We start from the raw sequence: 56,752 nt of genomic DNA on the forward strand, positions 1-56,752 counted from the left end.
TCGGGCCGCCTTCGGCCAGCAGGGCCGACAGCACGATGGCGTCGGGGTTGGTGCCCTTGATCTTGGTCAGTTGGGCCTTGAAGTCGACGTCGCCCTTGGCGAAGGTTTCGGTGGTGGTGACCGGAACCTTCAGGTCTTCCAGCGCCTTCTTGAAGTTGTCGTAGCCGCTCTTGGTGAACATGTCGTCGTTGCCATAAAGCACGGCGACGTTCTTCAGGCCCATCTTGCTGCGCGCGGTGCCGATGGTGGCCGGCAGCATGTCGGCTTCGGTGACCGAGTTGCGGAAGATGTAGTTGCCGATGGACGTGATTCCGTCGGCGGTGTTGGACGTGCCGAAGGCCACGGTCTTGGCGGCCTGGGCGATCGGGTCGGCGGCCTGGGCCGAGTTCGACAGCGTGGGGCCGAACACCATCAGGACCTTGTCCTGGAAGATCAGCTTCTTGAAGACGTTGATGGCTTCTTCTTTCTTGCCTTGCTCGTCTTCGACCAGCAGCACCAGCTTGTCGCCGTTGATGCCGCCGGCGGCGTTCAGCTCTTCAGCGGCCAACTGGAAGCCGTTGCGGATCGAAATGCCGTACTGGGCGGCGCCGCCCGACAGGGCCTCGGCCACACCCAGCTTGATGTCGGCAGCCTGCGCGGCGCCCATGGCGCCGAAGGCCGCCAGGGCCAGGGCGAGTTTGGTCATGGATCTCATGAAAGCGTCCTTTGAATAACGGGTGTCTCGGATTTTTCTCACCTGCCGCGGCAGCGGTGGCGTGCAGCTTCCGGCCCTGAGGTCCAGGCTGCGGGAGGGGTGATATTACTCTCCTTTTGTAGCCGACCGAAACAAGAACCCCGCGGACCGTTGCGGGAAGCCATCTGCAATGCCGCGCCCACCGCACCCCACCGTCAGACACGTGACCGAGAGATTCCGCCCGGCACCGGCGCGGCCTGCGGCGGGACCCTGCCGCAGGCCGTGATCACCGTGTCCGGGTACGGCTGACAAGGCATCCGTTGCCCATGCCGGCCTCGGCAACCGCGAATGGCGCCGTTCAGGCCAGGCGGCCGGCCACCGAAGCGGAATCGGCGCGCGCCGCGTCCAGCCTGGCGTGGGCGAGGGCCAACATTTCCCGGTACCGGGTGTCGGACGCGATGGCGCGGCGTGGCAGCAATACGCCCTCGCGCTTGGACACCACGAACAGCACGAGCTTGGGCGTCTCGATGATGCGCTTCACGCCGGACCAACTGACACGCGAGTTGACCTGGTCATTGCCCGCCCATAAGCCGGCGTCGTCGAGTTCGAGCGCGACATCCTGGCCCGCCAACGCGCTGCGCCCGTAGACCGGCGCGCAGAACAGCCAGCCGAATACCTCGGCGCGGAACCAGAGCAACAGCAGGCACGTCACCAGGATCGCATAGCCCTGCCAGGGAAACTGCCCCGTGGCCAGCAGGTGCAGCGCCGGCATGCGCTGATGGGGCTCGAGGTCCCACATCATGAAGCCGACCATGCAGACGAGCCAGATCACGCACCAGGCCAGCCGCCTTGGCGGCGACGGCCGCGCCAAGGCTATGCAGGCGTGAACGAAATCGCCCCGCTCGTATCGATAAGTGAACCGCACGTCCAGACCCTCCCAGTGGCCAGCGATTCTCACGTATTCGTCCTGTCGCACCTGTAACAGTCGGCGAGACTTCGTGGCTGATACCATCGGCGCACGCAAGAGCCAGGTAAGCGCATCCATGCCGGTGTGTGCGGAATGACAGGATCCGTCCTCGCCTTTCCTGCCGCGCCCGTGTGGTCCGCCGTCTTCCCGGTGGCGATCGCCCGTTTCGCCAGGCAGGCGTCCGGCTTCCTCGGCCCGGACGGGCAGCGCCCGGGCCGGCTCCCTTGTTTTCACGACCTGTCCGATGATGGACGACCAGGAGGCCCACGCATGACCCGCCGTAATATGTTCGCCTGGACTGCCGCCGCTTTCGCCCTGTGCGCCGCATCCACCGCGTTTGCCCAATCCGACCGCCAGGTCGCCGAAACCACCGTGTCCCGCAGCGCCAACGTGTGCCCGGGCCACAGCAAGGACCGCACCACGCCCACCGTGAACCTGGTGCCCGTCGGCGCGCTGCGCGTGCTGCTGGACAAGGGCCTGGTCATGTGCCCGGACCGCCGCCTGGACGCCGATGCGCCCGCCGCGTGGTACGGCCAATATGGCGTCTTCACCTGGAACCCCGAAGTGGACGGCGCCGGCAAGGTCATCGCGGCCCAGATCGACAAGATGACGCGCGACGAGTCCTTCCCGGCCGAGACGCTGGTGTGGAGCGCCAAGGGCGAGGCGCTGAAGAACCGCACCGTGCCCGCGTTCGAGCCGAAGCCCGGCGCCGCGGTGCGCGTCAAGGTCTATTGACCGATACGGGACCGCCTCCATTGCGCAGGCCCCGCCAGCGGAATCCTGCGCGCGGTGCGCAAACCGCGGCGGGCCCGGGCCGCCCGATCCGTCGCCCCCCGGGGTGAATGCCAGCGCATCGAAGTGTCCGGCGGACAAGACCGCTGATGCAGGAAACGCGCCGGGGATGCGGCAGGCCTTATGCTCTGGCACATGGCTTACCGCATCCGTCCTCTTCCTCGCCTGGCGACCGCCGCCGCGACACGGCCTCGCACCGCCGGAGTCCGGCCATAAAGCGGCTGGCATGGGCCGTCCTGGGCTGGACCATGGTCGCGCTGGGCGTGATCGGCGCGCTGCTGCCCGTCATGCCCACGACCATTTTCCTGATCATGGCGGCGGGCTGCTTCGCGCGCTCGTCTCCCAGGCTGGAAGCCTGGCTGCTGGACCACCCCAGGTTCGGCGCGTCCCTGCGGCAATGGCGGGAGCAAGGCGCCATCAGCCGCAAGGGCAAGGCATGCGCATCGGCCGGCATGGCGGCGGGCTATGGCCTCTTTTTCTGGAGCGCGCATCCCTCTTGGCCGCTGGCGGTGCTGGTCGGCGCGGGCATGGCCGCCAGCGCGGCGTGGGTGCTGTCGCGCCCCGCGCCGCGCCCGCCTGGCGATGCGGGCGATCCGCCCGGCGCCTAAGCCGGGATGCAGGAAGAGCACGCGCCGACATGGGCCTCATGCCGCCCGGGCCTGGCCTCGTGCGTCAGGCAGGCGCCTGCGCCTCGCCCAGCAGGAACTCGACCAGCGTGGGCAGCGCGGCATCATGCGTGCGATGCGGCCGCATCCGCATCACGTACCCCCATGATCCCGGCAGGCACAGCCCGGGCGCCAGCGGCACCAGCCCGCCGCGCGCGATCTCGTCGTCGATCAGCGGCAGGCGGCCCAGTGCGATGCCCACGCCCGCCACGGCGGCCGACACCACCGTGCTCAGGCCACTGAGCACCAGCGGATCCTGCCAGTCGCGCGGGGCCAGCCCCAGCCGCTCGTGCCAGGTCCGCCAGCGCGTCTCCGGGCTGGCCACGTGCTTCTCTTCCAGCCAGCGATGGCGCGTGAAGACGGCGGGATCGGCGCGCTGGCCTTCGGGCACCAGCGAGGGGCTGCACACGGGCACCACGCTTTCCGCCATCAGGGGGATGTCGCCGGGTTCCGGCCGCCGGTGGGGTCCCTCCGCGCGCATGTGCAGGAAGGCCAGGTCGATATCCTGCTCGATCCAGGCCGGATCCTGGTTGGCGTGCAGATAGACCTGCACCTCGATCCCGGGATGCGCCTCGATGAAGCGGCCGATGCGCGGCGCCAGCCACAGCGCGGCCAGCGAGGGGTTGGCCGAGATGTTCAGGCGGCTGGGCCGCCGCCCCCGGGCCGCGGCGCGGACGTTGCCGCAGGCGGTGGCCAGCAGGGTCAAGGCCTGTTGCACGGATGCCAGCAGATCGGCGCCGGCCTCGGTGGGTTCGGCCCGCCGCGTGGTGCCGCCACGGCGCAGCAACGCCACGCCCAGGTCGGCCTCCAGCGCGCGCAGTTGATGGCTGACCGCGCTCTTGGTCACGTTCAGCTCGGCCGCGGCGCGGCTCAGGCTGCCCAGGCGGGCCACGGCCTCGAAGGCGCGCAGCGCCGCCAGGGGCGGCGTTCGGGTGGAAGGCAATGACATGCGTGCAATTTAACTCAACCCTCGATCGAAAAACTATCGATCCCCGCGATCGCGCGAGCACGGCCACAATGGCGGCATAACGAATCATCGAGGGATGGGTTATGTATTTCGACTATCGGCTTTGGCGGTTCACCGAGGGCATGCGCGGCCGCATGGCGGGCGGCGTGTTGCTCGGCTTGCTGGCGCTGGGCGCCGGCATCGCGCGCTATGTATTCCTGGGGCAGATGCTGGCCGCGGTATTTGCCGGGCAACCCTGGCAGGCATGGGCCGAGCCGGCGGCATGGACCGCGGCGATGGTGCTGCTGCGCGCGGGCCTGGACCACTGGCGCGGCGTGCAGGCCAACCGTTGCGCGGCCGCCGTGCAGCAGGTGCTGCGCAGCCGCCTGTACGACCGCATCGTGTCCCTGGGGCCGGCCTGGTTCGCCAACCAGCGCACCGGCGGCGTGATGCTGACCGTGGTCGACGGCGTCGAGCAGCTGCAGACGTTCTTCGGACAATACCTGCCGCAGGTCGCCATCGCGGCAGCCGCCCCCTTCGCCATCTTCGCGGTCATTGCTTTCTGGGACGTGCCCACGGCCCTGGTGCTGCTGGCCGCCGCGCTGTTCGCGCTGTTCGGTCCCATGGCCGTGCACATGCTGGACCGGCGCGCCAGCCTGGCCCGCTCGAAATCCCTGAAGGACTTCGGCGAGGACTTCCTGGACGCGGTGCAGGGCCTGCCCACGCTGAAGTCCTTCGGCCAGGGCAAGTCGTGGGGCCGCCGCCTGGCCGAGCGCGCGCGCCGGCTGTCCGAGGGCACCATGTGGGTGCTGTCGGTCAGCCTGCTGACGCGCGGCATCAGCGACCTGGGCGTGGCGCTGGGCGCCGCCCTGGCGCTGACGCTGGGCGCCTGGCGCGTCGGCAACGGCGACATGAGCGTCGAGGCCCTGCTGATCGTGCTGATGGCGGGCACCGAGATCTTCCGCCCGCTGCGCGACCTGCGCGCCGTGCTGCACCGGGGCATGCTGGGCCAGTCGGCCGCCACCAGCATCCATGCGCTGATGGACGCCGAATCGACGGCCACGAAACTGGCCGCCCAGGGCCAGGGCGCATCGCCCGCGCAACTGACGCCCACCATCGAATTCGACGACGTGGGCTTCGCCTATACGCCCGAGCGTCCCGCGCACCAGGGCCTGCATTTTCGCATCGCCGCGGGCGAGCGCGTGGGCGTGGTCGGCCCCAGCGGGGCCGGCAAGTCCACCATCGTGCGGCTGCTGCTGAAGGAGGCCCTGGCCCAGTCGGGCAGCGTCCGCGTGGGCGGGCACGACGTGCGCGAGCTGGACACGCAGGCGCTGCTGTCGCGCATCGCGGTGGTCAGCCAGGACATCACGCTGTTCCATGGCACGCTGGAGGAGAACCTGCGCCTGGGCCGCCCGGACGCCACGCAGGAACAGGTGCGCGCCGCCGCGCGCGCCGCGAACATCGACGACTTCATCATGGCCCTGCCCGAGGGCTATGCCACGCGCATCGGCGAGCGCGGCCTGCAACTATCCGGCGGGCAGCGCCAGCGCGTGGCCATCGCCCGCGCCCTGCTGCGCGACGCGCCCATCCTGGTGCTGGACGAGGCGCTTTCCTCCGTCGATACCGAGAACGAAGCCCTCATCCAGCAGGCGCTGGACCGCCTGATGGCCGGCCGCACCACGCTGATCCTGGCGCACCGGCTGGCCAGCGTGGTCGGCGCCGACCGCAGCCTGGTGCTGGACCAGGGCCGCGTGGTCGAGCAAGGCACGCATGCGGAGCTGATGCGGCAGCGCGGCCTGTACTACACGCTGATGCACGAGCAGGATGCGGCCCGGCAACGCGCCGCGGCGCCCTCCGCGCGCGGCGTGGCGCCTCCCGCCGAAACGGCCCGGGATACGAATCCTGGCGCCACGGACGCTTCCGGCCCCGCGCCGCGCGCGCTGGACGAGGATGCCGACCAGGTGGGCTGGCGGCAGACGCTGTCCACGCTGATGGCCGTGGTGCGCCCATGGCGCGGCACGCTGATCGCGACGATATTGCTGGGCGTGGGCCGCGTGGCCGCCTACATCGGCGTGGGCGTGCTGAGCGCGCTGGTGGTGGCCGCGATCCGCGATGGCCGCGACACGAGCTGGCTGATCGCCGGCCTGCTGGTGGCCGCGCCGCTGGCCGCGCTGTTCCACTGGCTGGAATCATGGCTGGCGCACGCCATGGCGTACCAGTTGCTGGGCGACATGCGCGTGAAGCTGTACGACAAGTTGGAACGGCTGACCCCCGCCTACCTGCTGCAACGGCGCTCCGGCGACCTGGTGTCGCTGGCCACGCAGGACGTCGAGATGATCGAGTATTTCTACGCCCACACCATCGGTCCGGCCATCGTGTCGGTATTGGTGCCGCTGACCGTGCTGGGCTTCCTGGCCGCCTTCAGCTGGCCCGTGGCGCTGGCCCTGCTGCCCTTCCTCGCCTATGCGCTGCTGTCGCCCATCCGCGGCCGCCGCCGCATCGATGCCCTGGGCGACAAGGCGCGCGGCGCGCTGGGCGAGATGAGCGCCCACATGACCGACACCATCCAGGGCCTGGCCGAACTGACCGCCTTCCAGGCCACCGGCCACCGCCGCGTGCGGTTCCTGGAAGTGGCCGGGCGCTACGCCCAGCGCCGCCTGGCGCTGCTGCGCGACCTGTCCGCGCAGACCGCATGGTTCGAGATCGCCATGGGCCTGGGCGGCCTGGCCGTGGCCGTGGCCGGCGCCTTGCAGGTATCCGCGGGCGCCCTGTCCGCCAGCATGCTGCCGCTGCTGATCCTGATCGCCCTGGCGACCTTCCTGCCCGTCTCCGAGATCTCGCAGGTCAGCCGGCAACTGGCCGACACCGTGGCCGCCTCGCGCCGCCTGCACGTGGTGTCGCACGAACCCGAACCCGTCACCGATGGCCCGCTGCCCGCGCCGCAGTCCGCGCAGGGCTTGTCGGTGGCCTTCGAGGACGTCAGCTTCGGCTATCCGGGACAACGCGGCGGCAAGCGGGGCGATGCGTTGAAGCACCTGACCTTCAACGTGCCCGCGGGCGCCACCGCGGCATTGGTGGGCGCTTCGGGCGCGGGCAAGAGCACCGTGGCCAGCCTGCTGCTGCGCTTCTGGGATCCGCGCGCCGGCACGATACGCATCGGCGGCGTGGACGTGCGCGAGATGAATCTCGACGCCCTGCGCGATTGCGTGGCACTGGTCACGCAGGACACCTACCTGTTCAACGACACGCTGGAGAACAACATCCGCCTGGCTCGTCCCGACGCCAGCCCGGCCGAGCTGCGGGCCGCGCTGGAGCAGGCGGCGCTGGCCGACTTCGTGCGCACCCTGCCCGACGGCCTGGCCACCCGGGTCGGCGAACGCGGCATGCAATTGTCGGGCGGCCAGCGCCAGCGCATCTCCATCGCGCGCGCCTTCCTGAAGAACGCGCCCCTGCTGATCCTGGACGAAGCCACCTCGCATCTGGACACGCTGTCGGAACTGCAGGTGCGCACCGCCCTGGACGTGCTGATGAAGCACCGCACCACGCTGGTCATCGCGCATCGCCTGTCCACCATCCAGGACGCGGACCTGATCCTGGTGCTTGAGAACGGCAGCCTGGCGCAGGCCGGCACGCACGACGCGCTGTTGAAGCAGGAAGGGTTCTATGCAAGGGCCAGCGCGCATTGAGGCGTGCTGGGGCGGCGGGAACGGCGCCGTCCATCGCGATGGCCCGGTCGGTCGTCCGGCCCCCCTGAGCGTCCGGCCGCCTCGCGGCGCCGTGCTACGGTGACGGGGGTATGCACGCCTTTCGTGCGCCATTACCTCATCGGGGAGAATCGAACGATGCAGTGCAACGACGTGTCGATCGCATCGCAACGGCTGTCCCTGCGCCCGTTCCGTGCGGACGATGCCGGCGAGGCCTACCCGTGCATCACACCCACGCTGACGCGCTACATGCGTTTCGAGCCGCCAGGCTCCGAAGCGGAATTCGAGTCGGTCTGGCGAACCTGGCTGCCGAAGATAGCCAGCGGCGAGGACATCACCTTCGTCATCCGCCTGACCGGCAGCGGCGCCCTGGTCGGCTTCGCGGGCCTGCACCGCACGCAAGACGCCGAACCCGAGCTGGGCATCTGGATCCGCGAATCCGAACACGGCCATGGCTATGGCGGCGAGGCCGTGAAGGCCGTGGCCGGCTGGGCCGCGGCCGCCTTCGGCAGGACGGCCTTCATCTATCCCGTGGCGATGGAGAACGTCCCCAGCCGGCGCATCGCCGAACGCCTGGGCGGCGTCGTCGTCGGCCGGCGCGATACCGCCAAGTACGACGCGGTGGTCTACCGCATCCCTGCCTGAACGGACCGCTCAGGCGCTGTCGCGCCGGACGATCTCGAAGCCGATCTCCACCACCGCCGCCTGCGGCGCCTCGCCGTTCACCCGCGCGGCGATCATCTCGGCCGCCTGAGCGCCGATGGCCGCGCCGTCCACGTGGACCGACGTGATCGACGGCACCATCGACGCGGCGAACTCCATGTCGCCGAAGCCCACCACCGAGAGATCCGTGGGCACGCGCAGGCCTTGGGCCAGGGCTTCGGTGATGACGCCGCTGGCCATCAGGTCGGAGGTGCAGAACACCGCATCGATGCCCTGGCCCCCTTGCAGAATGCGCAGGCCTTCGCGGCCCTGCACGTGCGTCGTGGGGGCCGGCAGGTAATGAATGACGGGTTCGGGCAGGCCCAATTGCAAGGCCGTCCGCGCGAAGCTGCGCGCGCGGCGATGCGCGCGTTCGTCGTCGCCGCACAGCACCGCTTGCCGCGTCTTGCCCGCCTCGAACAGATACCGGCTGACCGCCGCGCCGATGGCATCGTGCGACAGGCTCAGCAGCATGTCGATGGGGGTCTCGGTGGTGTCCCAGGTCTCGACGATGGGAATGCCCGAGGCCTTCAGCAGGCCGCGGCCCTGCTCGGAATGCATCACGCCGGTCAGCACGATGCCGTCGGGCCGGCGGCCAATGATGGCGCGCAGCAATGCGTCCTCGCGCGGCGCCTCGTAGCCGCTCTGGCCCACCATCAACTGGAAACCCTTGGCTTCCAGCGATCGCGTCAGCGCGGTCAGCATGCCGCCGAACAGCGAGCTTGCGATCGTCGGCACCAGCACCATCACCAGATTGCTGCGCGACAGGCGCAAGCTGCCCGCCATCAGGTTGGGCACATAGCCCAGCGTCCGGATCGCCGCGTTGACCTTCTCAAGCGTGGCCGGCGACACGTGCTGCGGCGTGTTGATGACGCGCGAGACCGTGATCATCGACACGCCCGCGGCCCGCGCCACGTCGCGCACCGTGACGCTGGCCCGCGCGGCGGCGCGGGAAGAGGAACTGGCGGGCTTGTCGGACGGCATGCGGCGGAATCGGTCGGCGAAGGCGGGAAAGTCCCCCACGCGTGGGAGGCCATCAAGACTAACCGGTGACGGCGGCGGCCGCCCGCCAAAGCCCCTGGGGTTTCCCCTGATACCGTGTCGTCCTGCTTGATCTACACTGCGGCATACCACAGGTGGTAACGTTACCAATCCAGATGGTAACGTTACCAAAACATAAATATCCCTCAGCGAGGAGACACAGCATGCAACGCAACGCGTTCAAATGGATCGTGGGCGCCACCTTGATGGCGGCCGCCGGCCTGGCCCAGGCCTGGCCCGACAAACCCATCACGATGATCGTGCCCTTCCCGCCTGGCGGCGCCACGGATTCGGTGGCGCGCGCCGTGGCCAACAAGATGGGTGAACAACTGAAGCAGACCGTCGTGATCGAGAACAAGGCCGGCGCCACGGGCACCATCGGCGCCTCGCAGGTCGCCCGCGCCGCGCCTGATGGCTATACGCTGCTGGTCACCTCGCTGGCCCCGCTGGTCGTGGCCCCGCACCTGATGAAGCTGACGTACGACCCCGCGCGGGACTTCACCTACCTGACCGTCGCGGTGCAGACGCCCAACGTGCTGGTCGTCAGTCCCAGGATCGCCCCCATGGTGAACAACGTGCAGGACGTGCTGAAGCTGCTGAAATCCAAGCCGGGCGAATTCAGCTTCGCCAGCTCGGGCGCCGGCTCGTCCGACCACCTGACCGCCGAACTGTTCTGGCAGAAGACCGGCACCAAGGGCCTGCACGTGCCGTACAAGGGGGGCGCCCCGGCCATCCAGGACCTGCTGGGCAGCCAGGTCGACATGTCCTTCCAGAACCTCAACGCCGTGCTGCCGCACATCAAGTCCGGAAAGCTGAAGGCCCTGGCGGTCACCGGCGACAAACGCTCGCCCGTGCTGCCCGACGTGCCCACCTTCGCCGAGGCCGGCGTGTCTGGCCTGACCGTCTACGCCTGGCAGGCCGTCGTGGCGCCCAAGGGCATCCCGGCCGACGTACAGGCGAAACTGTCCGCCGCCCTGAACGCCGCCATCAAGGACCCCGCCGTCAGCAAACCCTTCACCGACCTGGGCCTGGAAGTCGTGGCCAACTCGCCCGACGCCTTCGCCAAGTTCCAGCAGCAGGAAAGCGCCCGCTGGAAGAGTGTCATCCAGACCGGCAACATCTCGGTGCAGTAAGCGCCGCAACGCAGCAACCCGCCCGGCCCTTCAAGGCCGGGCCCAACAGGCCAAGCCACCATGTCTGACTCCCAGCAGTCCTCCACTCCCGTCGTCACGCAGATGCGCGTGGTGCCCGTCGCGGGCCACGACTCGATGCTGCTCAACCTGAGCGGCGCGCACGCCCCCTACTTCACCCGCAACCTGATCATCCTGACGGACAGCGCCGGCAACACCGGCGTGGGCGAAGTGCCCGGCGGCGAGAAGATCCGCGGCACGCTGGAAGACGCGCGCGACCTCATCGTGGGCAGCGCCATCGGCAACTACAACCACACGCTGAACCGCATGCGACAGGCCTTCGCCGACCGCGACAGCGCCGGACGCGGCCAGCAGACGTTCGACCTGCGCGTGGCGATCCACGCGGTCACGGCGGCGGAATCGGCGCTGCTGGACCTGCTGGGCAAGCACCTGGGCGTGCCGGTGGCCGCGCTGCTGGGCGAAGGCGTGCAGCGCACCTCGGTGCAGATGCTGGGCTACCTGTTCTACGTGGGCGACCGCAAGCGGACCGACCTGGCCTACCAGAGCGCGCCCGACGCCGACGACGACTGGCTGCGCCTGCGCCACGAGAAGGCGCTGACGCCGGAAGCCATCGTCAGGCTGGCCGAGGCCGCCTACGCGCGCTACGGTTTCGAGGACTTCAAGCTGAAAGGCGGCGCGCTGCGCGGCGAGGAAGAGGTCGAGGCCATCCGCGCGCTGCACGAACGCTTTCCGCAGGCCCGCATCACGCTCGATCCCAACGGCGGCTGGCTGCTGAAGGACGCGGTGCGCCTGTGCCGCGACCTGCATGGCGTGATGGCCTATGCCGAGGATCCCTGCGGCGCCGAGGGCGGGTACTCGGGCCGCGAGGTGATGGCCGAGTTCCGCCGCGCCACCGGCCTGCCCACCGCCACCAACATGGTCGCCACCGACTGGCGCGAGATGGCCCACGCGCTGTCGCTGCAATCCGTGGACATCCCGCTGGCCGATCCGCATTTCTGGACCATGCAGGGTTCGGTGCGCGTGGCGCAGACCTGCCAGGCCTTCGGCCTGACCTGGGGCTCGCACTCCAACAACCACTTCGACGTCTCGCTGGCCATGTTCACGCACGTGGGCGCCGCGGCCCCTGGCCGTGTCACCGCCATCGACACGCACTGGATCTGGCAGGACGGCCAACACCTGACGCGCGACCCGCTGAAGATCCGCAACGGCCACATCGAGCTGCCGCAGACGGGCGGGCTGGGCATCGAGCTGGACATGGACGCGGTGGAACGCGCCCATGCGCTTTACCAGCGGCACGGCCTGGGCGCGCGCGACGACGCGACCGCCATGCAGTACCTGATCCCGGGCTGGAAGTTCGACAACAAGCGGCCCTGCATGGTGCGTTGAAGCACGAGGACGGACACCGCCCGCATCACGTGCCCAGGAACTCGAACCCCATCGTGCGGGCTTCGTAGTACAGCCCGCCATCCTGCACGATCAGGAAATCCGCGCGGCGCGCGCCCTCGTTGTGATGCGAATGCGGCGCGCCGGCCGGCGTCACCAGCGTGGCCCAGTCCGACCACGGGCAGTCCTGTCCGTCCACCCGCGACTTGCATTGCTCGCCGGCCACGATCAAGGTCAGCGCGGCCGAGTTGTGCCGATGCGGCGACTGCGCGCCGCCGGGCGGCAGCGTATTCAGCGACAGCGTCAAGGCGGGCATCAGATTGCGCCGCTCCTGCATGGCGACGCTGGAGAACACCACGGCCAGTCCCGACGTGCCGGCATCCGGCACCGTGCGATGGATGCGGTCGATCTCGGCAGCGATATCGTCCGCCTTGAAATGAACCGGACTATCCTCGGGCCGCGCGGCGCGCAGGCCGTGATAGGCAAGCAAGGGCTCGTCCGTCACGGCCCACAACACGGCGGCCCGCGCTTCGGACGCCTGCCAGCGTGTCGCGCCCGCCGGCAGGTACAGTACGTCCCCGCCAGACCAGGCCATCGTTTCCGGGCCAGCCTGCACGCTGCCGCTGCCCTCGATCACATACCAGATCGCGCCGCTGGCCACGAAGTCGGCATGCAGCGTATCGCCCGCGCGGATGCGGGCATAACGGGCCAGCATGAACGGCGTGGTGGCCGGCCACGGGCTGCCCAGCGTTTCGCGCTGGTCGCACGGATAAAACCCGGTGGCGCCATCGGCGGCCAGGGCCGCCGCGGCCGGATCGGCGAAGAGGCGCGCCGGCACCGGTTCCAGATGGATGTTGAACGCATTGGCCGAATTGAAATAGCGCGCCCGCGCCTGGGCGCTGCCGGCGGGCGCGGCGGCCTGCCCGGGCGGCAACGCGGCCATCGATCCCCAGCCCGTCGCTTGCGCGTCACTTCCAGAACACATAGCGCTTCTCCAACAGATTGACCACGCCGAAGAACACCAGGCTGATCGCCGAGGCCACGAAGATGGCGGCCCAGACCTGAACGAAATCGATCTGCAGCACCGCCTGGAAGATCGTCCAGCCCAATCCCCCCGTCGCGCCCAGCATCTCGGTGACGATGGCCACGATCATCGCGCGCACCGTCGACACGCGCATGCCGGCCGCCGTCAGCGGAATGGCCGCGGGCAGGCGCAGGCGCCAAAGGATGGCCGCGCGGTCGGCGCCGAAGCTGCGCATCAGGTTCACGGCGCGCGGGTCCACGCGGTCCAGTCCGGCCAGGGCATGCAGGAAGACCGTGAAACCCACCGCCAGCGCCACCATCACGATCTTGCTTTCCGGACCCATGCCGAACCACAGCAGGATCAGCGGCGCGTAGGCCACCACCGGCACCGAGTTCAGCGCCGTGGCCACGGGCAGCACGCTGCGGCGCACGGCGGGCATCATGGTCAGCACGATGGCCAGCAGCAGGCCGGCCAGCGAACCCGCGAAGAAGCCCGCCACGGCTTCCATCACCGTGGTGCCGGCCGCGCCCAGCAGCACGGCGCGCTGCTCGGCGATGGTCTGCAGGATGCGCGTCACGCTGGGCAACACATAGGCCGGCAGATCGAGGCCGCGCGCGGCCCCCTCCCACAGCAGCGCCACGCCCAGCAATCCCATGGCGGCACGCCGCGTAGCGCGGGAAGACCCCTTCATCGGCGTCTTCATAGCTCGCTCCTCCAGAACACGACCCTGTGCTCGATCCAGGCCACCAGCCCGTAGAACGACGTGCCCAGCAGGCCCGACATCAGGATGGCGGCCCACAGCGCCACGAAATGCTCGTTGTACATGGCTTGCAGCAGCAGCACGCCCAATCCGGTGGTGTCGCCGAACCATTCCCCGGCGATGGCGCCCAGCAGGCTCAGCGTGCAGGCCAGGCGCAGCGCCACGAAGATCTGCGGCAGCGCGGCCGGCAGCTCCAGGCGCCACAGCAATTGCAGGCGCGTCGCGCCGAAGCTGCGCAGCAGGTCGACCTGGCGGCGGTCCACCGACTCCAGCCCGTTCAACGTGTTCACCGTGACCGGGAAGAAGGTCAGGTAGAACGCGATCAGCGCCTTGGCCAGGATGGTGTTGCCGAACCACAGCACCACCACCGCGCCGAACGCGATGACGGGGATGGTCTGCGAGATCACGAACAGCGGGAAGATCAGCTCGCGCAGCAGGCGCGAGCGATGGAACAGCACCCCGTTCATCACGCCCACCAGCGCGCCGGCCACGTAGCCCAGCACCGTTTCCGACAAGGTGCGCAGAAAGCCCGCCAGGTAGGCATCCGGCAACGAGATGATCGCATCGAGGATCACCGACAGGCGCGGCAGGTAATGGGGCGGCAACCCCGCCGCCACCACCAGGCCCTCCCAGGCCACGGCGATGACGGCGAGGGTGACCACGCCGCGCAGCAGCGCCGCGGCGGCACCGGATCGTAGCGAGGCCGTCTTCATGCGCGGACTCCCGAAGAGAAACGAAGGATCACGGCAAGCGGTCCGCGGTGGGAATGGACTTCAGGAAGCTGGCGTCGAAAGCCTGCGTCACGTCCACCGGTTTGCTGACCACTTTGTTGGTGACCAGGAAGTCCTGCGCGGCGCGGATGGCGGCCGGATCGATCCAGAACAGGCCCTCGGTCTTGGCCTTGCCCTCGGTCATCAGGCGATAGGCCTCGGTCAGCATGAACTCCTGGTGGGTGCGGTCCAAGGTGGGCGCGACCTTCATCACGGCATCCACGGCTTCCTTCGGATGCTTCATGGCTTCGCGCCAGCCACGGATCGACGCGCGCAGGAAGCCCTTGACCAGCTCGGGCTGCTCTTTCGCGGTCTTCTGCGACACGATCAGCGTGTCGCGCGGGAACGTGATGCCGTAGTCCTCGGCCTTGAACAGCCGCAGCTTGTCCTCGCCCACGCGCTGGCGGATGGTGTAGAGCTCGTTGTACCAGGTGGCCGTCACTACATCGATGTCGCCGTTCACGAAGGGCGTGACGCTGACCTGCTGCGGCTGGATGTCCACCTTCGAACGATCCACGTGCTGGTTGGCCAGCATGCCGAACAGCACGTAGTTCGCGCCGGTGAACCAGGCCGTCACCTTCTTGCCCTCGAAGTCCTTCAGCGTCTTGACCGGGCCGTCCTTGCGCGCCACGAAGACGAACGGCGTCACCTGGTGCGCCACCCCGATCGACACGATGGGCATGCCCTTGTCGATGGCCGCCAGCACGCTGTCGGTGCCGCCGGACAGGCCGAAGGTGTCCGCGCCCGTGGCCACCAGGTTCTCGGTCAGCAGGTTCGGGCCGCCGGGATTGATGGTCAGGTCGATGCCCTCTTCCTTGTAGTAACCCTGCTGCTGCGCGTAGTAGAAGCCCGCGAACTGCGTCTGCGGCAGCCACTTCAGGCGCAGCGTGGCCTTCACCATGTCCTTGGCCAGGGCGGGCGCGGGCAGCGCCGCCATCGTGGCGCCGAAGGTGGCGGCCCAGGCCATCAAGGCCAGCAAGCGTCGTTTGTTCATGTCGGTTCCCCTTGTCGAGTGTTCAGTGCGTGGTGAGTGCTGCGTGGGATTCAGAACGGCCGCGTGCCGGCCACCGTGGTGCGGTGCATGACACGGCGGTACTTGTTGTCGTCATAGGGCGTGGCGCAGTGCATGGTGCAGCGGTTGTCCCAGATGACCAGGTCGCCCTGCTGCCAGCGGTGGCGGTAGACGAAGGCGTCGCTGATGGCGTGCCGGTTCAGCGCGGCCAGCAGCGCGTCGCTTTCCTCGGGCGGCAGGCCGTCGATCTGCTTGATGATGTCCTCGCCGACGTACAGCGACAGGCGGCCCGTGGTGGGATGCGTGCGCACCACGGGATGCCGCACGTCGGGCGTGCGGGCCTTCTGTTCGTCGGAAAGCGGCGCGCGGTCGGCGAAGGCCTTGCCGTAGTAGCCCGCGTACGAGTGCGTGGCGGTCATGTGGCGGATGCGCTGCTGCGTGGCGGGCGGCAGCGCCTCGTAGGCCAGGTGCATGCTGGCGAACAGCGTATCGGCGCCCTCGGGCGGCACCTCCACCGAATACAGCAGCGAGCCCATGCTGGGCTCGGCGACGTACGACAGGTCCGAATGCCAGTTCCAGCCTTCCTTGTGGTTGCCGATGGGCTTGCCGTTCTCGGACACGTTCGACAGCACGTAGATCTCGGGCAGCCCGGTGGTCAGGAACTGCTTGAGCACGTGCGTCATCAGCGAGCCGAAGCGGCGGCTGACCTCCACGTGGCGCTCGTTGCTCAGCTTCTGGCCACGCACCAGGATCAGCGAATGGTGGTCCAGGTCCCGCACCAGTTGGTCGATCGCCGCGTCGCTGGCGGGATCGGCGAGATCCAGGTCCAGCACCTCGATGCCGAATCCGGGATGGAGGGAGCGCGTCTTGAGCATGTCTTTCACCTTCGTACTGTTTGGGGTTCGCGGATCGATACTGCTGCGTACTGCGTGATGCGGAGTGTTCAGGTCCTGTAGGAGGGATCGGCGCGGTCCAGCTGGCGCAGCAGCGCCGGCCATTCGCGTTCGCCGGCCACCAGGATGTCGCCCTTGTTCTCCCAGAACTGGCGGGCCGCCTTCTCGCTGACGTCATGGCTGGGCAGCACGATCGGGCCCGCGCCGCCGGCCACGGCGGCCTGCATGGACAGTTGGATGCGCGCGGCGCGCTCGAAGTAGTACAGCAGCATGAAGGCCTCGCCCACGGTGCGGCCCAGCGTCAGCACGCCGTGATTGCGCATCAGCATCACGCGGTGCTCGCCCAGGTCGGCCACCAGGCGCGCCTGCTCGTCCATGTCGATGGCCACGCCCTCGTAGTCATGGAAAGCCTGGCGGCGGTAGAAGCGCATGGCGAACTGCGACAGCGGCAGCAGGCCCTCGCGCTGCGCCGACACCGCAATGCTGGCGTCGGAGTGCGTATGCAGCACGCAGGCGGCGTCCCGTTTGCCCTGGTGGATGGCGCCGTGGATGACGAACGCGGCGGCATTCACTTCGTAGGGACTGTCGCTGAGCTTGCGGCCCTGCAGGTCGATGCGAACCAGGCTGGATGCCGTGACTTCTTCGAACAGCAGGCCGTACGGGTTTATCAGGAACTGGTCGTGCGTGCCCGGCACGCGCAGCGAGATGTGGTTGTAGATCAGGTCGTCCAGCTTCAGGTTGGCCACCAGCCGGTAGCAGGCGGCCAGCGACACGCGGGCCTCCCATTCTTCCGGCGGCATGCCCGCCGGGCACGCCGGCTCTTTCAGGGCGGCGTTCATCAGTGGCCTCCCGCTTGGCCGCTGGCGCGGAACGACTTCATGCTTTCTTCCTCGATGGCGTCCAGCAGCACGCGCTTCAGATCGATGAATGCCGGCGAGGTGACGATGTCGGCGCGGCGCGGGCGCGGCAGGTCCACCTTCTGCTCCAGCTTCACGCAGCCCGGGCGCGCCGTCATCACCAGCACGCGGTCGCCCAGGAACAGGGCCTCGTCCACGTCGTGGGTGATGAACAGGATGGTGCGGCGATGCTTCTGCCACACGTCCAGCAGCCAGCGCTGCATCATGCTGCGGGTCAGCGCGTCCAGCGCGCCGAACGGCTCGTCCAGCAGCATCAGGTCGCGCTTGAACATGAAGGTGCGCATCAGCGCCACGCGCTGGCGCATGCCGCCCGACAGTTCGTGCGGATACTGGTTCTCGAAGCCGGCCAGGCCGAACTCGGGCAGCATGTCCAGCGCCATGCGGCGCGCATCCGAGCGGCGCGCGCCTTCCAGCTCGACGGCAAGGATGGCGTTGTCGATCACGGTGCGCCAGGGCAGCAGCAGGTCGCGCTGCGGCATGAACGACACCTTGCCCAGCAGGTCCGAGGCACGGCACGGCTTGCCCAGGAACTGGATGCCGCCGCCCGCATCGGGCTCTTCCAGGCCGGCCACGATGTTGAACAGCGTGCTCTTGCCGCAGCCGCTGGGGCCCACCACCGTGACGAACTCGCCCGGCGCGATGTCCACGCCCAGGCCGTTCAGGGCCTGCGTGGCGCCGAAGGTCTTGGAAATGCCGGACAGGCTGAGCAGCGAGCCGCCCGGCACGCGCGCGGCGGCGCCGGCCTGCGCCTGCGCGTCGGCCCTGCTGGCCACGGGCAATACCGTGGCGGCGGAAGCGCCCGCCGCTTGCGCGGCGGCCAGGCGGGATGAAGCGAACATCATCGAATCTCCTTGCGCGACGAACGCGTGGCGGCGCGATGCCGGCGTGCGTCCAGATCGTTGGAAAGCGTGGGAATCATGGCCGGCCTTCCAGGGTGGCAAGCTCGGCCAGGACGTCGGCCAGCACGCGGGCGCCCGCGTACAGGTCGGCGGGTTCGGTGAACTCCGCCTCGTTGTGGGTGATGCCGCCGCGGCTGGGCACGAACAGCATGGCCGACGGACAGATGGGATGCAGATAGCGCGCATCGTGCCCGGCGGCGGAAATCAGGCCGCGCGCAGGCAGCTCCAGGCGCCGCGCCGCGGCCGCCAGGCGGTCGCGCAGGGCGGCGGGAAACGTCAGCGAATCGGCGGCGGACAGGCGCTCGACCTCGACCGCGCACGCCCCCGACTGCGCCAGGCAGGTCGGCGCCACCAGGCCGGATAGGCGGCGCAGTTCCTCGCTGTCGGGGTGCCGCAGGTCGATGGAGAACACCACCTGGCTGGCCACCACCGACGGCGCGCTGGGCGTGACGTCGAAGCGGCCCACGGTGAACTTCACGATGTCGGCGTCGTCGTGCAGCGCCTGCGCCAACGCCTGCACCATCGCGGTCGCCGCCAGCAGCGCGTCGCGGCGCTCGGCGCGGGTGGACGTGCCGGCGTGCGACGCCTCGCCGCGCACGGTGACGCGGAAGGTGTGCTTGCCCTGGATGCCGCTGACGATGCCGATCGGGCAGTGCTCGCGCTCCAGTTCGGGGCCCTGCTCGATGTGGGCCTCGACATAGGCGTACGGCACGCCGCCCAGCGTGCGCTGGGGCACCTCGCGCAGCGCGGCCGACGTGGCCGCCAATGCGTCCTGCACGGACATGCCGTGCTTGTCCCGCACGGGCAGGATGTCGGCCAGGGCACGCGCGCCGCCATAAACAGCCGCACCCATCATGCCGGGCGCGAAACGCGAGCCCTCTTCGTTCATCCAGGCCACGATCTCGACGGGACGCCGTGGCATCACGCCGGCCTGCTGGATCGCCTGCACCGCCTCCAGCGCGGCGATCACGCCATACACGCCGTCGTAGCGCCCGCCGGTGGGCTGGCTGTCCAGGTGCGACCCCGACAGCACCGGCGCGCCCTCGCCCGCCTGCCAGCGCAGGAAGAAATTGCCGGCGGCGTCCCGCGACGCCGACAGGCCCAGCTCCGCGCCCCATTGCGCCATCAGCGCCTGCGCCGCCGCGTCCTCGGCGGACAGGGCCGCGCGATCGACGCCACCCGCCGCGGTGGCGCCGATACGGGCCATCGCCATCAGGCGGCTCATCAGGCGGTCCTGGCTGACCTGTGTGGAAGGCATCGAAGTCATGGGCGTGGCAGTGTGTTCAGTCAAGGCGTCATTGCGTCTTCATGATCTCGGACGGGGCCGAGCGCGGATCGCGCGGCAGCCACTTGCCCTGCTCCACCGTCGCCAGGAAATCGCCGACGAACTGGTTGAACAGGCCGGGCTCCTCGATGTTCAGCGTGTGGCCCGCCTTGGGCAGCACCAGCAGGCCGCTGGCCGGCACGGTGCGCTTGAGGAAGATGCCGGGCTGCAGGCAGTGATCGTCCTCGTCGCCCACGATCACCAGGGTCGGCACGGCCATCTGCCTGAGCTCGGCCTCCAGGTCGTAGAGGGAAGGCCGGCGCGCCTGCACGCCGCGCATGGTCATCGCCGAGCCCGTGGCGTCGTGTTGTCCCAGTTGCTCGGCGAACTCGGCCCAGCCGCGCGGATCTTTCAGCTGGAAGGCGATGCGCGAGGCCGCGGTGGAATAGATCTTCGAGAACTCGGGCGCGCCCAGGCTCTCGAACTTGTTGGCCACTTCCAGCGATACGTTGCGGAAATAGTCTTCGTACTGCTTCTCGGCGCCGTACCCCGCGCCCGCCACCACCAGCGACAGCGCGCGATCCGGATGGCGCAGCCCGAAATGCAGCGTGGCGAAGCCGCCCATCGACAGGCCCACCACGTGCGCGCGCTCGATGCCCAGGCCGTCCAGCACGTCGGCCATGTCGTCGACCGCGATCTGCTGCGAGTAGCTGTCCACGCTGGCCGGCACGTCCGAAGGCAGGTAGCCGCGCGCGCTGTAGGTGATGCAGCGGTAGCGCCGCGCGAAATGGCGCATCTGCGGCTCCCAGCTGCGCCAGTCGCCGCCGAACTCGTGCACGAACAGGATGGGCGTGCCGCTGCCGCATTCTTCGTAATGCAGGCTGACGCCGTCTCGGGTGGTAATGGAAGGCATGTGTGTCCTTGTCAGGGTGCGTCAGAACAGCGCGACCGGTTCGGGATGCTTGCGGGCGTGCTCGACCATGGCGGGCAGCAGTTCGCAGCAGCGGTCGGCCCAGGCTTCCGGCACGCTCAGGCTGATCTTCACGAAACGCTCGCCGAAGCGCTTGGTGTGATAGGTGCCCTGGCGGATCATCACGCCCTCGGTCTGATAGGCCGCCACCAGCGCCTCGGGCCGCACGCCGGCATTGCCCGTTTCCACGATCAGCAGGTTGGCCTGCGAGGGATACACCGGCAGATGCAGGCCATCGACGCGCGACACGGCCTCGGCCAACGCCGCCTGGTTGCGGCGCAGGCGCTGCCTGATCCCGGGAAACCATTCCGCCTTGGTCTTCAGGCCGGCGATGGCCGCGCGCTGCGACAGCACGTTGCTGCCCAGGTTGTTGGGCGGCGCGCTGGCCAGGCGCTCGATGATGTCGGGGTTGGCGATCACCGCCCCCAGGCGCATCCCTGCCAGGCCCAGCCACTTCGAGAAGCTGTAGGTCATCACCGTCTTCTCGGGATAGAAGCGCCAGGCCGGCGTGAAATCGTCGGCGAACTGCGAATACGTGGCGTCGTGGATCAGGTAGGCGCCCACCGAGCGCGCGATCCCGGCGATCTCGCGGATCTCGGCCTCGGTGTGGCAGGTGCCCAGCGGGTTGTTCGGGTCCACCAGGTAGATCACGCCCGTGTCCGGGCCGACCGCCGCGCGCAACTGGTCGGCCGTCAGCTTGTAGCCCTGCGCCGCGTCATAGATCGGCAGTTCGACCACATTGGCGCCCGCCTGCCGCGCGAACATCATCGGCCAGGCCCAGCTGGGATCGGTGGTGACGAAATCCTTGCCCGGCTCGCAGATATTGCGGCATACGTTGTACAGGGCCTCGACCGCGCCGTCCGTGACGAAGGCGCAGGCATCCGGCACGCCGGCATCCCGCACGATCAGCTGGCGCAGTTCCTCGAAGCCGGCCGGCGGCGCGTAGGCGTGATAGTCGCCGCGCGCCAGCGCCTGCGTCACGGCCTCGATCACGCCGGGATGCGGGTCGAAGTGGTTGGTGTTCTGGCCCAGCCACATCAGGCCCGGCGTATTGCAGAGGCGGTCGAAATAGGCGTTGCGTTGTTCGAAGCTGCGCATGGCGGTTCCGGTCCTCAGATGATGGACCGGCGCGAGGCGATGCCGCCGTCGATGGTCACGATGGTGCCGGTGATGTAGGCCGCGCGTTCCGAGGCCAGGTACACGATCAGGTCGGCCACTTCTTCCGGGCTGGCCGGACGCTTGGCGGGATACTTGTCGAACAGTTCCTCCCAGCGGCCCTCGTCGCCGTACCAATCGAGCGCGCGGCGCTTCATCAGCTTGACCATGCGGTCGGTGGCCACGGGGCCGGGATTCACGCCCACGACGCGGATGCCGTCATCCAGGCTGCGGCCGCCCACGCCGCGCGTGAAGGCCATCATCGCCGCGTTGCCGGTGGTGCCCACGATGTAGTTGGCGTCCCAGTTCTCGCCCGAGTTGCCGATGTCGTTGACGATGACGCCATGGCCGCGCTGCTTCATGTGCGCGTAGATCTCGCGCGTCAGGGTCACGTACGAGAAGATCTTCATGTCCAGGCTGTCGCGCCAGGCCTGGTCCGACAGTTGGTCCATCGGGCCGGGCGTGGAGTCGGCCGCGTTGTTGACCAGCACGTCGACCTCGCTGCACAGCCGGGCCAGCTCCATCACATTGGCGTTCACCGACAGGTCCATGGCGTAGGTGTGCACAGTCACGCCGTATTGGCTCATCAGCGCGTCCTTCGCCGCGGCCAGGCCGTCGGCCGAACGGGCCGCCAGATGCAGCGTGGCCACGCCTTCACGCGCGAAGCTGTGCGCCGTCGCCAGGCCGATCCCCTTGGAGGCGCCGGTGACCAGCGCCGACTTGCCGTTTAAACCGAGTTCCATCTTTACGTATCCTCGATGAGCGTCCGGACAGCCGGACCTATGTATACAAGTGCTTCGTCAAGCTTGCCTGAGGTAGACCCTGTTGCCTCGTTTCGGCTCGGGTTGCCAGGCGCGATGGTTAGGCTTAAGCAACATGCGTGCCAGGTGGATTTCCCAGGAGGCGCATGGATATTGGGTTCTGGATGCCCCAATGCTGTGCGAAACACAGTGCGGCTGCGCTTTATTTTTGTGCATACAAGATGATGGATCTTGCATACATTAAAAGTTAAAATGCCTGCACCGCATTGTTCGACGAGAGTTACCGTGCCCGACTCCCCCACCGCCGCCCCGCTGCCCGGCGCCAGCCGCTCCGCCCAGATCCATCACATCCTGGAGAACGAAATCCTGGCCGGCACGCTGCCGCCCGGCGCCAGGCTGGATGAAATGGAACTGGCGGAACGCTTCGACGTGTCGCGCACGCCGGTGCGCGAGGCGCTGCGGCACCTGGCTTCGGCCGGCCTGATCCAGATCCGCACGCGCCAGCCCGCGCTGGTCGTGGCGCTGTCGGCCGCCCGGCTGATCGAGATGTTCCAGGTCATGGCCGAACTGGAAGGCCTGTGCGCCCGCCTGGCCGCGCGCCGCATCAATGCCGCGCAGCTGGCGCAGCTGAGCCAGTACCAGGAGCAACTGGTGGCGTTGGCCGGCACCGAACAGGTGGAAGCGTTCTACGAGATCAACCGGCGCTTTCACGAACTGATCTACGAAGCCTCGCAGAACCACTTCCTGGCCGAGCAGACCCGCACGCTGCGCAACCGCATCGGGGTCTACCGCAAGATGGTCACGCAGAAGCCCACGCGGCGCGCCGACACGCTGACCGAGCACGCGGCCGTGCTGCGCGCGCTGGCCACCGGCGACGAGGAAGGCGCCGGCAACGCCATGCGGGGGCACGTGAATCTGCTGGGAGAAAAACTGCTGGATTTCATCGCCCTGTTTCCCAAGGCGGGTTGAGGACGCCCGGCAGGGCCATCGCTATCCTTGCAGCACCGACAGCGCCTCGCTTGCCGCGATCCACTCTTCGTTGGTCGGTTCGACACCCACCACGACGGCGCTGTCCGGCGCGCTGATCACCGGCGCATCGGCGGCGTTGGCAGCCTCGTCCAGCTTGACCCCGAGGAACGCCAGGCCTTCGCACACCCGCCTGCGGATCTCGGCGCTGTGCTCGCCCACGCCCGCCGTGAACACCAGCAGGTCCAGTCCCTCCTGCACCGCCACCAGCGCACCGATCTCGCGCACGATGCGCCGCACGTAAAGCGCCAACGCATCGCGCGCGCGCGCCCCGGCCTCGTCCTGCCGCGCCTCCATCGCCAGCAATACGCGCGGCTCGGACGACACGCCGGACACGCCCAGCAAGCCGGACTCGTGATACAGGATATGGCCCACCTGTTCGAGCGTGAGCTTCTCGATCTCCATCAGGTAGATCACCGCGCCGGGATCCAGCACGCCGGTGCGCGAGCCCATCATCAGGCCGTCCAGCGCCGAGAAGCCCATCGTGGTGGCCATGCTGCGCAGATCGCGCATCGCGCACAGGCTCGCGCCGCTGCCCAGGTGCGCCACCAGGGTGCGGCCTCTTGCCAACTGGCCGTGGCGCTCGGCCAGCGCCACCGATTGATAGTGATAGGACAGCCCGTGGAAACCGTAGCGCCGCAGGCCGCGCTCCCACGCGGAATACGGCAGCGGCAGCATCTGCTCGACCTTGGGCACCGTGTGGTGGAACGCGGTGTCGAAGCACACCACCTGGGGCAGGTCGGGGTGCCGCTGCAACAGCGCCTCGACGGCCTCCAGGGCGAACGGCTGATGCAGCGGCGCCAGCGGGATGTAGCGCTTCAGGTCGGCCAGCACCTCGGCATCGGCCCGCACCGACGAGAAATACTTGGCGCCCCCATGCACGATGCGATGCGCCACGCTGTGCAGGCGGCGGCCCGCCAGGCGTTCGAGCACACCCTGCTCGATGCGCTGCAAGGCCGAACGATAGGGGTGCCCGGGATCCAGCGGCACCGGCATGGGATCCATGCCTGTCTGTCCATACGTAGGCGATGGGCCGCCGATGCCCTGCACCTTGCCGTTCCAGACCGGCAGGCGCGGCAGGGGCGCGCTGCCGCCATCGAACAGGGCGAACTTGATGCTGGACGATCCGCAGTTCAGCACCAGGATCAGGTCGCCCTGCGACGCATAGCGGTCCTCGGACACGAGATGGGCGGAGGTCTTCATGGCGGCGCCTGGCGATAGTGGTGGGCCAGCAGCACGGCGACCGCGCACGAAGCCAACCGGCTGGCGCGCCCGTCGGCGCGGCTGGTCAACATGATGGGCACCTTGGCGCCCATCACCACGCCCGCGCTGGCCGCCTGGCCCAGATGAATGAGCTGCTTGACCAGCATGTTGCCGCTTTCCAGGTCGGGCACCACCAGGATGTCGGCCTGGCCGGCCACGGGCGAGACGATGCCCTTGGTCCGCGCGGCCGCGATCGACACGGCATTGTCGAAGGCCAGCGGACCGTCCAGCAGCGCGCCCTCGATCTGCCCGCGGTCGGCCATTTTGCAAAGCGCCGCCGCATCCAGCGTGGCGGGCATGGCCGGCGACACCGTTTCCACGGCCGCCAGGATCGCCACCTTGGGCCGGACCACGCCGATGGCATGCGCCAGGTCGACGGCGTTGCGCACGATGTCGGCCTTCTGCGCCAGATCGGGCGCCAGGTTGATGGCGGCATCGGTCACGATGAAGGGCCGGGGATACGCGGGCGTGTGCATCAGGAAGCAATGGCTGATGCGCCGCTTGGTGCGCAGGCCCGCGCTGGTGGCCACCACCGCGGACATCAGTTCGTCGGTGTGCAGGCTGCCCTTCATGATGGCCTGCACCTGGCCCTGCCCGGCCAGCGCGGCGGCCTGCTCGGCGGCGGCGTGGCTGTGCGGCGCATCGAGGATCTCGACGCCGGACAGGTCCAGCCCGGCCTGCGCGGCAACCGCTTCGAGCTTCTGGCGCGGCGCCACCAGCACCGGCTCGATCAGGCCTTCGGCGCGGCACTCCAGCGCCGCCGCCAGGCTGGTTTCATCGCACGGATGCACGACCGCCGTGCGGATGGCCGGCATCTTGCCGACGTGGGCCAGCAACTGGCGCATGTCGTCGCCCGATCCGCCCTCCAGGCGGATGTGCGGCAGGCTGGCGCGTTCGAGCTCGATGCGTTGCGTGGGCGCGGTGACCACCGCCTCGCCTTCGATGACGGTGTGGCCGTGCTGGTTGATGCCCGCGCAGCTCAGGCCGACCGTCTGGTCCTCGGCCTGCTTGGCGATGACCTGCACGCGGATCGTCAGCGTGTCGCCCACACGGATCGGCCCCAGGAACCGCAGATTCTGCCTGCGGTAGACCGTCCCCGGCCCGGGCAGGTGCGTGCCCAGCACCGCGGAGATCAGCGCGCCGGCCCACATGCCGTGCGCCACGACGCCACCCACGGGCGTCCTGGCGGCGAAATCGGGGTCGACGTGGCTGGGATTGATGTCGCCGGACTGGATGGCGAACAACTGGATGTCTTCGGCGGTCAGCACGCGCTCGATCTCGGCATGGTCGCCGATGCCGATCTCGTCGAAGGTTCGGTTGCGCAGGCGCGAAAGCGTGCCGGCACCGGAAGAAGAGGATGGGGTCATGGAAGATTCATCTCGCAGGGTCAGTTCAGCACGTGCATGCCGCCATCGACGTACAGCGTCGTGCCGGTGATCGCGCGGGCGCCATCGCTGGCCAGGAAGGTGCAGAGCGGCCCGACGTCCTCGATGGACAGGGACATCTGCTGCAACGGCATGCGCCGCTGGCTGTCGGTGATCAGCGCATCGAGGTCCGGCAGGCCCGATGCCGCGCGGGTGGCGATCGCCCCCGGCGAGATCGCGTTGACCCGGATGCCCGACGCCCCCAGCTCCAGCGACAGATAGCGCACGCTGGCTTCCAGCGCGGCCTTCACAGGGCCCATCAGGCCGTAGCCGGGCACCACCTCGGGGCCGCCCAGGTAGCTCATCGTCATGACGCTGCCGCCGCGCGGCATCAGCGGTTCGGCTTGCCTGGCCAGCCGCATCAGCGAATGGCAGGAGACGTCCATCGCGGTCAGAAAACCTTCACGGGAACTGTCCACCACGCGGCCATGCAGGTCCTGCTTGGGGGCGAAGGCCACCGAATGCAGCAGGAAATCGAGTTTGCCCCAGCGCTGCCGGATCAGCTCGAATACGGATGCCATCCGCGGGTCGTCGCCGACGTCCAGTTCCGTCTGGATCTCGACACCCAGTTGCCGCAGCAGCGGCTCGACGTGCGGCCGTGCCCGCTCGTTCTGCCAGGTGGCGGCCAGGCGGGCGCCGGCTGCCTGGAAAGCCTGGGCGCAAGCCCAGGCGATGCTGCTGTCATTGGCAATGCCAACGACCAGGCCGGTCTTTCCGTTCAGAGCAAGCATGTTCATCCCTGCGATCATCACGCCGCGTGGGCGCAAGCGGCATTGCCGGCTGGAATATTGCAGCGCAATACCTTATCGCATTGGATCGTTTTTTTACAGGCGGGAATGAGCGCCTGGGGGATGACCGCGTCCTGCTACTTGTCATGTATCAAAAAAATGCCGGAACGCCACCGGCGAAGGGAGCCGAAACTGGGGCCCCAAAGGCCTTTCTAGGCGGCTTCCGGCTGCGCCGTGCGCTTGCGGCGCAACTGGACGACCTGTTGCGCGCCCGCCGCGCGCGCGCGCAACTGGCCACAGCCGCCGTCCACGTCCTGCCCGGCGCTGTTCCTCACCTTGGTGAGCACGCCACGGCTGTGCAGGGTGCGGACGATCTCGAGGATGCGCTCGGCCTCGGGACGCTGATAGTCGTCCCCTTCGAGGCTATTGAAGGGAATGACGTTGAGCACGCCGTACTTGCCCTTGAGCAGACGCACCACCGCATCCAGTTCGTCGTCGCCATCGTTGACGCCCTTGAGCAGCGTCCATTGATACTGGATCGGGTATCCCGTCTCACGGGCGTACCGCTCACCGAGTTCGACCAGCTGTTCCGGGGTCATTCGCGGCGCGCGCGGCAGCAGCTGCTCGCGCAGTGCGGCCTTGGTGGTGTGCAGCGACAAGGCCAGCGCGGGCCGGACGCGCTGGCGCGGCAAGGCCTCGAACACGCGCGGATCGCCCACGGTGGACAGCACCAGATTCTTGTGGCCGATCCCGCCCTCGGTGCCCAGCAGGTCGATGGCTTCGAGCACGTTCTCAAGATTGTGCGCCGGCTCGCCCATGCCCATGAAGACCACTTTCTTCACCGCGCGCCGACGCCGCGCCAGCACGACCTGGGCAAGGATCTCCATGCTGGAAACCTGGCGGACGAGGCCGCTCTTGCCCGTCATGCAGAAACGGCAGCCGACCGCACAGCCGACCTGCGTGGACACACAGAGCCCGTCGCGCGGCAGCAGCACGCTTTCCACCATCTGCCCGTCGGCCAACTCGACGAGCAGGCGCGAGCCGTCATGGCCGGGGTGTTCGGAGCGGATGCGCGCCAGGCCATCCAGCTCCGCCGTCAGGGCGGGCAGGGCCTCGCGCAGCGCCAGCGGCAGGAAATGCTCGCTGGCCCGCCGCTTCGTGCCGGTGCCGAGCGCTTGCCCGCTCAGCCAGACGCGCAGGGTCCTGCCGCGATGGAGGGGCCGCGCGTCGAGGGCGGCAAGGCGTCGGTCGAAGTCGGAGTGGCGCATGGCGGGCGGATTTTACTCGGCACCGAAGCGCAGGCAGGCCCTATGCCGCAATGGCCTGGGCCAGCTTCAGGATGGACAGCGGCGAACAGCCCTCGGCATCGTTGCTGACCGTCACGTAGGCGGGCTGGCCCGCGCCCGTGATCCCGCGGATCGTGCGCGCCAGCACCGTGCGAGTCGGAATGTCTTCGCTGAGCATGGCATTGAACGGATCGTGCTTCTTCTGCGCGTCGGCATAACCGTACGCGCCGAAAATGCGGTTCAGGTTCCACCGGCAGACCAGCGGCCCCGGCCACAGCGCGCGCAGCATCGGCAGTTGCGCGTCGATCGGCGGCATCTTGCCATGCAGGCCCAGGCAGAAAGTCGCCCCATGTGCCTTGAGCGTATCGACCAGCGCCTGGCCCAGCAGTTCAGGGTCCCGCACTTCCACCGCGACGATCACGGCGTCATGCGCGGACAAGGCCTCGCGCACCGCCGCCAGCATGCGGCCCAGCCTCTCCAGCAGCGCTGCGGGGCGGCTAAGCCATCCCATATGCAAAGGACTCAGTTGAAACACCAGGACGCCGAGCTTGGCGCCCAGGCCTTCGAGCGCCGGCTGCACGAATTCCTGGATGGCCAGCGCGGGATCGAGAAAAGCCGGATTGGGCTCGCGCGTCCTGCCTTCCTCTTCGCCCCGCACCTGGGCATCGGTCACGATGGCGGGACATTTGACGACGAAACGGAAGCCGTCATCGACCTGCTTCGCATAGACGGCATACTGGCTTGCGGACAACGGGCGCCAGAAAGTGCGGTCCACGCACACCGTGCGCAGAAGCGGATGCCGATGGTAGGCCGCCAGACCATGCTTCGACAGCGTGCTCGAATCGTATTCGCCATCCCAGACCAGCCCCTCCCAGCCCGGGTATGACCAGGTGGAGACCCCGAAGCGCAGTGTCGCCGGAAGCTGCCGCGCGAGCGCGCTCCACTGCTGCGCCGCAGGCGCGGGAAGCACCTTGGCGGCCCCCTTCGGCTTCGGTGCCGCACGAGAGGCGGCCTGATTCGGGGCGTCGGCCGGAGGCAGGGGAAGCGTATCTCCGAAAAGATCGTCTTGCATGCTCGTCATACTGGCAGGGGGGAAAGGCTAAAGGGTACTTCCTATGCCGAGCGTTGGTCGAAACAGTCCGGAACGATTTCCGGTCGTAGCCACATCTTTTGCCGATGCCGTCAGGGAGTGGTCGGCTCGACGAACGCCGGCTCGAAGTCCAGCAGGCCGGTACCGCGCATCCCCACCCCCCCTTGGCCACGGCGCGCCGCCTGCGGCACCCCGTCCAGTTCCACCAGCGGCGGCGCGTGCCGGTTCGGCCCGCCAGCGCGCAGGTAGGCACCGGCCTGCGGATCGGATTGCGTCGCCGGACAGGCCGGAGGACCGCTCAGTGGGGGTGGCCGTCATGGCCTCGCCGACGCCCAGTAGTCGCGGAGGGCCCGCACGCTGTCCGATGGCGAAGGCATGTAGCCGCTCAGGTTGATGAGCCCGACATTCATGTCGCGTTCGTCGGTCGTTCCTCTGAGCATGAGCCGTTGGAAGCGGCTGGCATCCAGGCCATATCGATACGGATCATCGACTTTCAGCGCCAGGATGTGCAGGTGCGAGTTCCATATCCGGAACTTCGCATGCTCGACGGCCCGTATCGCCTGCCAGGGAACGAAGACCCGTTGGGGGCCTTCGCGCGTGAGGCCGTGGGCATCGGCCACGAGGTCGGCGGGTGGATCGAGGCCACGCAGCCGCCGCACGAGTGTACGCACGATCGCCCATGTGAGCGCCACGGCCAGGATGACGCCGCCCAGCGCAATGACGACCACGACAGGGTCCGTCTGGCCGACGTCCCTGATGAGGGGCGGCAGCACGACGATCAGCAGAGGGAGCACGATACTCATGCCCATGACCAGCACTTCCCACGACGTGGCGCGCGCGATGGGAATGCGCAGCGTCGCCGGGAAGCGAGGCAAGGGCATGTGCCTGCGTCGCCAGCGCAGGCAGCGTCCATACAGTCGGGCCAAGACCATGAGTCCCATGACGGAAGTGACGAAGAAGACCGCAGAAGCCAGCCTGGCAGGGCCAGGCCCCGCGCGCAGGGATGACAGCAACGCAAGCACCAGCGCCAGGCCCGCCACCAGGATCACCGGCTCCACCACGAAGACGTAGATCTTTGTCCACCAAGCGCTCCCTGCTTGCCGCTCGCTCATGGCCCTCTGCCCTGATCCCGCTTCGATGCCGCTCCCATCCTGGTCATCCAGTCGCTGCGGGCGAAATACACTTCGTTGCGGCAAATCTTTCCCTCATGGTCCAGTTGCGCCAGTCGTCCCTCGGGGGCGGCGGCCAGCGAGCCGACCCTGGCGTAGACGCCCAGCAGGTCTTCCAGCGTGCGCAACTGGCGGCCGGCCGCCGAGGGCGTGACCGCCAGTTCCAGGGCCGCGTCCTTGATCGACAGATGGCGCGCGGCGGCCTCGAAGGCGCGCAGGGCATCCAGTGGCACGGGGATGCGCATGGCCCCTCATCCTCCGCAAGATGTCTGTGTCATCATTCTGTCCCGCCGCATCCGGCGACGGCGGCGGATCGCCGCGCCGCAGCCGGGTCCTGCTGGGGACGCCGCAGGTACCAGGCCAGCGCGGCAATGATCAGCGCGCCCCCGGCCAGGGCACCGCTGCCGGGCGTCTCGCCGAAGGCCAGCCATACCCAGAGCGGCCCCAGGGCCACGTCCAGCAGGCTGACCAGTCCCGCTTCTCCCGCCGGAATGCGTCGGCCCCCTTCGAGGAACAGCAGGAAGGCCAGGGCCATGGCGACGACGCCCAGCAGCGCCAGGCTCGACAGCGCCTTCGGGTCCGGAACCTGCCGCGACATGAAGGGCAGCGCCGCCACGGCGCAGAACAGGCACCCCAGCGTGTTGATTTTCACGACGTCCAGCCCGGGGTGGCTTTTGACGACGATCAGGAGCCCACCGAACGCAGACGTCATCAGCAGGGCAAGCGCGCTGCCGAGGAGGTCGCCACCGCCCGCCGAGCCCCCCATGACGATCGCCACGCCCGCCAGGCAGCACGCGCCGGCGGCGAGGACGCGCGGGAAAAGCGGCTCGCCCAGGATCAACCTCGCCAGGCCGGCGGCGACCAGCGGCAGGCAGGCGTAGATCAGCAGGACGTTGGCGACCGTGGTCAATGTCAGCGCGGCGATGTACGCCACCGTCGCCGTCGATGCGAGGAGGGTGGCCCCCCATCCAGCGGCACCGAACGTGCCGCCTCGTCTGCCGCGTCCGCGCAAGGCCAAGATCGCGGCCAGCGCCAGACCCGCGAACAGGGAACGCCAGCCGACGATGGTCCATGCGTCCAGGTCCGTCAGCCGGACGAACAGCCCGGCCGAACTCCAGCAGACCGCCGCGAGCCCAACCATGACGAAACCGATCCATCGACGAGACACCCCAGTTCCTCCATGTCAGGACATTGAAGACACCGGGCTTGCGCAGGCGGCAGCGGATCGAGGCTTCGCCGCCGGCGACGCGGTGCTTTGCGCGGGCCCGTCCTTTGCACTGCTCGTGTCGTCCGTCGCGTGCTCGCTGCCTTCGTTCCGGGCTTGCCCATCGACCTGCTCGCGCAGCCAGCCGCGCAGGTTGTCCAGCCGTCGGTCCTCGGACAGCGCCTCGGGATAGACGAGCCAGAAGCCGACGCCCGCGCTCACGGGGTGATCGAAGACCGAGGCCAGGCGCCCGAGCCGGACGGCGCTCTCGGCCAGCTCGCAGACGGCGATCGACACGCCGGCCCCATCGGCGGCCGCCTGCATCGTCAGGCCGCCCGAATCCACGCGGGTCACGACAGCCGGCTCGAATGGCCCGCCGGGCAGGCTGTCCATCCAGCGCCGCCAGGTGAGGCAATGCCGCGACACGAACAGGTTGGCGCGCGCGATCTGCTTGAGGCGTTCCCGGCGCGAGCCGGTGGCAAAGCCCGGGCGCGCGTACAGATCGATGGTGGCCTCGAACAACAGATCAGCCTGCAGGCCGGCCCACTGGCCGTCGCCATACCAGATGCCGGCATCGGCCACGCCGGCGGCCAGATCCACGTCGTCCTGCGTGGTGGAGATGTCCAGCGAGAAGCCGCGCCGCTCGAACGGATACAGGCTCAGGCGGGGCGACAGCCAGTTGGTCGCGAAGGTCGGCAGCATGTTCACGCGCAGGGGCCCGTCGCGCCGCTCCTCGCGCAGGCTGCCCACCCCCTCGGCGATCAGGGCGAACCCCTCGTTGAGGCCGGGGGCCAGCCGGCGGCCGGCGCTGGTCAGTTCCAGCCGCGTGCCGATGCGGCGCAGCAGTTCGACGCCGAGCATGTCCTCCAGCGTGCGCAACTGGTGGCTGACCGCCGAGGGCGTGACCGCCAGTTCCAGGGCCGCGTCCTTGATCGAGAGATGGCGCGCCGCAGCCTCGAAGGCGCGCAAGGCATTCAACGGGACAGGGATGCGCATGGGGGATTCACCCTCCTGGAAGTCATGGGTCGTTCATGGACTCATTAAACCGGAAATCGTCGTCTCCACGCTCGCCGACGCGAGGACCAAAACTCAGCATCGTCTGAGATTTGCTCACTCGTGCCGACGGCGAACCGGCCGCACACTGACGCCATCGACAACCTGTACCGCGGTGCGCACCATGCTCAATTCCCTTGACGATCGCGATGGCCTGATCTGGCTCGATGGCGAGCTGCTGCCCTGGCGCGAGGCGCGCCTGCATGTGCTCACGCATGCGCTGCACATGGGCGGGGCCGTCTTCGAGGGCATGCGCGCCTATGGCGGCCATGTCTTCCTCAATGCGCCCCACCTGGAACGCTTCCAGCAGTCCGCCGCGCTGCTGGACTACCTCCTGCCGTGGTCGCAAGGCGAACTGACACAGGCCATCGAGGCGGTGCTGTGGGCCAACCAGCTCGACGACGCCTACATCCGCCCGGTGGCCTGGCGCGGCGCGGAGAGCGTTTCCATCGCTTCGCCGCGCGCCCGCATCCACGTGGCGATCACGGCCTGGGACTGGCCCACGGCGGCGTCCCAGGGCCGCGCCGAGGAAGGCATCCGGCTGCAGCTGGCGAGTTGGCGGCGTCCGCGCCCGGACACCGCACCCACCGCGGCCAAGTGCTCGGGGCTGTACATGATCGGCACCCTCGCGCGCCATGCCGCCGCAGCGGCGGGCTGCGACGACGCGCTGCTGCTCGACAGCGAAGGCCGGGTCGCCGAGACCACGGCAACCAACCTGTTGATGGTCCGCGACGGGGTGCTGGCGACCCCATTGCCGACCTGCTTTCTAGACGGCATCACCAAGCGGCACGTGATGGAACTGGCGCGCCAGCGCGGGCTGCGGGTCGAGGAGCGGACCGTGACGCTGGAGGAACTGCGCGCCGCCGCCGAGGTATTCACCGCCGGCACCTCGGTCGAGCTGCAGCCGGTGGTGGCGCTGGTCGAGGATGCGGCGACTACCGAATGGCCCGTGGGGCCGGTGACGCGGCAACTGATCCGTGACTTCCGCGCGTCCGTGACCGAGGCGAGCCAGGTCGGCCGGACCCTGCGGGAACGGGAGACGGGATTGCTGGACCGGCGTCCCTGGCCCGCTCGCGTCGCCGCCGCCTTGCAGGCGCCGTAGCGCGCCATGCACCGGTACGCAGGCGGAGCCGCGAGAGGACCGCACGATGTCATGCAGACCGGCTTCATACTCGCCCCAGACAGTCGCGCAGTTGCGCGGCAAAGCGTGCCGCGTCCCCTGGTTCGAGCGTCGAGACCGTGACGCGCAGCGCGGGGGCCCCGGGCGCGATCGCGAAGGCATCGCCGGTTCGCACGGCCCAGCCGCAGCGTGCCAGCCCTTGCGCGGTGCGGTGGACGTCACGGCCTTCCGGCAATGGAATCCACACATTGAACCCGTCGCAGGGCTGCCCGGTGGCGATGCCCTCGGCGCTGAGCGCATCGATCAGGGCCTTGCGACGCGTGGCGTAGGCGGCCTTGGCCGCATGCAGGCGCGCCCTGGCCGCGTCCGATCCGAGCAGGCCGCGCACGGCCGCCTGCAACAGGTGGCTGACCCAGGTCGTGCCAGGAGCCAGCCGCATGCCGAGCCGTGCGGCGGTCCCCGCATCGGTGGCGATGAAGGCCAGCCGCAGGTCCGGACCGAAGCCCTTGGACACCGAACGCACCAGCGCCCGCCGCGTGGTGGCCTTGGCAGCGATGGAGAAGTACGGCGCCTCGGCCAGCAAGGCGAAGTGGTCGTCCTCGATCACCAGCACGTGCGGATGGCGGGCGAGCACGCGGCGCAGTTCGCGGGCGCGCTGCTCGCTCAGGCCACAGCCGGTGGGGTTTTGCGCCCTTGGTGTGCACAGCACCGCCTGGGCGCCGTTGGCCAGCGCCGCTTCCAGTGCCTGTGGGCGCATGCCGTGCGCATCCATGGCCACGGGCGCCGCTGCCAGGCCCGTGCTGTGCAGGATGTTGAGGCTGCCGAGGAAGCACGGGTCCTCCACCGCCACCTTGTCGCCGGCGACGAGGTAGGCGGCCAGCAGACGCTCGATCGCATCGACCGCGCCATGCGCCAGCACCAGACCGTCACCCTCCCGGAGATCCGCTCCGAACCACTGCCGCGCCAGTTGTTCGAGTGCCGGGTCGAGCACCGGCTGGCCATACAGCGCGGGCCGGTAGCCGCTGGCTGCCAGCGCCTGCAGTGGATCGGGCAGCCAGGCCGGGTCCGGATTGCCGCTGGACAGATCCGCCAGCACCGACCCGGGCAAAAGGCCTTCCTGCTCGCCGAGCCGCGCCGCTGGCCGGATCACCGTCCCGTTGCGCCCCAGCGTCTGGGCAATGCCTGCGGCCACCAGCTTCCGGTACGCGGCGGCGACCGTGTTGCGGTTGACGTCCAGTCGATCGGCCATCTCGCGCACGGATGGCAGGGTCTGGCCCGCGGCAAGCTGGCCCGCATGTGCCTCGCGGCGAATGCGCTCGAAGATGTCCGATGCGGTTTTTCCGGTCATTCCGTTTTGTTCCGTGACAATGTATATTTTGTCCTATGACAATGTTAGCAGCACGGAGAACCCCTTGTCCATGAACGAACAGACGCATTCCTGGCCCACCGCACACAGCGTCGAGGACTTTCGGCGCAATCTGGCGGCGGTGCGTCGGCGCATCGCCGATGCCTGCACGCGCGCAGGACGCGACCCGTCCGATGTGCGCCTGCTGCCGGTCAGCAAGACCGTGCCGGAGGAGCGCATCCGTCTGGCCTACGCGGCCGGCTGCCGCGAGCTGGGCGAGAACAAGGTGCAGGAGGCGCAGCGCAAGGCCGAAGCGATGGTGGATCTCGCCGACCTGCGCTGGTCGGTCATCGGTCACCTGCAGACCAACAAGGCCAAGGTCGTGGCACGCTTCGCCAGCGAGTTCCAGGCCCTGGACAGCCTGCGCGTGGCGCAGGCGCTGGACCGCCGCCTGCAAGCCGAAGGGCGCGCGCTGGATGTGTTCGTGCAGGTCAACACCTCGGGCGAGGCCAGCAAGTTCGGCTTGCCGCCTTCCGAGGTGGCCGGCTTCGTCCGGGCGCTGCCGGGCTTCTCCACCCTGCGCGTGCGTGGCCTGATGACGCTGGCGCTGCTGTCGGCCGATCCGGCGCGGGTCCGCCCCTGTTTCGTGCTGCTGCGCGAACTGCGCGATCGGCTGCGCCAGGAGGCGCCGGCGGGCATCGGCATGGATGAGCTGTCGATGGGGATGTCGGGCGACTTCGAGTTGGCCATCGAGGAAGGCGCCACCGTCGTGCGCGTCGGCCAGGCCATCTTCGGCGCTCGCGCGACGCCGGACAGCCATTACTGGCCCGACGACGGCCGGACCTCGACATCGACCGCATCGGAGCAGACCGCATGAAGACCGCCCTGGCCCTGCGCCACATCCATTTCGAAGACCTCGGCACGCTCGAACCGCTGCTGCGCGAGCGTGGATTCGACGTGCGCTACCTCGATCCCGCGACGGACGACCTGGCCCGTGAGGAGGCCGTGGCAAGCGATCTTCTCATCGCACTGGGCGGGCCGATCGGCGCCTTCGACGAACAGGCCTATCCCTTTCTTGCCGACGAACTGCGCCTGCTCGAACGGCGCCTGGCCAGCGGCCGGCCGCTGCTCGGCATCTGTCTGGGCGCGCAATTGATCGCGCGCCTGCTCGGCGCCGCCGTCGCCCCCATGGGTTTCAAGGAGATCGGCTTCGGCGCGCTGACGTTGACCGATGCGGGCCGCCACTCGGTGCTGGCACCGCTGGCCGGCGTGCCGGTGCTGCATTGGCACGGCGACCGCTTCGGGCTGCCTGAGGGCAGTGAACCGCTGGCGAGCACCGAAAGCTGCGCGCAGCAGGCCTACGCCGTCGGCAACGCGGTGCTGGGGCTGCAGTTCCACCTGGAAGCCGATGCCAGCCGGATCGAACGCTGGCTGATCGGCCACTGCTGCGAGCTGGCCCAGGCCGGCGTCGATCCGCGTACGCTGCGCGCGGATGCCGAGCGGCATGGCGCAACGCTGGCGGCTGCCGCCCGCCGCGCGATCGGCGCGTGGCTGGACCGGCAGCATGACACGGGGGCGCGTCCTGAATGACGGTGACCCAACCCGTGCCCATCGATGTCATCAGCATCCAGTCCCAGGTGGTCTATGGACGGGTCGGCAACAACGCGGCGATTCCCGCCTTGGAAGCCTGCGGGCTGCTCACGGCCGCGGTGCCGACCGCACTGCTCAGCAACACCCCGCACTATCCCTCGGTCCATGGCGGCGCGGTGCCCGACGCATGGTTCGCCGGCTGGCTGGATGACCTGGAGGCGCGCGGCATCCCCGCGTGCGCTCGCGTCGTGCAGGTCGGCTTCCTCGGCGCGCCGTCGCAGGCACGGATCCTCGCATCCTGGTGGTCGACGATGCGCGAGCGCCACCCGCAACTGCGCCTGCACCTGGATCCGGTCATTGGCGACTACGACCAGGGCGTGTATGCGGCGGCCGGCATGGCCGAGGCCTGGCGCACGCTGCTGATTCCAGAAGCCCACGGCCTGGTCCCCAATCGGTTCGAGCTGGAGCAGATCACCGGCAGAACGCTGCACGGTCTGGCGGATTGCCGCGAGGCTGCCCGCGCGCTGTTGCGCGGCCCCGCCCAATGGGTGGTGGTGACCAGTGTCCAGGATGATCCCGAAAGCGCCGTCGTCCAGACGCTGCTGGAGACGCGGGACGGGGTATCGACCCTCTTCGAGCATCCCCGCGTGCCCTGCGTGGTGAAGGGGGCCGGCGACTACTTCGCCGCGCGCCTGACCGGCCATTGCCTGCTTGGCATCGAGATGCCTCAGGCCGTCGAGCGCGCCTGCGGCGAAACCGCCGAGCAACTGACCCGCACCCGGCGCCTGGGCTGGGAGGAGATGGCGATACACGCGATGGACGGGAGTGTCCGGCCATGAATGCCTACCGCCTCGTGATTTCCCGGCATGGCCGTCTGCTGGGCCAGTTCGACAGCGAAACGCCCTGGGCGGGCGATGCGATCCGCGACCTGCTGCAACGACTTCCCGAATGCGATGGCTATCGCACCGAACTGTTCGTCGCGCGCGAAGAGCGCCGATTGCTCGAAAGCGGTCCTGGCGGCCTGAAGGTCCTCGGCCGCGAGCCCTTGTTCCAACCCTTGCCGATCACGGCGCTGCTGTCCGGCACGGCGCCGCAGGAGCCGCTCGCGTGAATCAAGCTCCCGGCCTCACGTACGCGTAGGTGGCGCGATGGAGCATCGACACCTGCGCTGTTTCGTGGCAGTGGCCGAGGAACTGCACCGGGCGGCCGAACGTGCCGCCGCTCGACGGCCTCCACAGGAGTATCCATGCGGCGAATCCGAGGAAGCCGATCCCCGCCAGGCGCGTGCAACGCTGGCGCCAGACGGAAGTGCCCAATGCTCCCTGGACCCGGCTTGCGATGGCGGCGCAGCCGGTCAAGGTGGCGCCGCTGAGGATCACGAAGATCGCGGTCAGGCCCATGAACTGAGGGATGAGCGCCTGATCGGCCCGGACGAACTGGGGGAAGAAGGCGGTGAAGAAGAGGATCGATTTCGGATTGGATGTCGCCACCAGGAATCCTTCCTTCGCCAGCGCGAAGCCGTGCACCGGCCCCGCGCCATGGGCACCGGACTCCGGCGGCCGCGTGTGTCTGCCCTGAACAAACAAGCGAAGACCGAGGTACCCCAGATAGGCGGCGCCGGCCAGCCGCAGTGCGGTCATCGCATGGGCGGAGGCGAGCAGGAACAGGCCGACGCCCCACGCGACCGCCGCGGAAACCACGAGCAACCCCAGCATGTTGCCCAGCGTCGACCACAGGCTCGCGACCACGCCCTGGCGAGCGCCATTGCGCATCGCCAGCAGGATGGCCGGGCCGGGCGTAAGGATGGACAGCCAGGCCGCCAGGACGTAGGAAATCAGGAGCGGGATATCGAGCATGGCGAACTCGGGGGCTTCTTCGTCGGTTGTGAAGGAAATGCGCTTCGACGATAGCCAAGGCCATTCGAGCTGACCATTGAGCTTTTCTCGACGCTTGCTGAGACCTTCTCACTCGGCAATTCGACGCATCGGTCTTAAGGTCTCAAGCCAGACAACCTCACTCCGGATATCCGCGCACGCCACCATGAGCCACCTTCAGACCGTTCGACTCTTGATGCTTCCCGGTATCGGCAACTCCGGGCCGGAGCATTGGCAGACGCTCTGGGCGTCGCGCCAGGAACATGGCCGGCCATTCCAGCCTGCCGACTGGGACAGGCCGGACCTGGCCGACTGGCTGCAGGCGCTCGATGCGGCCATCGACGAGTGCGCCGCCCCCGTCGTCCTGGTCGCGCACAGCCTTTCGTGCCTGCTCGTCGCGCACTGGGCATCGCGGCCGGAAATCGGAGAAGACATCCAGCATCGGATCGCGCAGGTCCGGGGCGCCTTCCTCGTTGCCGTCCCGGACCCCGGCGCACCGGCGTTTCCGGGCGAGGCGCGCGAGTTCGGCCCGCCACCGACCGGTCCCCTGCCGTTTCCCGCACTGGTGGCCGCCAGCAGCGACGACCCGTATGGCTCGCTGGAGCACGCCCGGCGCATGGCCATGGGCTGGGCGGCGGGATGCGTGGAAGTCGGCGCCTTCGGGCACATCAATGCCGCCAGCGGCGTGGGCGCCTGGGACACCGGCTGGCATCTGCTGCAGGCATTCGGTGCGGGGCTGCGCGTCCGGATGCCGGCATCGAATCGACCGGGAGCATGAGCATGCGCGCGTATCGCTACCTGACCGGAGTCGACGACGCGGCATTCTGCCACCGCGTCACCGCTGCCCTGAACAGCGGCTGGGAGCTGTATGGCGACCCGAGCCTGACCTACGACCCGGCGCGTGGCGCGGTGATCTGCGGCCAAGCCATCGTCAAGACCATCGAATCGACGACGTACAGCGAGTCACTCGACTTGTCTGTGCTCTGACGGAGTTCCCTCAATGGATGCATCGACCGCGATCCTGGGCTTCACGCTGACGGCGCTGCTGCTCACCTTGACCCCCGGCCTGGACACGGCGCTGGTGCTGCGCACGGCCGCTGTGGAAGGGGGGCGCAAGGCGATGATGGCGGGCGGCGGCATCGTGACCGGCGTGCTGATCTGGGGGCTGGTCGCGGCGCTCGGGCTCGGCGCGGTGCTCGCGGTCTGCCGACTCGCCTACACCCTGCTGCAGATCGCGGGCGCGGCCTATCTGCTCTGGCTCGGCTGGAAGCTGATCTCTGGCGCGCTCAAGAGCCGGCCGACGCTGCCCGCAGGCGATCCGCCGCTCGTGCGTGGCGAGCGCTGGTTCCTGCGCGGTCTGCTGACGAATCTGCTCAATCCCAAGGTCGGGGTGTTCTACGTGAGCCTCCTGCCACAGTTCGTTCCCGCCGATGTGCCGGTGGTCGGGTTCAGCGTGCTGTTGGCCGGCATCCACGCCGCGATGGGACTGTTCTGGTTCGCCGCACTGGTGCTGGCCACGCGGCCCCTGGCACGCTGGCTGCGCCGGCCCACGGTGATGCGCTCGCTCGATGCGCTCACCGGCCTGGCGCTGATGGGGTTTGGCCTGCGTCTGGCCCTGTCCAGGCCGACGAACTGAGGTGCGAGCGGCATGGACATCGGAACCTTCCTGCTGCTGGCCGGTGCCGGCATGATCGGCGGCATCTGCAATGCGGTGGCCGGAGCCGGTTTGCTGGTGGGCGCCACACTGCTGGTGTTCACCGGAGAGGCGCAGTTCAGCCGGCTGGTGCCGTGGCCGATCCTCGTCGCGACCGTGCCGTTCGTCCTGGGGCCGTGGCTGCGCCAGGCCATCGAGCGGCATGCGCGCGGTCAAGTGCCGCTGCTGGCGGCGGAGGCGGAGTTCCTGACCGCACTCTATGGCGGCTACTTCGGCGCCGGCCTGGGTATCATGCTGATGGCGATCCTGACTCTATCGGATGTGCGTGACGTCCAGGAGGCCAGCGCCGTCAAGAACGCGATGGCCACCGTCGTGACCGGTGCCGCGGTGATGCTCTTCGTCGCCACCAGGTCGATCGCCCGGGCGCAAGGCCGTGCGGTGCTGCTGGGCGCGATCGTGGGGGGCCATGCCGGCGCGCGGCTGGCGCGCTGGATTCCGCCGCTGGCCCCGCGTTGGACGATCATGGCGACCGGCCTGGCGCTCGCGGCGTACTTCGGGCTGAAGGCGGGCGCATGATGGATCGCTTGCAGCGGGCGCGCGACGCCCACGCCTGTGCTAGTACGGCGCTCCCCTGCATCGTCGATGGCGGGCGATGCTGCTTTCCGCGGTCCGCTGCGTTTTCGGACAACGCGGCACCGGCCATGCCGCCCGCCTGGATCTGCCAATCCCGCTCGACCGACGGGGCGCCGTGTCGATTCAGTTGGCGAACTTTCTGTGAGGAGTCCATACGATGAATCCGCTCGATGCACTGGCCGCGCTCTGGTCGCTGGGCGGGCTGCCGCCTCAGGCGCTGGCCGGGATCGCGCTGACGGGCCGCGAGCCGGTGTTCCCCTCGTCCTTCGCCGTCGGCACTGCCGCGCAGGCCAGCATTGCCGCGGCCGCGCTCGCCGCCTGCGAACTGGGCCAAGCGCGGGGGGCGCCGCGCCAGCGTGTCGCCGTGGACATGACCCACGCCGCCGCCGAATGCACCGGCTGGTTCACGCTCGACGGCCAGGAGCCCGAGCTGTGGGACCCGTTCGCCGGCCTGTACCGCTGCGCCGATGGCCACGTGCGTGTCCACACCAACTTCCCGCACCACCGCGATGGCGCATTGCGCCTGCTGGGCCTGGACCCGGCAACCGCCACGCGCGCCGACGCCGAGCAGGCCCTGCGGGGTTGGAAGGCGCTGGACTTCGAGCAGGACGCGGCCGACCACGCGCTGGTGGCCACGGCGCTGCGCAGCTTCGCCGAGTGGGATGCCACGCCCCAGGGCCGGGCCGTGGCCGCGCAACCGCTGATGACGATCACCCGGTTCGCCGACGCGCCTGCGCGCGCACTGCCGGCCCTGGCGGCGGATGAACGGCCGCTCGCCGGCCTGCGAGTCCTCGATCTCACGCGCATCCTGGCCGGCCCCGTCGGTGGGCGGGCGCTGGCGTCGTTCGGCGCGGACGTGATGCTGGTCAATTCACCGAACCTGCCCAATATCGCCGCCATCGCCGAAACCAGCCGCGGCAAGCGCTCGGCGCACATCGACCTGCGCAGCGAGACCGGGCGCGAGGCACTGTGGCGGCTCGTGGAAGACGCCCACGTGTTTTCGCAGGGGTACCGGCCCGGCGGCCTGGCCGCGCTCGGCTTCTCGCCCGAGGCCCTGGCCGCGCGCCGGCCCGGCATCGTCGCCGTGTCGCTGACCGCCTACGGCACGCAAGGGCCCTGGGCCGGCCGGCGCGGTTTCGATTCGCTGGTGCAGACGGCGATGGGTTTCAATCACGCCGAGGGCGAGGCGGCGGGCGACGGCAAGCCGCGCGCGCTGCCGATGCAGATCCTCGACCAGGCCAGCGGCTTCCTGATGGCCTTCGGCGCCGCCGCCGCGCTGTGGCGACAGTCGCGCGAAGGGGGAAGCTGGCACGTGCAGGTGTCGCTGGCGCAGACCGGGCACTGGCTGCGCGGGCTGGGGCGAATCGAAGAAGGCTTGCGGGCTGGCAGGCCGGACCTCAGCCACTGGCTGACCGACGAAATCTCCGGCTTCGGCCTGCTGCGCGCCGTGTGCCCCAGCGCGCAACTGGCGCGAACACCGGCCGGCTATGCGCGACCGTCAGTACCGCCGGGAACGGATCTCCCGAACTGGTGAGAGGTTGTCCGCAAGCCGAGCGTGGTGCTGGCAGCCGCGTCCTCCGGCTTCGTCCAATCGGCACTGGCGAGCCTCGCCGTGGGCTTGTGCGCCACCGTTGCGTGGGGCCTGTCTCTTCGGCGAACCCAAGGATGACAGGTGAATGGACGCTGGCGGAAACGTAGCGATAGCGGCCGTCGAAGTCGGCCAGCGCGTATGGCTTGCCAGGGGACTTGGCCTGCCCGGCCATGAGGTCCGAACGCATGATCCCAACTTCATGAAAGCGAGTTGAACGGATTTTCCGGAAAACCCGAACCGCGACAATGGCTTGCAACACGCCATGGACTTCCTTGGAACGCCCTGGAAAGTCGAAGTGGAGCGGGTGATGGGAATCGAACCCACGCTTGAGGCTTGGGAAGCCGCCGTTCTACCATTGAACTACACCCGCATTGCCGGCGCCGCCGCGGCCCGGTAACGGGCCGCCAAACCTGGCGGTGCATTGCACACCGCCCGCCGCAAGCCAGCGATTCTACTCCAGATCCCTGCCGCGCCGCGTTCGCCCCCCGCGATCGCCGGTTTCGCCCCCGAATCCCGACGCTGGAACCGCGAAACAACGCCCTTCGCCCACGGGGGCCGAAGCGTTTCGTTCTGTCACAAACCATCCATAAACTGCCGAGGATCGCACCCCCTTCGGGCTGCGCGCTGCCGGAGTTTCTTCTCCCATGCTGAAGTCTCTTCGCTATCGCCTGATAGCCCTTTGCGTTGCCATCACCGTCCTGTCGATGCTCGCGCTGTCCCTCGCCACGGTCCTTGTGGCCCGGCAGGACACATTGAAGCAGGTCGACGCCCACATCGCCCAGTTGACCCATGACCGCTCCGCCGCCCTGGCCGGCTGGGTGGCCGAAAAACAGCGCGTCACCGGCTCCATCAAACAGGCGGTGAACCAGCCCGACGCCGAGGCTCTGCGCATGGCCGCGGCAGCCCAGCAGGCAGGCAGCTTCGATGACGCCTATATCGTCTACGCCGACAAGCGCGTGCTGTTCAACCATGCCATGCCGCCGAACTATGACGGCACCGCGCGCCCCTGGTACCAGCAGGCCTCGGCCACCGACGGTCCGGCCATCACGCCCGTCTATACCGACGCCACCACCGGCAAACTGTGCGTGAGCTTCGTCGAGGCCGTGCGCCGCGACGGCAAGGTGATCGCGGTGGTCGGCACAGACATGTTGATCGACAGCATGGCCAAGATGGTTTCCGAGATCCGGGCCTCCACCCGCAGCGTGGCCTTCCTGCTGGACGACAAGGGCAACATCCTCGCCCACCCCGACACCGAGCTCACGCTGAAGCCGGTGACGGCCATCGACCCCGACCTGAACCTGGCGCGGCTTCAGCAACTGGCGCGCGACGGCGGCAAAGAAGAGCAGGAGATCGGCGGCGCGATGCAGATGCTCTACGCCAGCGCCGTGGCCGGCACGCCGTGGACGCTGGTCATCGCCGTCGACCGCGCCGAGGCCACGCAACCCGTGACCGACCTGATCAAGCTGGCCGCGTTCACGACGCTGCTGGCGCTGCTGGCCGCGATCGCGCTGCTGACGGTGACGGTGACGCGCCAGTTGCGCGGCCTGCCGCAAGTGCAGGCCGCCCTGGAAGACATCGCCTCGGGCCACGGCGACCTGACGCGCCGCCTGCCGGTCAAGGGAGAGGACGAGCTGGCGCGCATCAGCATCGCGTTCAACCTGTTCGCCGACAAGATCGCCTCGATCCTGCGGCAGATCCGCACGGTGTCCGAGACGGTGCGCGCCGCCAGCTCGGAAATCTCCAGCGGCAACAACGACCTGTCCGACCGCACCTCGCAGCAGGCCGGCTCGCTGCAGCAGACGGCGGCCGCCATGGAAGAGCTGACCTCGACCGTGCGGCACAACGCCGACAATGCCGCGCAGGCAGCCACGCTGGCCGGGCAGGCCTCGCAGGTGGCCTCGGAAGGCGGCGCGGTGGTGCGCAGCGTCGTGTCGACGATGGACGGCATCGAAGCCTCGTCGCGCAAGATCGTGGACATCATCGGCGTGATCGACGGGATTGCCTTCCAGACCAACATCCTGGCGCTGAACGCCGCGGTGGAAGCCGCGCGTGCGGGCGAACAGGGCCGCGGCTTCGCGGTGGTGGCCAGCGAAGTGCGCAGCCTGGCGCAGCGCAGCGCCACGGCGGCGCGCGAAATCAAGGCGCTGATCGAATCGTCGGTGTCGCAGGTCAACACCGGCAGCTCGCTGGTGCGCCAGGCCGGCGGCACGATGGACCAGGTGGTGGCCAGCGTGGAGCGCGTCACGCAGATCGTGCGCGAGATCGACGTGGCCAGCCACGAGCAGAGCACCGGCATCGGCGAGGTGGGCAAGGCGGTGAACCAGATGGATCACGTCACGCAGCAGAACGCCGCGCTGGTGGAAGAAGCCGCCGCCGCCGCGCAATCGCTGCAGGAGCAGGCGGCGCACCTGGCGCAGCTGGTGGGCGGCTTCGTGCTGGATGCCGGACCGGCGCCGCAAGCGCAGGCTCAGCAGAAGCGCAACCCGCCCGCCATGCCGATGGCGCTCGCCTATCGTTGACAGCATGGCATGGCATGGCTGGCTCGGCCGATGCGGCTGTCCGGCGCCTGCCAAACGCTTTGGCTCTGCGTACCGTTGGGGTGTTCCGGTCTTCCGGAAGCCCCCCGTCGGCACGCGCGGCCCCTAGGCCGCGCAGAGCCCTTGCAGCCCCTGCAGGTCTCCCATGCGGGCCAGCCGCCTGACCTCCTCGCAGAACACCGCCAGGCGCGCATCCTCGGCCTGCAGCCCATCGGCCCAATCCACCAGGTCCGACACGGCGCCGCTGTCCAGCAGGCGGCGTCCGTTGGCCAGGGCCTCGGCGCCGGGCCGCTGCGGGCCGTTCCGCGGCTCGGCGACGGCGGGCATGGCCTGCGAACGCGGCAGCGCCAGCAGGCGCGCCAGCGTGTTGCGCAACTCCGCCAGGTTCACGGGCTTGAGCAGGCTCGCGTCGTAGGCCAGCACGCCCGCTTCGGCGTCGTCCTCCGCGACGTGCGGCGTCGCCGACACCACCACGACCGGCACGTTCCCCCACCGCTGCTTGGCCGCCGCCAGGACGGCCATGCCGTCGGCGCCCGCCATGTCGTGATCGGTCAGGATCAGGTCGGGCGCCTGCGCATCGGGCAAGGCGATGCGGGCCAGCATGGCCAGGCCGTCGTCGCTGCTTTCCACCTCGAAGCCCAGGCTCGCCAGTTCCTCGACCAGGAAGTCGCGGATCTCGGGCGTATCCTCGGCCACCCAGATGCGCCGGCCCTGCCCGTCGATGGGCGGCAGCACGGCCGCCGCATCGGGCATGTAATGCAGCACGACCTGGGACTCGTCCAGGGCGCGCGTGGGCAAGGTGAAAAGGAAGGTCGTGCCCGTTCCCACGGCGCTGAGCACTTCCAGCGTGCCGTGCATGCGCTGCACCCACTGCTGCACGATCGACAGCCCCAGGCCCACGCCGGGCTGGTCGCGCGCGGCGTCCAGGCGCTGGAAGGGTTCGAAGATGCGCTCCTGGTCCTGGAGGGCGATGCCGCAACCCGTATCGACGATGGCCAGTTGCAAGGTGCCCGACTGGCCTTCGATCGCGTCCGCATAGGCGACGTGCAGCGACACGGTGCCCTCGGCGGTGAACTTGACCGCATTGTCGATCAGGTTGCCCAGCACCTGCCGCACCCGCTTGCCGTCCATTTCCAGCACGGCGGGCAAGCCGCCGGCGACTTCCAGCACGAAGCGGTTGCCGCGGCGCGCGGCCAGCGAGGCCGCCTCCTTGGCCACGGTGTCCAGCAAGGCATGTATGTACACCGGCGCAGGACGCACGGCCTGCCCATCGGCGCCGGCCGCGTAGTCGATCAGGTCGTTGACCATGCCCAGCATGTGGTCCGCGCTGCGCCGGATGATGGCGCCGCGCGGCGCATCGTCGCGCCCGCCCGCCTGGATCAGGTCGGCGAAGCCGATGATCGAGGTCAGGGGCGTGCGCAGGTCGTGGCTGATGCGCGCCAGGAAGTCCTGGCGCACCCGGCTGGCCTCGTCGGCGGCGATCAGCGCCTCCCGCAGGGCCTGGGTGCGTTCGGTCACGGCGCGCTCCAGGCGCTCCTGCTCACGGCCCCGAGCCTCGAACAGCTCGCGCTGCGCGGCCTCGCGGGCTTCGCGCAACTGGCGCGAGCGGCCATACAGGATCATCGCCATCATCAGCGACACGGACAGCAGGTCCCAGGCGATCTCGGGGCCGCCGCCCCAGCGGCCCGGCAGCCAGCCGTGGATGAAGGCCAGGCGCACGAACAGCGCCGCGCAGTAGATGGAGAAGGACAGCAGGAACAGGCGGGCATTGGCATGGCCACGCCGCCAGCCGTCGATCATCGACACCACCCAGACCAGATTGAGCAGGAACACCAGGCTGGTGAGCGACAGGGCGGCGTAGCGGTAGTCGCCGAAGGCCGCCCATACCGCCCCGAGCAGCCCCGCGCCGGACAGCACGCAGTAGATCCATTTCCAGTACCGGATGCGGTGCAGGCCGGCGAACAGCATGGCCATCAGGCTGAACAGCGACATGGCCAAGGTGGAAAACACACTGGGCGCCCGCAGCACGGCCTCGCCCCCGTCCGTCAGCAGGTAGCGATAGAGCAACCCCTGGAAGGACAGGCTGTAGAAGATCTCGGCGACCAGCGAGACGCCCAGCAGCAGGAACACGACGTCGCGTTGCGCCAGGCCCAGCACCAGGGCGTAGACGGCGATCATGGCCAGGCCGCCTTCCAGCAGCATGAGAATCACGCCGCCGCGCTGATCCGCCTCGCGAAAGGCGTCGGGCATCCACAGGGCCGCATCGATGGTGACGGCCGAGCGGCTCTGCACGCGGATCAGCACGGTCGCGCGCTCGCCGGGCTGCAGCGTCAGGTCCAGCACGGACAGCGCCGACGGAACCGGCCCTTCGCCGATGGGCAGGCGGTTGCCGGCCAGCACCGTCCGGCTGGGCTCGGTGGCCCCGGAACGGAACACGAAGAACCGCACGTCTTCCAGGCGCGGCACGCCGACGGACAGCCAGCGCAGCGCGGGCGCCTGGCCGTTGTTGACGAACTCGCCCCGCAGCCAGATGGCCGAGGCCGTGAACCCGCGATTCAGCCGCTGCGCCGAGGCCGCCGGCCAGTCGCGCCGCAACGCCTGCTCGGCGGTCAGCAGGCCGTCGCGATCCTGGAAGCTGGACAGATGATCGGCCAGGGGCAGCCGGTCGGCCACGCTGGCCAGGTCGACGGGCGCACGCGGCGCGGCCTCCCGCGCCCAGGCGTCGCCCTGCAGGCAGAAGACGCCGCACAGCCACAGGACGAGCAGCGGGAACAGCCCGCGCAGCCGGGAAGGGTGCTCCATATGCATCGCGGATCGCGCCCGGACGGTTCGAGAGGAACTACCCATCCGCGCCGGGCGTGTGGCGCAAGGCGCTGGGCGACATGCCGAAACGCTCGCGGAATGCCGTGGAGAAATTGCCCCGGTTGCCATACCCGACGGACTGGGCGATGGCCTGGACGTCCAGGCCCGTCTCGCACAGCAGCCGGCGCGCCTCGCGCATGCGCTCTTCGCGCAGGAATTCGAAGACGGTGGCGCCGGCGCAGCGCCGGAACGCCAGGTTCAGGCGGCGCGCATTGGTGCCCACGGCGTGGGCAAGCTCGTCGAGTTCGGGGGTGTAGTCCAGGCGTTCGGACAGCATCTTGCGCGCCGCGCGGAACAGCACGCCGTCCAGCGTCGGGCTGGCCTGGGCGGCGTCGGACGCCACCGCCGGCGCCGGGGCGGCGGCGGCCACGGGCAGGGAATTGCGCAGATGCACCAGCAGCCGCAGCCGCACTTCTTCGAAATCGAAGGGCTTGGTCACGTAGTCGACCGCCCCGGCCGCCAGGCCGGCGACGCGTTCGGCGGGCAGCACCGCCGCGCTGAGGAAGATGAGCGGAATGTTGCGGGTGGACTGATCGGCCTTGATCAGGCGGCAGGCGGCCAGCCCGTCGCACGACGGCATGGTGACGTCCATCAGCACCAGATCGGGCACCACCAGTTGCGCCTTGCGATAGCCGTCATGGCCATCGACCGCAATGTAGACCCGGCAACCCTGCCCGCCGAGGAAATCCATCAGCAGCATGCGGTCTTCGGCGCAGTCGTCCACCACCAGCACCCGCAGGCCCGAGAACGGGCCGATGGCTGGACGAGAGAGAGGGGCTGTCATGGCGCGCATTCTTTCATGGCTGGCCGTACGGGCGTTGTGGCACAGCCACGGCAGTTCCCCTTGGCTGCAAATATTTTTCCGTCCGGCAAACGTCCCCTGCATTCCAGCAAACCTGCGATGGGAGGGGGTTCATTGTATTTGATAAGGTCTGTAACAAGACGAGGAATTGCGACTCGCCGGCTTTCTCGCCCTGCTGCGTCCTCACCCCGCACAACGCGAGTCCGCCCTCGTCCGCCACCACAGGACCACTGAAAGTGATGACGGATTCCCCCCTCGACCCGAGCGCGTGCGTCTTCCCGACACCCGATTCACTGACGGACGCCACGCTCGGGTGGGACGCGGTATATGCAGTCAAGTACAGCACGCTGAACCGCGCGCTCAGCGCGTCGGCCTGGCCCCCCGCGCCCTGGACGCAGGGCGGCGACATCGACCTGAAGGGCGCCAACAACAATGGCCGGCTGGACAAGGCCATCGTCACGAATGTGCAGTTGGCCACCGGCGGGTCGGGCACCGTCCTCAGGTGGCGCCTGCGGGTCGAGGCGAACCGCTACCAGCGCGTCGGCGGCCCATCGCTTTCAGGACCGTTTTCCTTCGATCTCGTCGTGCGGACCACGCTGGCGTTCACCGCCGACGCCGGCCAGGACGACCTGCTGCACCTGCACGTCCAGACCCGCCCGGGCGAACAGAAGGAGCTGATCGAAAGCCTGACGCTGGACATGGCGACGCTTCCCGCCCCCTTCATGAATTCGTTCGAGATCTTCGGGATCGAACGCGAACTGATCAGCATCATCAAGTCGCCCCTGCAGAATCGCCTGGCGGCACTGCTCGATGCCATGCCGCTATCGACGGTGCTGAGCCAGGACCTGGCCCGCAAGGCCGGCGTCACGTGGTTGCACCCGGACGATTACCAGTACGCCACCGCCGATCTTCCTGATGCGGACGATGGCATTCTGGCGGTGCTGGTACGGTCCGAGGGCACCCAGCCCGTCGAGGCAAACGTCCTCGCCCAGGCGATTCCCACCAACCCGGGACTCGATGCCGCCGTCATCATCAGCCCCGAGGCCGTGACCCGGGGCACTTTCCTGCGGCACATCAACACGACGCTGGACAAGACCCTGTCCGGGAAGTTCAAGCCGAAAGGCAGCGCGGGCGAGATCGCCAACGACAGCCCGATCAAGCTGAAATACTACCGGGATGCGGCGGGCGAGTACCTGCTGGTGCCGCCGCAGGCGCTGACCGCCTCGCACACGGAAACATTCGACGCCGAGATCCCGGCCGGCAAGCTGGTATTCCGCATTGCCGACGATGCGGTCACGGTGGACACGCAAGAGATCCGGGTCACGCTGAACGCCGGCGGCACGCTGGTCCTGTCGATGCGCGAGCGCTACCGCCTGGCCATCAACCCGCAGACACAAAGCCTGGACCTCGCCCCCGAGGGCACGCCGTCTGTCAACATCAGTTTCGACGCGGCCTGCGAAGCGGCCGGGGACGGCACGGTCCAGCAGGTCGTCGCCATCATCGGCGGCCTGATCCTGGGCGAACTGGACGCCTACGCGGCCAATACCCTCCAGTCGCTGCACGCCAGCGCCGCGAGCGGCCATCCGCGCCCCCGGCAGCAGGACGTGCTGGCGGCCCTGCGCCAGTCGGAAACGGAAGGCACGCCGGTCTGCATGGACATCGGCCTGGGCCGTGAACTGGTCATCGAACGGCGCGGCGCCCAACGGGCGGCCTACGCGCAGCTTCACGCCGAACCCGTGCCCCTGTCCGGCCGATACCAGGCCTGGCCAGCACCGCGCTGCACGGACAACGGCACCCAGCGCATCTACATCGAAACCCGTCCGGGCAGCCAGGGCGACGCGCAACCCGCTCCCCTGGTGCTGTCCCAGATCGCGCACGCCGAGCCCGAACGCGGCCCCGCCACGTCCGGCGCGGCCGAACTGTCCGCGCAAACCATCGCCGGCATCCTCACGACGGCCGAGCAGCCGTGGAGCACCTACGTGAAAGGCTTGCTCATCTATGCCGTCAGCGTGGCCGCCGGCACCGGGTTGGGCAGCCTGATCGGCAATGTGCCGGGGCGTCCCGAAGACCGGCGCACGCAAGCCAGGGCGCAGGCGGGCTCGCCTCGGCACAGCCCGCACGGGGCGGCCGGACGGGCGCTGCTGGGCAGCGTCTCCTTCCCGATGCTGGACCGCTACAAGGCAGGCGCCCAGTCCCGCCGCTCGTCCTTGCACGAGCAGGTGCTGAAATGCGCGTCGGTCAACGGCGGGCTCGTGCTCGGCCTGTCGCTGACCTGATCGCATCCGCGCAAACGCCACGGCGGCGCCTGCCTTGCGCCGCCGCCGTGGGTGAACCGATGACGGCTTACTCGGCCGTGATGTTGGCCGCCTTCACCACCTTGCTCCAGCGCGCCAGTTCCTCGCGCGTGTAGTCCCCCAATTCCTTCGGACCCATGAAGCGCGCCTCGGCGCCCTGCTCGGCCGCCTTCTGGCGGAACGCATCGCTCTTCATGATTTTCTCGATCTCGCCCGCCAGCCTGTTGACCACCTCGGGCGGCGTGCCCGCGGGCGCGTACATGGCGAACCACGAGGACACCTGCAGGTCGGGATAACCGGCCTGCGTGGTGGTGGGCACGTCGGGCAATGACGGCAGGCGGCTCTCGCCGGTGACGGCCAGCGCGCGCAGCTTGCCGGCATGGATCTGGCCCAGCAGCGGCGGCGGCGTCGTGATGGTCATGTCCACCGCCCCGCCCAGCAGATCGTTCAATGCGGGTCCGGTGCCCTTGTACGGGATATGCGCCGTCTGGATGCCGGCCTGTTGATTCAGCAGTTCGGTGGCCACCTGCTGCAGCGAGCCGTTGCCCGACGAGGCGTAGTTCAGCTTGCCCGGGTTGGCTTTCGCATAGCTCACCAGCTCTTTCAGGCTGTGGATGGGCAGGGCCGGACGCACGACGATGACCTGCGGCGCCGACAGCACGTTGGCCACGGGCGCGAAATCCTTGATGGGATCCCAGCCGATGTTCTTCATCACGCTGGGCGTGATCACCTGGAAGCCCGAGTACTGCAGCAGCAAGGTGTAGCCATCGGGCTTGGCGCGCGCCACGGCCTGCGCGGCGATGCCGCCCGAGCCGCCGGGACGGTTCTCGACCACCACGCTCTGTCCCAACGCCTGGCCCAGGGGCTGTGCGATCAGGCGCGCGGCGATGTCGGTGGTGCCGCCCGGCGCGGCGGACACGATCAGCGACACCGGGCGATCGGGATAGCCGGCGGCCGACGCCGCGCCCGATGCCGTCAACAGGAAGGCGCCGGCCATCAGGCCGGGAACCAGGGCATGCAACGGTTTGTGGAATCGTTGAAAAGCCATCTTGAGTCTCCTTGATGTTATGGGGAAAGCGGTGCTGCGAATGGGGCGCGCATGCGCGAATGGCTCAACGGCACGATGGAAAACGCGGGCACGAGCACGCCCCGGCCGCCTGGATGCACAGGCAGCGCGAAAACTGGCGTCCGACAGGAAACTAGGCTGGGAAACGCTCGGCCAGCCAGGCCGGCGGCGCGTGCGTGGCCAGGCGCGGACCGGCCGCCAGCAGCGGGTTGGCCAGTTCACGCTCGACCAGCGAAGGCAGGCCGCGCACGATCTCCATCAGCGCGGGCAGGTCGACCCCGGTGTCCACGCCCATGCACGCGAACATGTGCACGATCTCTTCCGTGTTGACGTTGCCACTGGCGCCCGGCGCATAGGGACAGCCGCCCAGGCCGCCCGCCGCCGCGTCGAACCGCGTGATGCCGGTCTGCCAGGCCGCCACGGCATTGGCCAGCGCCATGCCGCGCGTATTGTGCAGGTGCACGGTCAATGCCGTGCCGGGCAATTCGCGCGCGGCGCGCTCGCACAGCGCCGCCACCTGCGTGGGAAACGCCATGCCCGTGGTGTCGCACAAAGTGATCCCCGTGGCGCCCGCAGCGACCAGCGCATGCGCCAGGCGCAGCACCTCGTCGGCCGGCACGTCGCCATCGAAGGGGCAGCCGAACGCCGTGGACAAGGACACGTTGCAAGGCGCGCCGGCCTGGCCCGCGGCGCGCAGCACGGCGCTCAGCTCGGCCAGCGACTGCTCGCGCGTCATGCGCAGGTTGGCGCGGTTGTGCGTCTCGCTGGACGACATGACGAGGTTCATCTCGTCGACACCGCATTCGAGCGCGCGCTCCAGCCCACGGACGTTGGGCACCAGCGCGGTATAGATCACGCCGGGCTTGCGCTGGATGCCGCGCATGACGTCCTGCGCATCCGCCAGCGCGGGAATCGCCTTGGGCGACGTGAAGCTGGTGACCTCGATGCGCGCGAAGCCGCAGGCGGACAAGGCGTCGACGAAAGCGACTTTGGCGGCTGTGGCGACCATGGCCTTCTCGATCTGCAGGCCGTCGCGCGGTCCGACTTCGTTGATCTCGATACGGGCGGAACCCTTGTTCATGCGATGACTCCCTGGGCGCGCAGCCGCGCGATCTGCCCGGCATCCAGGCCAGCGGCCCGAAGCACGGCGTCGGTATGCTCGCCCAGCGTGGGCGCGCGATGATGCACGGCGCCGGGATTGCCCGACAGGATGGGAAACACGGCGGGCATCTGCACGTCGATGCCGCTGGCGGCCTTCACGCCGATGATGGCGCCGCGCTCGCGGTAATGCGGATCGGTGGCGATGTCGGCCACCGAATACACGCGGCCGGCCGGCACGTCGGCCTCGCGCATGGCTTGCAGCACGTCGTCGATGTCGCGCTCGATCGTCCACGCGCCGATGGCGGCATCCAGTTCCTGCACGCGCGCGGCGCGGCCATCGTTGCGCGCCAGGCCGGGATCCTTCCCGAGGTCGTCGCGGCCGATGCGCGCCATCAGGCGCGTGAAAATGCCATCGCCATTGCCGGCAATCAGCACATAGCCGTCGCGGCACAGATACGCATTGGACGGCGCGATACCCGGCAGCGCCGCGCCGGACGGCTGCCGCACGGCGCCGAACACGGAGTACTCGGGCAACAGGCTTTCGGTCAGGTTGAACAGGCTCTCGTACAGGGCGGCATCGATCACCTGCCCCACGCCGCCGCGCGCGTCGCGCTGGTACAGCGCCATCATCACGCCCAGGGCGCCATGCAAGCCGGCAATGGTGTCCCCCAGAGACAGGCCGCCACGCACCGGCGCGCGTCCGGGTTCGCCATTGAGGTAGCGCACGCCGGCCATGGCCTCGCCGATGGCGGCGAAACCCGGCTCGCGCGCCTTGGGGCCGGTCTGCCCATAACCCGACACGCGCAGCATGATCAGCCGGGGATTGAGCGCATGCAGCGCTTCCCAGGACATGCCCCACTTCTCGAGCGTGCCGGGCCGGAAGTTCTCGATCAGCACGTCGGCCTCGGCGACCAGCATGCGCACGACGTCCTGCCCTTCGGGCTGCCGAAGATCGACGCACACGGATTGCTTGTTGCGCGACTGCGCTTCCCACCAGACGGAAGTGCCCTCATGCAGCAGGCGCCACTTGCGCAGCGGATCGCCTTGCCCGGGCGGCTCGATCTTGACGACCTGCGCGCCGAAATCCGCCAGCGTCTTGGCCGCGAAAGGCCCGGCAATCAATTGGCCCAGCTCCAGCACGCGTATGCCGGCCAGTATCTGCGCTGCCATGGTCTCCTCCGTCTTGTCGGCTTGCGTATCACTGGCCAGAGTCTGCCCGCAAGGCCCGGCGCAGGGCAATCGACATTACGTGAAAAGGGCTTTCGCGGTCCGCGAAAGCCCCCGGGGGCCAGGCCGCCCGCGCGTTCAGCGCGTTCAGCGCGCCCAGCGCAGCACCAGCGGATCCAGGCGGCGCGCCGTCGCCAGCAACCCCGCGCGCGTCTCGGCGGACAGGGCGGGCCAGGGATGGCGCGGCGCGTCGCAGGCGATGATGCCGCCCGCCCGCATCAACGCCTTGGCCGCCAGGAAGCCTGCCTGGCGGTTCTCGTAGTTGATCAGCGGCAGCCAGCGCTGATACTGCGCGAACGCCGTGTCGTGATCGCCACGCCGATGCGCCTCGATGATGGGCCGGATGCCGTCGGCGAAGCCGCCGCCGGTCATGGCGCCGGTGGCGCCCGCGTCCAGGTCGGCCAGCAACGTGATGCCCTCCTCGCCATCCCACGGGCCTTCCACCGCATCGCCTCCCAGGCGGATCAGCTCGCGCAGCTTGCCCGCCGCCCCGGCCGTCTCCATCTTGAAGTACGACACGTGCTCGATCTCGCGCGCCATCTGCGCCAGGAAGGCCGGCGGCAGCGGCGTTCCCGCCGCGGGCGCGTCCTGGATCATGATGGGAATGTCCAACGCATCGGACAGGCGTGCGTAGAACTCGCGGACCTGCGCCGTATCGACCCGGAAGGTCGCGCCGTGATAGGGCGGCATGACCATCACCATGGCGGCGCCCATCTCCTGCGCGCGGCGGCTGCGGGCCACGCACAGCGCGGTGCTGAAATGGCTGGTCGTGACGATGACGGGCACGCGGCCCGCCACGTGTTCGAGCACCACGAGCGCCAGCCGTTCACGCTCGTCGTCGGCCAGGGAGAACTGCTCGGAGTAGTTGGCCAGGATGCACAGGCCATCCACGCCGCTGTCGATCATGAAATCGACGCAGCGCGTCTGGCTGGCCAGGTCGAGTTCGCCGGATTCGGTGAACGTGGTCGGCACGACCGGAAAGATGCCGCGGTAGCGCGGGGAGCGATGGGACGGAGTCATTGGACGTGAGGCGTGGCGAGGTTGGAGGGCCGGGCCGCGGCGGGCGCCAGCGCGGCGCGGACCACGAAGGTCATGAATACGGCGAACAGCATGGTGGCCGCCAGGAAATACAGGCCGGACGACAGCCTGCCCGTGGCCTCCTTGATCAATCCCACGCCGTACGGCCCGATGTAGCCGCCCAGGTTGGCCAGGGAGTTGATCATGGCGATGCCCACCGCGGCGCTGGGCCCGGCCAGGAACTGGCCTGGCAAGGTCCAGACGACGGCCTGGATCGAGTAGATGCAGAAGGCGGTCAGGCTGATGCAGGCCAGTTGCACCAGCGGCGCCTGGAACCACGCGCTGGCGGCCAGGCTGAACGCCCCGGCCAGGGACACGACCACGATGTGCCAGTAGCGCTCGCCGGTGCGGTCCGAACTGCGCGGCACCACCAGCAGCCCCACCACGGCGAAAAGATAGGGAACCGCCGACAACAGCCCCGTCATGGAATCGGTGACGCCGAAGGCCTTGATGATGGTGGGCAGCCACAACGACAGGCCATAGATCGACAGCGGAAACGGCAGGAACAGCAGGGCCAGCAGCAGCACCCGCTTGTCCAGCAGGGCCTTCAATGGATTGCCGTGCGTGACCTGCCCGTAGCGCTGCTGGTCGGCAGCCAGCTCGCGCTCGATCCAGGCGCGATCCCGAGCCGGGAGCCAGCGGGCGCTGGCCGGCGTATCGGGCAGGATGCGCAGCACGGGCACGCACAGCAGCACCGCCGGCAGGCCGCTGAGCACGAACAGCGTCTGCCAGCTGGACAGGCCCCACAGACCCTCGCCCGAAAGAATCCATCCCGCGAAAGGCCCGGTGACGATCAGCGCGATGGGCTGGGCCAGCACCAGCAGGCCGATGATCCTGGCGCGGTGCCGCATCGGAAACCATTTGGTCAGGAAGTACAGGATGCCGGGATACAGGCCGGCCTCGGCGGCGCCCAGCAAAAAGCGCAGGACGTAGAACGTGGCGGCATTGTCGATCAGCGCCATCGCCATCGTGATGATGCCCCAGGTGACCAGGATGCGCGCGAACCAGCGGCGGGCGCCAAAGCGCTCCAGCGCCAGGTTGCTGGGCACTTCGCACAGGAAGTAGCCGATGAAGAACAGGCCCGCGCCCAGGCCGTAGGCCGCATCGCTGATGCCGGCCGCCGCGTTCATGTGCAGCTTGGCGAAGCCCACGACGGAACGATCGATGTAGGCGACGACGTAGATCAGCGCCAGGAACGGCAGCAGCTTGCGGGCGAGCAAGCCGATGATGCGCTTCTCGTCGGACACGCCCTGCCCGGGCGCGGATGAGGGTTGCGGCGGATGGTGG

51 protein-coding genes, 1 tRNA gene and 1 pseudogene (2 of these 53 running past the window's edge) are annotated in these 56,752 nt (G+C 69.0%); 19 read left to right on the forward strand and 34 right to left on the reverse strand.

Annotated elements, in window-relative coordinates; translation table 11 throughout:
• Both A6745_RS13965 and A6745_RS13970 read right to left on the reverse strand, forming a co-directional pair.
• Positions 1-694: the 5' portion of an ABC transporter substrate-binding protein gene (locus A6745_RS13965; protein ID WP_066128023.1), read on the reverse strand. 461 nt of this gene lie to the left of the window's left edge; 694 of the gene's 1,155 nt are visible here — the first part of the coding sequence; its start codon is at positions 692-694; its stop codon lies off the left edge, out of view.
• A 337-nt stretch (positions 695-1,031) separates the two neighbouring features.
• On the reverse strand, positions 1,032-1,505 hold the full coding sequence (locus A6745_RS13970) for a YcxB family protein (RefSeq protein WP_197488155.1): 474 nt from the start codon (positions 1,503-1,505) through the stop codon (positions 1,032-1,034).
• A 405-nt stretch (positions 1,506-1,910) separates the two neighbouring features.
• Between A6745_RS13970 and A6745_RS13975 the strand changes: the two genes are divergently transcribed.
• Together A6745_RS13975 and A6745_RS13980 are read left to right on the forward strand one after the other, a co-directional pair.
• Positions 1,911-2,375, forward strand: a complete 465-nt coding sequence (locus A6745_RS13975) for a hypothetical protein (protein WP_197488156.1) — start codon at positions 1,911-1,913, stop codon at positions 2,373-2,375.
• Positions 2,376-2,644: 269 nt separating this feature from the next.
• Entirely contained in the window at positions 2,645-3,040 is a 396-nt protein-coding gene (locus A6745_RS13980) for a YbaN family protein (protein ID WP_269148903.1), read from the forward strand.
• Between the two features lie 64 nt (positions 3,041-3,104).
• Here A6745_RS13980 and A6745_RS13985 read toward each other — a convergent pair whose 3' ends face one another.
• On the reverse strand, positions 3,105-4,046 hold the full coding sequence (locus A6745_RS13985) for a LysR substrate-binding domain-containing protein (RefSeq protein ID WP_066128029.1): 942 nt from the start codon (positions 4,044-4,046) through the stop codon (positions 3,105-3,107).
• Between the two features lie 101 nt (positions 4,047-4,147).
• Here A6745_RS13985 and A6745_RS13990 point away from each other — a divergent pair, with 101 nt between their 5' ends.
• Together A6745_RS13990 and A6745_RS13995 are read left to right on the forward strand one after the other, a co-directional pair.
• Positions 4,148-7,729, forward strand: a complete 3,582-nt coding sequence (locus A6745_RS13990; RefSeq protein WP_066128031.1) for an ABC transporter ATP-binding protein/permease — start codon at positions 4,148-4,150, stop codon at positions 7,727-7,729.
• A gap of 156 nt (positions 7,730-7,885) precedes the next feature.
• Positions 7,886-8,392, forward strand: a complete 507-nt coding sequence (locus A6745_RS13995; protein ID WP_066128033.1) for a GNAT family N-acetyltransferase — start codon at positions 7,886-7,888, stop codon at positions 8,390-8,392.
• A gap of 9 nt (positions 8,393-8,401) precedes the next feature.
• Here A6745_RS13995 and A6745_RS14000 read toward each other — a convergent pair whose 3' ends face one another.
• Complete coding sequence (locus A6745_RS14000) at positions 8,402-9,433, reverse strand: LacI family DNA-binding transcriptional regulator (RefSeq protein WP_066128035.1); 1,032 nt, start codon at positions 9,431-9,433, stop codon at positions 8,402-8,404.
• 221 nt (positions 9,434-9,654) lie between these two features.
• On the opposite strand from A6745_RS14000, the gene A6745_RS14005 reads away from it, so the two are divergent.
• Entirely contained in the window at positions 9,655-10,623 is a 969-nt protein-coding gene (locus A6745_RS14005) for a Bug family tripartite tricarboxylate transporter substrate binding protein (protein ID WP_082853063.1), read from the forward strand.
• Between the two features lie 60 nt (positions 10,624-10,683).
• Positions 10,684-12,027 (forward strand): glucarate dehydratase, encoded by a 1,344-nt coding sequence (gudD, locus tag A6745_RS14010; RefSeq protein ID WP_066128036.1) that lies wholly within the window; start codon positions 10,684-10,686, stop codon positions 12,025-12,027.
• A 25-nt stretch (positions 12,028-12,052) separates the two neighbouring features.
• Here gudD and A6745_RS14015 read toward each other — a convergent pair whose 3' ends face one another.
• The 11 genes from A6745_RS14015 to A6745_RS14065 form a co-directional block, all read right to left on the reverse strand.
• Positions 12,053-13,009, reverse strand: coding sequence for a cupin domain-containing protein (locus tag A6745_RS14015; RefSeq protein ID WP_082853064.1), 957 nt, complete (start codon positions 13,007-13,009; stop codon positions 12,053-12,055).
• Positions 12,993-13,751 (reverse strand): ABC transporter permease, encoded by a 759-nt coding sequence (locus A6745_RS14020; protein WP_066128038.1) that lies wholly within the window; start codon positions 13,749-13,751, stop codon positions 12,993-12,995. Before A6745_RS14020 ends, A6745_RS14015 begins: the two co-directional genes overlap by 17 nt.
• Positions 13,748-14,521 (reverse strand): ABC transporter permease, encoded by a 774-nt coding sequence (locus A6745_RS14025; RefSeq protein ID WP_066128040.1) that lies wholly within the window; start codon positions 14,519-14,521, stop codon positions 13,748-13,750. The genes A6745_RS14020 and A6745_RS14025 overlap by 4 nt, the downstream gene beginning before the upstream one ends.
• A gap of 28 nt (positions 14,522-14,549) precedes the next feature.
• A complete protein-coding gene (locus tag A6745_RS14030; RefSeq protein WP_066128043.1) occupies positions 14,550-15,572 on the reverse strand; it encodes an ABC transporter substrate-binding protein in 1,023 nt (340 codons plus the stop codon).
• Positions 15,573-15,622: 50 nt separating this feature from the next.
• Positions 15,623-16,465 (reverse strand): TauD/TfdA dioxygenase family protein, encoded by an 843-nt coding sequence (locus tag A6745_RS14035; RefSeq protein WP_066128044.1) that lies wholly within the window; start codon positions 16,463-16,465, stop codon positions 15,623-15,625.
• Positions 16,466-16,533: 68 nt separating this feature from the next.
• Positions 16,534-17,322, reverse strand: coding sequence for a class II aldolase/adducin family protein (locus A6745_RS14040; protein WP_066128046.1), 789 nt, complete (start codon positions 17,320-17,322; stop codon positions 16,534-16,536).
• Complete coding sequence (locus A6745_RS14045) at positions 17,322-18,242, reverse strand: ABC transporter ATP-binding protein (protein WP_231886002.1); 921 nt, start codon at positions 18,240-18,242, stop codon at positions 17,322-17,324. The genes A6745_RS14040 and A6745_RS14045 overlap by 1 nt, the downstream gene beginning before the upstream one ends.
• A 73-nt stretch (positions 18,243-18,315) precedes the next feature.
• Positions 18,316-19,590, reverse strand: coding sequence for a M20 family metallo-hydrolase (locus A6745_RS14050; protein ID WP_231886003.1), 1,275 nt, complete (start codon positions 19,588-19,590; stop codon positions 18,316-18,318).
• Between the two features lie 4 nt (positions 19,591-19,594).
• Positions 19,595-20,476, reverse strand: a complete 882-nt coding sequence (locus tag A6745_RS14055; RefSeq protein ID WP_066128050.1) for an alpha/beta fold hydrolase — start codon at positions 20,474-20,476, stop codon at positions 19,595-19,597.
• A gap of 21 nt (positions 20,477-20,497) precedes the next feature.
• Complete coding sequence (locus A6745_RS14060; protein WP_066128052.1) at positions 20,498-21,631, reverse strand: pyridoxal phosphate-dependent aminotransferase; 1,134 nt, start codon at positions 21,629-21,631, stop codon at positions 20,498-20,500.
• Positions 21,632-21,645: 14 nt separating this feature from the next.
• Complete coding sequence (locus A6745_RS14065; protein ID WP_066128053.1) at positions 21,646-22,431, reverse strand: SDR family oxidoreductase; 786 nt, start codon at positions 22,429-22,431, stop codon at positions 21,646-21,648.
• 303 nt (positions 22,432-22,734) lie between these two features.
• Between A6745_RS14065 and A6745_RS14070 the strand changes: the two genes are divergently transcribed.
• Positions 22,735-23,418, forward strand: a complete 684-nt coding sequence (locus A6745_RS14070; protein WP_231886004.1) for a GntR family transcriptional regulator — start codon at positions 22,735-22,737, stop codon at positions 23,416-23,418.
• A gap of 21 nt (positions 23,419-23,439) precedes the next feature.
• On the opposite strand, the gene A6745_RS14075 is transcribed toward A6745_RS14070, so the two are convergent.
• The 9 genes and pseudogenes from A6745_RS14075 to A6745_RS14115 all read right to left on the reverse strand — a co-directional run bounded on the left by A6745_RS14075 (position 23,440) and on the right by A6745_RS14115 (position 32,635).
• Positions 23,440-24,678 carry an acetate/propionate family kinase gene (locus tag A6745_RS14075; protein ID WP_066128058.1) on the reverse strand — a complete coding sequence of 413 codons (1,239 nt, stop codon included), beginning with the start codon at positions 24,676-24,678 and terminating at the stop codon, positions 23,440-23,442.
• Positions 24,675-26,105 (reverse strand): bifunctional enoyl-CoA hydratase/phosphate acetyltransferase, encoded by a 1,431-nt coding sequence (locus A6745_RS14080; protein WP_066128060.1) that lies wholly within the window; start codon positions 26,103-26,105, stop codon positions 24,675-24,677. Before A6745_RS14080 ends, A6745_RS14075 begins: the two co-directional genes overlap by 4 nt.
• A 20-nt stretch (positions 26,106-26,125) precedes the next feature.
• Positions 26,126-26,893 (reverse strand): enoyl-ACP reductase FabI, encoded by a 768-nt coding sequence (fabI, locus tag A6745_RS14085; protein ID WP_082853096.1) that lies wholly within the window; start codon positions 26,891-26,893, stop codon positions 26,126-26,128.
• Between the two features lie 209 nt (positions 26,894-27,102).
• The gene (locus A6745_RS14090; RefSeq protein WP_066128063.1) at positions 27,103-28,158 is read right to left on the reverse strand and encodes an RNA methyltransferase; all 1,056 of its coding nucleotides are present in this window, start codon (positions 28,156-28,158) and stop codon (positions 27,103-27,105) included.
• 40 nt (positions 28,159-28,198) lie between these two features.
• On the reverse strand, positions 28,199-29,248 hold the full coding sequence (locus tag A6745_RS14095) for a DUF72 domain-containing protein (protein ID WP_066128903.1): 1,050 nt from the start codon (positions 29,246-29,248) through the stop codon (positions 28,199-28,201).
• A 332-nt stretch (positions 29,249-29,580) separates the two neighbouring features.
• Entirely contained in the window at positions 29,581-30,378 is a 798-nt protein-coding gene (locus A6745_RS14100; protein ID WP_066128067.1) for a hypothetical protein, read from the reverse strand.
• A gap of 155 nt (positions 30,379-30,533) precedes the next feature.
• Positions 30,534-30,680: pseudogene (locus tag A6745_RS27890) on the reverse strand (LysR family transcriptional regulator); the annotation flags it as partial.
• A 32-nt stretch (positions 30,681-30,712) separates the two neighbouring features.
• Positions 30,713-31,576, reverse strand: a complete 864-nt coding sequence (locus A6745_RS14110) for a DMT family transporter (protein ID WP_066128071.1) — start codon at positions 31,574-31,576, stop codon at positions 30,713-30,715.
• 42 nt (positions 31,577-31,618) lie between these two features.
• Positions 31,619-32,635 (reverse strand): LysR substrate-binding domain-containing protein, encoded by a 1,017-nt coding sequence (locus A6745_RS14115; RefSeq protein ID WP_066128074.1) that lies wholly within the window; start codon positions 32,633-32,635, stop codon positions 31,619-31,621.
• A gap of 181 nt (positions 32,636-32,816) precedes the next feature.
• Here A6745_RS14115 and ilvE point away from each other — a divergent pair, with 181 nt between their 5' ends.
• Positions 32,817-33,794: a branched-chain-amino-acid transaminase gene (ilvE, locus tag A6745_RS14120; RefSeq protein WP_066128904.1), complete on the forward strand. Its 978-nt coding sequence runs from the start codon at positions 32,817-32,819 to the stop codon at positions 33,792-33,794.
• A 64-nt stretch (positions 33,795-33,858) separates the two neighbouring features.
• On the opposite strand, the gene ptsJ is transcribed toward ilvE, so the two are convergent.
• Positions 33,859-35,160 carry a MocR-like B6 salvage transcription factor PtsJ gene (ptsJ, locus tag A6745_RS14125; RefSeq protein WP_066128075.1) on the reverse strand — a complete coding sequence of 434 codons (1,302 nt, stop codon included), beginning with the start codon at positions 35,158-35,160 and terminating at the stop codon, positions 33,859-33,861.
• Positions 35,161-35,230: 70 nt separating this feature from the next.
• On the opposite strand from ptsJ, the gene A6745_RS14130 reads away from it, so the two are divergent.
• From A6745_RS14130 to A6745_RS14145, 4 genes are read left to right on the forward strand one after another with little or no spacing between them, the layout of a single operon-like run.
• Complete coding sequence (locus tag A6745_RS14130) at positions 35,231-36,034, forward strand: YggS family pyridoxal phosphate-dependent enzyme (protein WP_066128907.1); 804 nt, start codon at positions 35,231-35,233, stop codon at positions 36,032-36,034.
• Positions 36,031-36,747 (forward strand): glutamine amidotransferase, encoded by a 717-nt coding sequence (locus A6745_RS14135; RefSeq protein ID WP_066128076.1) that lies wholly within the window; start codon positions 36,031-36,033, stop codon positions 36,745-36,747. The genes A6745_RS14130 and A6745_RS14135 overlap by 4 nt, the downstream gene beginning before the upstream one ends.
• Positions 36,744-37,586: a PfkB family carbohydrate kinase gene (locus A6745_RS14140; RefSeq protein WP_066128077.1), complete on the forward strand. Its 843-nt coding sequence runs from the start codon at positions 36,744-36,746 to the stop codon at positions 37,584-37,586. The genes A6745_RS14135 and A6745_RS14140 overlap by 4 nt, the downstream gene beginning before the upstream one ends.
• Complete coding sequence (locus tag A6745_RS14145; RefSeq protein ID WP_066128079.1) at positions 37,583-37,858, forward strand: cytoplasmic protein; 276 nt, start codon at positions 37,583-37,585, stop codon at positions 37,856-37,858. The genes A6745_RS14140 and A6745_RS14145 overlap by 4 nt, the downstream gene beginning before the upstream one ends.
• A 1-nt stretch (position 37,859) precedes the next feature.
• On the opposite strand, the gene A6745_RS29365 is transcribed toward A6745_RS14145, so the two are convergent.
• Positions 37,860-38,603 carry a LysE family translocator gene (locus tag A6745_RS29365; RefSeq protein ID WP_197488157.1) on the reverse strand — a complete coding sequence of 248 codons (744 nt, stop codon included), beginning with the start codon at positions 38,601-38,603 and terminating at the stop codon, positions 37,860-37,862.
• A gap of 184 nt (positions 38,604-38,787) precedes the next feature.
• On the opposite strand from A6745_RS29365, the gene A6745_RS14155 reads away from it, so the two are divergent.
• The 5 genes from A6745_RS14155 to A6745_RS14175 all read left to right on the forward strand — a co-directional run bounded on the left by A6745_RS14155 (position 38,788) and on the right by A6745_RS14175 (position 42,442).
• Positions 38,788-39,399, forward strand: a complete 612-nt coding sequence (locus tag A6745_RS14155) for an RBBP9/YdeN family alpha/beta hydrolase (protein WP_066128081.1) — start codon at positions 38,788-38,790, stop codon at positions 39,397-39,399.
• A complete protein-coding gene (locus A6745_RS14160) occupies positions 39,396-39,608 on the forward strand; it encodes a DUF1737 domain-containing protein (RefSeq protein WP_197488158.1) in 213 nt (70 codons plus the stop codon). Before A6745_RS14155 ends, A6745_RS14160 begins: the two co-directional genes overlap by 4 nt.
• Positions 39,609-39,621: 13 nt before the next feature.
• A complete protein-coding gene (locus tag A6745_RS14165; protein WP_066128085.1) occupies positions 39,622-40,257 on the forward strand; it encodes a LysE family translocator in 636 nt (211 codons plus the stop codon).
• 12 nt (positions 40,258-40,269) lie between these two features.
• Positions 40,270-40,851, forward strand: coding sequence for a sulfite exporter TauE/SafE family protein (locus A6745_RS14170; RefSeq protein ID WP_066128087.1), 582 nt, complete (start codon positions 40,270-40,272; stop codon positions 40,849-40,851).
• 214 nt (positions 40,852-41,065) lie between these two features.
• Positions 41,066-42,442: a CoA transferase gene (locus A6745_RS14175; protein WP_066128089.1), complete on the forward strand. Its 1,377-nt coding sequence runs from the start codon at positions 41,066-41,068 to the stop codon at positions 42,440-42,442.
• Positions 42,443-42,795: 353 nt separating this feature from the next.
• On the opposite strand, the gene A6745_RS14180 is transcribed toward A6745_RS14175, so the two are convergent.
• A tRNA-Gly gene (locus A6745_RS14180) sits at positions 42,796-42,869 on the reverse strand.
• Between the two features lie 274 nt (positions 42,870-43,143).
• On the opposite strand from A6745_RS14180, the gene A6745_RS14185 reads away from it, so the two are divergent.
• Complete coding sequence (locus A6745_RS14185; protein ID WP_066128091.1) at positions 43,144-45,018, forward strand: methyl-accepting chemotaxis protein; 1,875 nt, start codon at positions 43,144-43,146, stop codon at positions 45,016-45,018.
• Between the two features lie 123 nt (positions 45,019-45,141).
• Here A6745_RS14185 and A6745_RS14190 read toward each other — a convergent pair whose 3' ends face one another.
• Together A6745_RS14190 and A6745_RS14195 are read right to left on the reverse strand one after the other, a co-directional pair.
• On the reverse strand, positions 45,142-47,838 hold the full coding sequence (locus A6745_RS14190; protein ID WP_066128094.1) for a hybrid sensor histidine kinase/response regulator: 2,697 nt from the start codon (positions 47,836-47,838) through the stop codon (positions 45,142-45,144).
• 37 nt (positions 47,839-47,875) lie between these two features.
• On the reverse strand, positions 47,876-48,691 hold the full coding sequence (locus A6745_RS14195; RefSeq protein ID WP_407922731.1) for a response regulator transcription factor: 816 nt from the start codon (positions 48,689-48,691) through the stop codon (positions 47,876-47,878).
• A 248-nt stretch (positions 48,692-48,939) separates the two neighbouring features.
• Between A6745_RS14195 and A6745_RS14200 the strand changes: the two genes are divergently transcribed.
• Entirely contained in the window at positions 48,940-50,976 is a 2,037-nt protein-coding gene (locus A6745_RS14200) for a TULIP family P47-like protein (protein ID WP_066128096.1), read from the forward strand.
• Positions 50,977-51,043: 67 nt separating this feature from the next.
• On the opposite strand, the gene A6745_RS14205 is transcribed toward A6745_RS14200, so the two are convergent.
• From A6745_RS14205 to A6745_RS14225, 5 genes are all read right to left on the reverse strand, one after another.
• Positions 51,044-51,991: a Bug family tripartite tricarboxylate transporter substrate binding protein gene (locus A6745_RS14205; RefSeq protein WP_066128910.1), complete on the reverse strand. Its 948-nt coding sequence runs from the start codon at positions 51,989-51,991 to the stop codon at positions 51,044-51,046.
• 202 nt (positions 51,992-52,193) lie between these two features.
• Complete coding sequence (locus A6745_RS14210) at positions 52,194-53,141, reverse strand: hydroxymethylglutaryl-CoA lyase (RefSeq protein WP_066128099.1); 948 nt, start codon at positions 53,139-53,141, stop codon at positions 52,194-52,196.
• Positions 53,138-54,331: a CaiB/BaiF CoA transferase family protein gene (locus tag A6745_RS14215; RefSeq protein ID WP_066128101.1), complete on the reverse strand. Its 1,194-nt coding sequence runs from the start codon at positions 54,329-54,331 to the stop codon at positions 53,138-53,140. The genes A6745_RS14210 and A6745_RS14215 overlap by 4 nt, the downstream gene beginning before the upstream one ends.
• Before the next feature lie 144 nt (positions 54,332-54,475).
• Positions 54,476-55,408, reverse strand: coding sequence for a dihydrodipicolinate synthase family protein (locus A6745_RS14220; RefSeq protein ID WP_066128103.1), 933 nt, complete (start codon positions 55,406-55,408; stop codon positions 54,476-54,478).
• Positions 55,405-56,752: the 3' portion of an MFS transporter gene (locus A6745_RS14225; RefSeq protein ID WP_066128106.1), read on the reverse strand. Its footprint extends 8 nt past the window's final position; 1,348 of the gene's 1,356 nt are visible here — the last part of the coding sequence; its start codon lies off the right edge, out of view — the gene reads right to left on this strand; the stop codon is at positions 55,405-55,407. Before A6745_RS14225 ends, A6745_RS14220 begins: the two co-directional genes overlap by 4 nt.

This window comes from Bordetella ansorpii (assembly GCF_900078705.1).
GTDB lineage: Bacteria > Pseudomonadota > Gammaproteobacteria > Burkholderiales > Burkholderiaceae_B > Bordetella > Bordetella ansorpii_A.

Coding starts and splice junctions, on each gene's coding strand:
- A6745_RS13975 (WP_197488156.1), top strand. CDS start 1,911: ATGACCCGCCGTAATATGTTCGCCTGGACTGCCGCCGCTTTCGCCCTG.
- A6745_RS13985 (WP_066128029.1), bottom strand. CDS start 4,046: ATGTCATTGCCTTCCACCCGAACGCCGCCCCTGGCGGCGCTGCGCGCC.
- A6745_RS13990 (WP_066128031.1), top strand. CDS start 4,148: ATGTATTTCGACTATCGGCTTTGGCGGTTCACCGAGGGCATGCGCGGC.
- A6745_RS13995 (WP_066128033.1), top strand. CDS start 7,886: ATGCAGTGCAACGACGTGTCGATCGCATCGCAACGGCTGTCCCTGCGC.
- A6745_RS14000 (WP_066128035.1), bottom strand. CDS start 9,433: ATGCCGTCCGACAAGCCCGCCAGTTCCTCTTCCCGCGCCGCCGCGCGG.
- A6745_RS14005 (WP_082853063.1), top strand. CDS start 9,655: ATGCAACGCAACGCGTTCAAATGGATCGTGGGCGCCACCTTGATGGCG.
- gudD (WP_066128036.1), top strand. CDS start 10,684: ATGTCTGACTCCCAGCAGTCCTCCACTCCCGTCGTCACGCAGATGCGC.
- A6745_RS14015 (WP_082853064.1), bottom strand. CDS start 13,009: ATGTGTTCTGGAAGTGACGCGCAAGCGACGGGCTGGGGATCGATGGCC.
- A6745_RS14020 (WP_066128038.1), bottom strand. CDS start 13,751: ATGAAGACGCCGATGAAGGGGTCTTCCCGCGCTACGCGGCGTGCCGCC.
- A6745_RS14025 (WP_066128040.1), bottom strand. CDS start 14,521: ATGAAGACGGCCTCGCTACGATCCGGTGCCGCCGCGGCGCTGCTGCGC.
- A6745_RS14030 (WP_066128043.1), bottom strand. CDS start 15,572: ATGAACAAACGACGCTTGCTGGCCTTGATGGCCTGGGCCGCCACCTTC.
- A6745_RS14035 (WP_066128044.1), bottom strand. CDS start 16,465: ATGCTCAAGACGCGCTCCCTCCATCCCGGATTCGGCATCGAGGTGCTG.
- A6745_RS14040 (WP_066128046.1), bottom strand. CDS start 17,322: ATGAACGCCGCCCTGAAAGAGCCGGCGTGCCCGGCGGGCATGCCGCCG.
- A6745_RS14045 (WP_231886002.1), bottom strand. CDS start 18,242: ATGATGTTCGCTTCATCCCGCCTGGCCGCCGCGCAAGCGGCGGGCGCT.
- A6745_RS14055 (WP_066128050.1), bottom strand. CDS start 20,476: ATGCCTTCCATTACCACCCGAGACGGCGTCAGCCTGCATTACGAAGAA.
- A6745_RS14060 (WP_066128052.1), bottom strand. CDS start 21,631: ATGCGCAGCTTCGAACAACGCAACGCCTATTTCGACCGCCTCTGCAAT.
- A6745_RS14065 (WP_066128053.1), bottom strand. CDS start 22,431: ATGGAACTCGGTTTAAACGGCAAGTCGGCGCTGGTCACCGGCGCCTCC.
- A6745_RS14075 (WP_066128058.1), bottom strand. CDS start 24,678: ATGAAGACCTCCGCCCATCTCGTGTCCGAGGACCGCTATGCGTCGCAG.
- A6745_RS14080 (WP_066128060.1), bottom strand. CDS start 26,105: ATGACCCCATCCTCTTCTTCCGGTGCCGGCACGCTTTCGCGCCTGCGC.
- fabI (WP_082853096.1), bottom strand. CDS start 26,893: ATGCTTGCTCTGAACGGAAAGACCGGCCTGGTCGTTGGCATTGCCAAT.
- A6745_RS14090 (WP_066128063.1), bottom strand. CDS start 28,158: ATGCGCCACTCCGACTTCGACCGACGCCTTGCCGCCCTCGACGCGCGG.
- A6745_RS14095 (WP_066128903.1), bottom strand. CDS start 29,248: ATGCAAGACGATCTTTTCGGAGATACGCTTCCCCTGCCTCCGGCCGAC.
- A6745_RS14100 (WP_066128067.1), bottom strand. CDS start 30,378: ATGAGCGAGCGGCAAGCAGGGAGCGCTTGGTGGACAAAGATCTACGTC.
- A6745_RS14110 (WP_066128071.1), bottom strand. CDS start 31,576: ATGGTTGGGCTCGCGGCGGTCTGCTGGAGTTCGGCCGGGCTGTTCGTC.
- A6745_RS14115 (WP_066128074.1), bottom strand. CDS start 32,635: ATGCGCATCCCTGTCCCGTTGAATGCCTTGCGCGCCTTCGAGGCTGCG.
- ilvE (WP_066128904.1), top strand. CDS start 32,817: ATGCTCAATTCCCTTGACGATCGCGATGGCCTGATCTGGCTCGATGGC.
- ptsJ (WP_066128075.1), bottom strand. CDS start 35,160: ATGACCGGAAAAACCGCATCGGACATCTTCGAGCGCATTCGCCGCGAG.
- A6745_RS14130 (WP_066128907.1), top strand. CDS start 35,231: ATGAACGAACAGACGCATTCCTGGCCCACCGCACACAGCGTCGAGGAC.
- A6745_RS14135 (WP_066128076.1), top strand. CDS start 36,031: ATGAAGACCGCCCTGGCCCTGCGCCACATCCATTTCGAAGACCTCGGC.
- A6745_RS14140 (WP_066128077.1), top strand. CDS start 36,744: ATGACGGTGACCCAACCCGTGCCCATCGATGTCATCAGCATCCAGTCC.
- A6745_RS14145 (WP_066128079.1), top strand. CDS start 37,583: ATGAATGCCTACCGCCTCGTGATTTCCCGGCATGGCCGTCTGCTGGGC.
- A6745_RS29365 (WP_197488157.1), bottom strand. CDS start 38,603: ATGCTCGATATCCCGCTCCTGATTTCCTACGTCCTGGCGGCCTGGCTG.
- A6745_RS14155 (WP_066128081.1), top strand. CDS start 38,788: ATGAGCCACCTTCAGACCGTTCGACTCTTGATGCTTCCCGGTATCGGC.
- A6745_RS14160 (WP_197488158.1), top strand. CDS start 39,396: ATGAGCATGCGCGCGTATCGCTACCTGACCGGAGTCGACGACGCGGCA.
- A6745_RS14165 (WP_066128085.1), top strand. CDS start 39,622: ATGGATGCATCGACCGCGATCCTGGGCTTCACGCTGACGGCGCTGCTG.
- A6745_RS14170 (WP_066128087.1), top strand. CDS start 40,270: ATGGACATCGGAACCTTCCTGCTGCTGGCCGGTGCCGGCATGATCGGC.
- A6745_RS14175 (WP_066128089.1), top strand. CDS start 41,066: ATGAATCCGCTCGATGCACTGGCCGCGCTCTGGTCGCTGGGCGGGCTG.
- A6745_RS14185 (WP_066128091.1), top strand. CDS start 43,144: ATGCTGAAGTCTCTTCGCTATCGCCTGATAGCCCTTTGCGTTGCCATC.
- A6745_RS14190 (WP_066128094.1), bottom strand. CDS start 47,838: ATGGAGCACCCTTCCCGGCTGCGCGGGCTGTTCCCGCTGCTCGTCCTG.
- A6745_RS14195 (WP_407922731.1), bottom strand. CDS start 48,691: ATGCGCGCCATGACAGCCCCTCTCTCTCGTCCAGCCATCGGCCCGTTC.
- A6745_RS14200 (WP_066128096.1), top strand. CDS start 48,940: ATGACGGATTCCCCCCTCGACCCGAGCGCGTGCGTCTTCCCGACACCC.
- A6745_RS14205 (WP_066128910.1), bottom strand. CDS start 51,991: ATGGCCGGCGCCTTCCTGTTGACGGCATCGGGCGCGGCGTCGGCCGCC.
- A6745_RS14210 (WP_066128099.1), bottom strand. CDS start 53,141: ATGAACAAGGGTTCCGCCCGTATCGAGATCAACGAAGTCGGACCGCGC.
- A6745_RS14215 (WP_066128101.1), bottom strand. CDS start 54,331: ATGGCAGCGCAGATACTGGCCGGCATACGCGTGCTGGAGCTGGGCCAA.
- A6745_RS14220 (WP_066128103.1), bottom strand. CDS start 55,408: ATGACTCCGTCCCATCGCTCCCCGCGCTACCGCGGCATCTTTCCGGTC.